This is a genomic window from Flavihumibacter solisilvae, from assembly GCF_000814475.1.
Taxonomy (GTDB): Bacteria; Bacteroidota; Bacteroidia; order Chitinophagales; family Chitinophagaceae; genus Flavihumibacter; species Flavihumibacter solisilvae.
This window is the reverse complement of record NZ_JSVC01000013.1, coordinates 1-57,671: the sequence shown is the minus strand read 5'-3', so window position 1 is coordinate 57,671 and position 57,671 is coordinate 1. Positions and strand designations below refer to the sequence as shown.

Below are 57,671 nucleotides of genomic sequence, written 5' to 3'. Positions count from 1 at the left end.
TTGATTTCAGGCTCTCCAGCACATTGTCAAGAAAGTTGACACCAGCATTATAGTATTGTGCAGTCAGCGGTTCCGGCCTTACATAAATGCTTTTTTTATCAGGCGGATGCTGTTTCCGGTCGTCCTGGATCTGCAATCCTTTCTTCCACAGGTATATTCCCTCCTTCACACCCGGGTAATGTAAGATCCGTGAAATTCTCCCGCCTTTCTTCACCACCTTTTCCATGGGCAGATTTTCAGGAATCAGGATTTTGCTGGCTAAAATAAAACAGGGAATGTTTCCAAGTGCATGTTCATTATCATTCGTATAAATAGACGGCTTGCGCAGAATACGCGCTACCATCGGCGAGTGAAATGAGCTTTGGGAAACAGCCACATCAATGTTCTTGTTTCTCAGGAAACTGACCAGCTGCCAGATTCTTATGGGATAGCCGAAAATTTTCCGGAAGATATTCTTGCCGTAATGCTCTCCCACAATCGTGTGCTCCAGTTTATGTTGCACCAGCAGGTCAACGGTATTTGCCAGCGGGCGGCAGGTGATGATCACCTCGTGTCCTTCCGACTCAAGTTCCCTGATAAGATCATGGAACATATTTATATGTGGCGAATTGGACAGGTCAAACCATATTCTCATGCAGTCAGTTATTCAAAATCTTGGAATAATAAGCTAATGTCTTTTTACTTACCGAATCAATATGGTAGCTTTCATATGCTTCAAGTTTAGCTTTTTGCGCCACATCGTGAAGCAGGTTACTATTGTCGTGTAATTCTTGCAGCACATTACAAAGTCTCTCCACATCATCGGCGGGGTAAAGGAACCCTGTTTCACGATCGGTAAACATTTCCGGAACGCCGCCAACTGCTGAAGCAACCACCACCTTCCCGGCAGCCATGGCTTCCGCGATCACCATTGGCAGGGATTCATGGCGGGATGCAAGCAGTAAGATATCCGCTTCCTCCCATTCCTGCAATAGCTCGCTTTGTGACAGCCAGCCTTTAAAATTAACCAGGTGAGCCACGCCTGACTCTTCCAGTTTGGCCATGACCTCACGCTTGTAGTTTTCGTCTTTAAATCCCCCTATTATATCCACGGTGAATTCCTTTCCTGTTTTGGCTATTTCTGCAATGGAGTCGATAACGAATGTCTGGTTCTTATTGGCATCGATATTCCCGATGACTAATATGCGATTATTGGTTTCGCGTTTTTGAGGAACATTGAAAAATCCCTCGGGGATAGCATTTGGAATTAGAGTGTAATTCTGTTTTCCGCCAGGATATTTGTTGAAAAGCTCAACCGAGAAATTTGATAAATGGATAATATAGTCCGGGCAGAAAATCCTTTCCAGCACACCGTTATAAAAGAAGGTGATCTTCTTGCGGAGGTTCCTGGTCGTTACCATCTCGGCAAGAGCGAGTCCATGTGCAGTAAGCACAGATTTGGCTCCCCCCAACCCAAGGATCGATGTCATCAGGAATGTACCACCTAACTGGTAATGAACGATGTCAGGTTTGAATTCCCTGACTTCTCGCCTAACAGCCCAGGGACAAATAAACAGGAAGTTAAGTGCATGCCAGGGGAAAAAACCTTCGGGTATGTAATGAATATCGATCCGTTCAGAATACTTCTTATAAACTGCCTTTTTTAGGCCTTTCTTAAAAGTAACCAACCGAACTGTGTGGGAAGTTTTTGACAAACCTTCCAACAGGTTGATCGAAGCTGAATAAATTCCCCCTTTAACTTCGTCCAGTTGCTCCGGGATGTTAGGGATCAGGATTAAAATTCTCATTGTGTTTCTATTAACTAAAGGTATCGTCGAATACTGTCGGCACAGCGTAACGAATAACGCCTCGCCGAACTATCATTCAGGTGTTGAAAATCATCGAACATATTGGGATCAGCTTTGAATTCTTTGTCCCTTGAATAGTCCCAGAACGGTACCCCCCTTTTCCTGCAGATCTCCCCCACCATTTCCAGTGAAGGATCATCATATTTCAGGATGTCGTAATACGGTGAACAAAACACAAATACGGCAATTCCCTTTTGCTTGCATAAGTCCACCATTTCCTCGAAAACCTTCACCTTGAGACTATCAATTTTATATTCCTTTGCATTGTTCCTGGTTTCCACTTCACGCTTCATGATATTGTGCAGCGGTGCATAACCGTTGGAATCAAGCGCCGGGTCATTTGCACGGATATTATTGATCGCGATAGTGGGGAACAATGAATTATAGGGATAGATCCGTGAAAAAAGCTTATATTTTTCAAACTTGCTTCTCATCTGCAGGATGCCCTGTATTTCCGGAAATTCACTATAAAAAGGCAACAAAGAACTCAGGTAATCATAGGATCCGGGTTTTTCTTCAAACTCCCGCTCCACTATATCGATAACGACAGCTTTCGGAGTATATCGCGTCAGGACTGCTTCCATCACCGCAGCGGAGTAAAGATTGAAGTTACCGTTCCTTCCTGTATTGTATACGGAATGTTTAAGCACCCGCGCAATATCATTTGCAACATAATGATGGTTAGCGCGTGATGAACCGAATATCAACACATCCTGCTCCATTTTACAGACGGCATAGATCGTCTTGCTGTCCGGTCCTGCTTTCTGCTTAAAATAATAGTGCCGCAAAGTCTCCCCAATTGCCAGGTCGATCAGGGCAACAATTACCAGTAACAGGAACAACCGTTTAAAGAATTGAATTATCTGAGTCTTCATATCCCGGGATTAAAACTGGAAATAAATAAACTGTGATCCATCAAAAACACCCATCATCAATATCAGTATGATTATCAGTGTATATGTGGCATAACGAACAATCGCGCGAGGGTGGTTCAACAACGAAATTTTGTCTTTGAAGAACTCCTGCTGGAACTCAACTCCCATTAACATGATGATCCCGAGGATGGAAAAGAAGAAATTAGGATTGGTAATGAACAGCGGGCCTTCAAAAGCCGCGATCTTCCTGATAATATAAAAGGCTTCATCGACATTACGTGCGCGGAAAAAAATCCACGAAAAGCAGATAAGCACGAACGTTACCAGGATGTTTGTTGTCTTGGTTAACCATTCCGGTAACCTGATGAAATCAGTTTGTAACCCGGCAAACATCTTCTTCCGCACGATCGCGAAGATGAGGTAGAAGCCATTCAGGGCACCCCAGATTACATAGGTCCAGTTTGCGCCGTGCCACAGACCACTTACCAGGAAAACAAAAAACAGGTTGAAATACCAGCGCGGAACCGACACCCTGTTTCCTCCCATTGAGCGGTACAGGTAATCGCTGAACCAGGTGGAAAGTGAAATGTGCCATCTTTTCCAGAATTCGGAAATACTTTGGGAGAAATAAGGTCTTCTGAAGTTCTCCATGAGTTTAAAACCCATCACCCGTGCAGAACCGATCGCTATATCAGAGTATCCCGAAAAGTCACAATAGATCTGGAAAGCAAAAAAGATGGTCGCGACGATAAATGTAATACCCTCGCAATTTTCCGGGTGGTTGTACACGGTATCGACATAAATCGAGAGTCTGTCGGCAATGATCAGCTTTTTAAAGAATCCCCACATCATCAGCTTCAGTCCGGAAGCCACCCTCTTTATGTCGAATTCATGCTTCTCATAAAACTGGTGCAACAGGTTTTGCGGACGTTCAATCGGTCCGGCCACCAGCTGGGGATAGAACATTACATACAATGCATAGATGCCGAAATTCCTTTCCGCTGTCTGGTGGCCGCGGTATACTTCGATCGTATAACTCATGGCCTGGAAAGTGTGAAAGGACAGGCCAATCGGCAACAGGATGGACAGGTATGGAATGGGATTCTCGAATCCAGCACCATATAGTACCGTAGTTATATTTTCATTGATGAAATTATAGTACTTGAAAACTGCCAGCACTCCTATATTGGCCACCAGGCTCAGGACCAGCAGCATCTTTCGTCGTCGGCCCGTTGCATTCTCAAGCCAGATACCAGCGAAATAATCAATGACAATGGTAAAGCCGAGTATAAGAATATATACCGGTACGAATGCCATATAAAAATAACAACTGGCAACCAGCAGCAGGAACCACCTGTATTTATGGGGTAAGGCAAAATACAGGCTAGTAACTACCACGAAAAAAATGAGGAAATCGAATGAATTGAACAGCATCTCGGTTATGTTGACAACTTTCTGATAAATGATCCCAATTTATAGGCAGGCATAAAATGCCGTTTCAATCCATCAATAATGATAAACCCGTTTTTAGCATTCAGGGTATGAACGCAGAAATTGTAGTCCTGGAGTTTTTCGGGCCGGATTTCCATGAAGAAACTTTCCGAATATTCGTGTTCATCCAGTTTTTCAACTTTATTGATGACTATCGTTTTGCCATAATATTCACTGCAGTTTTGTGCCGGCCGGTACAGGTTACCATCCACTTCGAAAAATGCCCCTGCCGGTCTTGTTCCACTAATGGAATACTTAACGGTATTACGGCTATGCGGCTTATATGGACCGAAAAGATTATCGGCATGATAGATCACGAGAGAAGTGAGGTCTTCCGGCTTAGGCAGCGTTCCAAAGAGCCAGTACTTTCCATGATACTTAAGCATGGTAGCATCAACCAGGGGAAAGTCGGCCAGGTTTTGCACAAATGAAATCTTCTTGGTCGCAGGATCAAATTCATAACAATCCACTTTGTGCGCACTGGCCGATTCGGGAATGACGAAAATCCTTCCTTCATGTTCGAATACCTGTGGATAGGAAAGATGGTCTTTGGTGTCCAGTGCGATGGAAATGTCATACGCATTGTCAGGCCTTCGCTCAATCACTGAGATTTTGCCATAACCGTCTCCATCCGTAAAATCTTCAACAAGGATCAGCAGGCTGCCATCCTTGTTCGCATGCACAATGAAGGGGTCAGCAAAAAACTGCTTCTTGTCTGAGAGATGCAGCCACTTTACCTCGTAATTAAATTTTTTACTTCGGATCATTTCGGCGATGTCGCCTTTTATGACGCCGACGTTCCATTGTTTCAGGAACAGCTTGTCGTGAAGCTTGTGGAAAAGGTTCATATTATCTGGGATTAGGGGGGTCGGCTGGAAATCCGGTCAACTCGGACTGACCGGGGGGAGGATCATTCTCATGATCTGGCGCAGAACATAGTATGTACAGCTGTAATAGTTGATTGACTCTTTTACATTTCCACCAAATGCCATCTTGAAATTATTTATGCCTTTTAATTCGGGGTTTTCCGTATTAAGGGCGATGCCGCCGAAATCGTACGTCTTGAACCCTTCGTCCTTAAAATATACCATATCCCTGAAATGTAATAATTTATTTGCTTTTCCTACCGTGTTTTTATCATATGTGTCATCGAGCCTTTTGGTGGCGGAATGGAATGTACGGACTACAGCATTCTGGTGATCCAGGATATAACTGTGGGCTGCCAGGATCTGGTCGCCGAGCATTGCAAAGCTGATCTTTAGGTAATCTTTCATTTCCCTGAGCATGGGCAGGGAAACCGGATGGATCTTCTTTGTTTCTGCAAAATCATTGAAAAACTCTACAAATGCCTCAAGGTCATCGGTAAAACAGCAATAGACACCTTGTTCTTCTGACTGACGGATCTGCTGACGGTATGACTTGATGAACTGACCGTGAAGGCTTTGTACGTCCTGGTCAAGGGAAATTTCAAGGGTATGCGAAACTTCCTTCACCCCGAGAAAACTTGTCCCGTTTTTTCGGGTATGGTAAAAAACAGTTGGTACAAAGATTTCACTGAAATGCTGTTTGGTGGCAAACCATTTCACTCTTACATTTAACAACCCATACTTCCTGTTATATGCAATCATATTCTCCGGATTATTAGTTTCTGTTACTTTTCGTGGTAAATATGAAGCAGCTGCTCTCTCACTTTTTCGTACTTGAACTGAGCTGCAATTTTCTCCTGTGCTTCCGCCGCAATCTTACGCCCCAGCCCGGGGTCTTCAATTAATTTCCTGATGGCATTTTCGAGTGCTACTGTGTCGCCCATTGGGACAAGTATGCCCGACTTCATGTGATCAATGATAAACGTGTTGCCGCCTACGGAAGTGGCAATCACCGGCAAACCGGCCGCCATTGCCTCGAGGATGGCAATAGACTGCCCTTCCCCGTAAGATGGTAATACAAGCATGGCAGCCTCCCGGATCAGGTTGTCTTTTTCATTACCTGAAACCCAACCTTTGCGGATCACATTCGCTTCAATGCCCCGTTTACGGATTTCATTGTCAAGAAAGCTTTCTTCGCCGCTGCCGCCTATTACCAGTTTCCAGGTCGGGTAGTCAAGGCTTACCCGTTTAAATGCTTCAAGAAGTTCAACAAGACCTTTCTGCGGGTTGATCCTTCCCAGGAAAAGCAAATAAGGCGCATGTGGCGTGTGGCCATTGAGACTCTGGCCAGAATAATTCACAGGATTTGGAAAAATAACAGGATCCAGGACGGGATCCAGAGAATGAACAAAAGTTTTCATCTCGTCAGAGAGGACGAGAATCCGGCTGCTGTTGCGAAAAAAAGACCTGATCATTTTTTTTCCTATACTCCCGCTTCGTTGGTAAAATGAAGGGAAGGAGGAACTATGCAGGTGAACAATTATAGACATTCCCCGCATACGGGCAACAGTCATGAAAATAAACTTTCGAAAGAAACTGGCATCCGAACTCACATGGATATGCACAAATTTTGCGTGCCTGATGTTCCGGATGAATATTGTAATCGCCTGGAGAAAGCGCGTGAATTTTGTCCATTTATCTCCGTCCTCAACGGTCGGAATAAATAAGATATTGCTATCATCAAAAAAACCATTCTCATGGTATGTTTTGATGACACTGGCAACACCACCCCGGCTTTCGTAGTGGGGTCCAATCCACATTCCTTTTTTGTCCATGTAACTGGTAGGGTTTAGAGTAGAGATCTATAGGTTGCTACTAATCGATCTACATTACCATTCCAGTGATCCTTCTGCTGTTCTGCCTCTAGGAATTCTGTCATGCTAAGATAGAAATCATTCTCAATGCAATGAATAATTGCAGCAGAAAGTTTTTCAGGATTTCCCGGTTCAACCAGCAGGCCATTCCGGCTTTCGACTACATACTCACGAAAAGCCCCAACCGCTGTTGCAACAACGGGTTTGTCGCATGAAAAAGCCGTCATCAACACGCCGCTTTGTGTGGCTTCCTTATAGGGGCAAACCACGAAATCACAGCCTTCAATAAGGTCTGCCAGTTCATTCACCATGATATGCCTGTTGATGAACTGGACATTTTCGGAATAATTCTGCAGTCCGCTTGTGTCGAGCTGGTAGCCGACAAAATTGGAACCTGCTATAATGAATTTCTGTTTGGGAAACTTTTGTAACACGAGCGGTATGGCATGCACCAGGTCATCAACGCCTTTATATTGGGAAATCCGCCCGAAAAAAAGAACATACCCCCCGTTCTTTTCCGCCTGCCGCGCAAAATTTCTGTAGCTGGTATAAGGCTGCATTTTGAGGCTCAGCGTATTCTTGCTGAAGCGCGGATATTCCTTTTCGAAAAGCTGGCGGGAATAATCGGAATAGAAACAAAACGCTGCAGCAAGCGAGTAATAAGACCGGCGGTTGATTATAATGCGCCAGTTGAATTCTGCTGTATGGGGTACCGGGTCATGAATAGAAATTACCACCTTCCTGAAATACTTCACGTAGAGGTAAGGCACGATACCCAGTGACCTGTGCGTGATGGTATCGAAATGGATGACCCCCGGCCGGATCCTGTCGATGTGTTTGACCAATTGGCGGGCTACCTTCAGGCTGGGGATTGAAAAAGACTTCGGATAGGAATGCACCACAAACTTAACACTTGCGCATCCATCAAAATAAGGCTTCAGGCTTTGGTATCCTGATTCGCTAAGTACTTCAGCAGGATCCACCAAAGGATGATCAAAATCGAGTCGTTGTGCTTCAATGATGGTACCTGACTTTGATTCGGGAGCCACTTCAATGACCACATGCAATTCAACATGCTTTTTTAATGCATTGATCGTTTCAATGGCACAATCTGCATAAGCGACGCTGGTATAATAAAAGACAACCATAATATCCTTCCTGTTCCTGTTTACTTATTGAAAGTTGAAAGCCTGTTCCGAAGCTCGTGCATACTCAGGCCATTCCTTGCCAGTGCAATAACCGCGAGAAGTGCAACGCCCCCCCAAAACAAAACAAATGCCAGCGGTGCATTGGTAACCTGGCATAGCCAATAGTAGATTAATACGATTCCGGCTAATGCGAGATAGTATAAAACAATATGCTGCACAGAGAGCATGCCTTTCCTGTATAAAGCGATATCCTGCAGCAGGTGGAAAAAGAAAAATGACGCCAGGATTGAATAGTTGACCACGGAAAGTGACCGTACTCCCGACAGGATGGTGAGGCACAATCCCAGGTAGACCACGAGACTGAGCACATTGAACAGCATGTCAAATTTTTCAAGCTTAATGGCAACCAGCAGGTTTGCCTGCAGCAACGCAGTGGGAAACACCAGCATTGTGAAAAACATTTCCCGGACATACGGTCCCGAAGCGGCAAATTTTTCTCCGAAAGCAAAAGGAACCAGCAGGTCGGAAAAGGAATACACAAACGTACAGCTCAAAAGGCCGAACAGGAAATAGCCGATAAAAGTAAAACGGAAAAAGTCAGTCAGCCCCTTCCTGTCATCTGTCCCCGCCATGCTCACGAATTTGGGAAATACGGTTGCAGAAAATATTACCGGAATAATCTGCGCGATGGAAAAGAGTTTATACCCGATCTCATAATTGGCAATATCGAGATCGGTAAGCATTTTCGAAATGATGATACTGCCGACCCGCCAGTAAATGACCGAAATGCTGCCTATGACAACAAATGCCCAGTTTTTGAATACGATCTGCCGGATGTCATCAAAGGAGATCCGGTATCTCAAAATGCCCCGAAGTGTCAGCAGACTTGATGAACTGATCCTGATGAACAGGTTCAGGGTAACCACCCGTAGTACTACTGAAAGCACTGAAAGTGCCACAATGGAAAAGGACTGGAAAACCAGGATGGTTCCAAGCAGCAATTTCAAAGATGATTCTATAAGCAGAACCATGAAGGACTTTTGCTGGTTCCGTTCTGCAATGTTCAGCGAACGCAGGGCGTAAATGAAGTTATCAAAGAGGATATTAATACCAACATAAACTGCCAGCTTACGTATCATGGGATCATCATACATGGTATAGGCTGCCACACAGTTAACCAGGTAGAATGCCACACCGAAATACAGCTGTAGTTTAAGGAACCTGTTAACGATGCCACGCTTATCTTCAGAATTGATGATCTCACGGGTAAACCATTGTCCCAGTCCCATCGTCGAAAAAGATGCGATCAACTGGTACATGGTATTGGCTACCAGGTAATCTGCAAAATCACCAACAGAGTAAGAGCGGGCGACTATGATAAAAAACAACCCCAGGAAAAAATTCTGCAAGATGTTTGAAAGCATTCCCCAGAGGCTGTTTTGCAACAAACCTTTCCCTGTTAATGCACCCAGTATTTTATTCATTCCCATGCTTCCACTCTTGATTTAAGGATTCAATACGGCTGATCAGCAGGCAGGTTATTGCACCTATCACCACACACATCCGGATATCGGTAAAAGAACAAACGGTAATGAAACCGATCAGCCAACTGATCAGGCTGGCTATCAGTACTATGCTGGTAAAGTCCTTTTGCCGGGTAAAAATATACCGGATGCCTTTCAGGACAGGTATTATGAAAAACGCCATGAAGGGGATAAATCCCAGTACCCCATATTCTACCAGGTATTTAAGGTACCCGCTTTCAGGCTGGTCATAATAAGTTATCTCACCTTCCGAGATCCAGTACTGGTCCACATAGTGTTTACCGACATAGTCCTGGTAGTTACCCACGCCGATACCAAGCATGGGTTGTTCACTGAAAATGACCAGGCCCTCATCCCAGAAAACGGATCGGGTGTCATACATATCTATCACGGTTGAATCACGGTTGAACAGCACAAAATCATCCTTGAAGATCCAGAGAATGGGTATTACCACAGCGATAAATGCCAGGAAGATCATCTTATACTCCATTTTGAGAAACAACAGGATGAATGCCAGTCCGGCGCATAAACCAAGGAATGCTGCCCGGGCGCCGGTAAAGAACAGCGCAACAACAGAAAGAACAAAAAGTGCAATGGGGACAATCGGGAACTTGTCAGTCTTTTTTATATCTGCAAGGAAGAAAAAGCTGATCGCAGCGAGATACTGCGCATATTTCTGCGGATCCTGGAAAAAGCTCGGATAACGAATACCGGCAAATGACAGGATATTCGGATTCAGTGCGGCCTCCGAATAAAACCCGAACACCCTTACGATCTCCACACCAAACAACATTTGCATCACCATGAAGAAAACGGAGAACAGCAGCCCGACCTTCATCCAGTTCATGACCGTTGATTCGAATTTCCTGTCAACCATACATTCGGTGATCAGCACTTTGCAGAAGATCACGTAAGACATAAAACGCAAAAGGTGCTGAAGGCCCTTGTCTACAAATTCTGAATGTAAGACACCGGCAACCAACAACACCAGTAGCAAATAAGTGATATAGGCGTATTCCGTATTTCTTCCCGGTTTATTGAATATCAGGAAAAATATGAAATACGTATAGGTAAGTACGTGAAAAAAAGAAAAGTAGAAACTCTTCGGCACCATATCAATAAACAACCATGGCAGAAAAAACAGCACATATTTAATGTACAGTTTGTTTTTTTCCTCAGTGCGTATTAGATGGAACGGGAAAAATGCTAATACCGCCATCAATATGATAACCACAATTGTAGACATAACAGGTCTATAGTCTTTGGATTATTTTATTATTGAATACTCGTTTTTTGGTGTATTGAATTTAAACTTTTGAACTGGCGATTTGCTCGAGAACATGGAGGAAAGCAACTTCTTTTCCATCTGACTCAGCAATCATAACAAAACCTAAGGAGGGAAGTGTGGCCTTAATGGTTTGATTTTTGATACCGACAATATCTCCTTCCCGGAGAAGGAAAGGCCCATGTGTAATTTGCGGAATGCAATTTTGTTTGACAGGAATCTCTTCGATATAAATATTGGAATAACGGTCAGTGAACACTTTGATCAGCTCGATTTCGTCGCGGCTGATTACTGCTGGTTCACTCAGGTAATACATGACATTTCTGATGCCGGGAATTGCCAGGACTTCTTTGACCTGGCCTTTCTGCAGTGAAAGAAAAATCAGGCTGTCAAAACATGTTTTATCCTGCGTCAGTTGTCCCATTACGGGATAGCAGATAAACTGTGCCCTGGGCTGTACATACTGGTAGCCGGATTTTTCCAGCTGCCTGAGAATTCTGGGCATCTCACTCACTTGCACGTTAAATGCAAACCAGCAGTAATTATCAGTTTTCTTTTCGCTCATTCCTTTCATAATTACATTCACTAAAATTAAATGCTTCGCTTCCTCAGTCACATAAGTGCAGAGTACTTTCCTTCTTTTGACTTTTACTTTTTTACTTCCAATCAGCTCTTACCGGGCGACTTTCAAATCGTACCCGAAACCATAGTGGCCACCATAGCCGTATGTGCGGCCAGCCACTCCCCTACTCCGAACTCCATTGAAAATTATGAGTGAATTCAGGGTATTACCGGATTGGGCGGCTGCTTCAAGCAACGTATTTCCATATTTCGGTGTAACACCATGCCTTACGATCAGCAGGCGCATATCGCACATCTGGCCGATCAGTTCCATGTTTGCATTGCTGGAAACCGGGGCAGAACATACCACTACGTAATCAAACTGTTCACGGGCAGTCCTGAGCAGGTTTTCAAGCTGGTGCTGGCTGGTAAGTTCTATCCCACCTTCCGTCATGGTGCCGGCAGGAATGAAACGCAGGCCGTATGCATCGGGCAGTTTGTGCACGATCTCATCCAGTCTCACGCCTTCTTCCTTCAGGTAGTTTGTAAATCCTTTTTCAACGTCCAGCCCGAACGCCTTGCTGTTCCCCAGAGTATCCACGTCCATGTCGATCAGCAACGTGCGTTTACCCGTTGCAGCAAGGCTGCAGGCCAGGTTTGCCGCGACGTATGATTTACCTTCCTTCCTGGTATATGATGAAATATAGAAAACCTTGTGATTAACATTTTTCTCCCCAAATGCGATCGCATTCCTCAACGACCGGATCTGTTCAATTACAGCGGATTTTTCCTTGTCATTGTAAACCAGGAATTTCTTCCTGCCGCTGTGAAATAATTCTGTTCCTACCGGAATGTCAGATAACTGTTCAATTTCCTTGCGGAAAAGAATCTTCTTGTTCATACCCTCCCGGAGGCTTACCAGCAGGATCACCGCAAAGGCGGAAAAGAGCAATGCACCCAAATAGATGTATCGCATTTTGGGACTGACTGGATAAATAGAAGATTCTGCCACATCGATGATCCGGGAATCGGCTTTGGCTGCCGCGTAGGACAATGCTGCTTCTTCCCTTCTTTCAAGCAGGTAAGAATAGATCTGATTCTTGATGGACTGCTGCCTGCTTATCTCGAGCAACTGCTTCTCTTTGCCCGGAATAGTCCGTAGCATGGAAGAATACCGGGTACCACTGCTCATCAGGTTCTGCCTCCCGATCTCCAGGTTGGTACGCTGGCTTTTGACAATTCCGAGGATGGAAGGTTTCAGTTTATTGATCTGTTCCTTCACATTCATTATTATGGGACTGTTCTCTCCTGTAGTGATCCTCAGTTTTGCGTATTGCTGCTGCGCATCGTTCAACTGTGTCAGCATCTGGGAAAGAGTCGGATCATCCACCATTAAAGCGGAAGTTCCGGCAGTCTGGTCCGTGCTGGCCTGGATATATCTTTCAACGGCATCCAATACCGCCAGCTTGGTATTCAGCTCCTGCACCATCCGCTCGTTCTGACCCACGTTCTCCAGGTATAACCGGCTTTGCTCACTGATATCGATCACACCGGCTGAAGTACGATAGTTCTGAATGGCAGATTCCACGGAGTCAAGCTGGCCGGCTGTGTACCGTAACCTCGCTTCCACCGAAGACAGCATATTACCAGCAAGCCTGTTCTTATCATCAACCTCTGCCTGCGTATAAAAATGCATGAGTTCATTCAGGATATCCTCTCCCCTTTTCGGATCAGTATCTTTTATACGCAGTTCAACAAGGCTCGCCAGTTTGTTACCGGTAATTACTTCGAGTCGCGACAGCAACTCCTGCTCTATCATTTTAGGACTAACCAGTACATAGTATATTTCACCGTTTGACGGCAGGTAACCATTGCTGTTATTCCGGAAGAAAATAGCTTCACCCCATTTTGTACGAACCCAGGAGTTCAATGCATAGGATGAATCACCAAACCGCACCGATCCTGCTTTTTCATCAAAAGCGAAATGAATCTTCTCAGCCGGTTTCATCTGGGCAGGATCCCGGAACAGCACTTTTACCGGGGCCTCCGAATAGAGGTCAACTGTACGGTACTTTTCCTTGCGTTTCACCTGGACATAAAGTCCAAGACTGTTCACCACCTGTTTGATGAATTTCCGGGACCGGAGTACTTCGATCTCGTTCTCCACGATTTTCTTACCCCGGAAAATATCCAGTGCTTCCAGCATCTGGGATTCATCAATACCTTTCTTCTCATCCTTGATCAGGATAGAGGCATTGATCTCGTAACTGCGCTGGATCCATTTGGAATAGATGAAAGCAAGCGAGAGGAAAATTACTGCTGAAAGGATGAACAACGGCAAGTACGGAAAATACTTAAACCATAAGTTTTTAAGAATGTTCTCCTCCTCATGTATCTTTTTATTACCACTTCCTGAAAACATAGTGTTAAGGATATTTTGTTGTTCTTAAATTATCGCCCATAACGGTCAAATATCACTGCTATAAATGCCAATGCACTCAGGATCGTCGGCAAAAGCTGTGTAGCCCTGCTGGTGCTTTGTACCTTGGCTTTATTTGATTCCACGTAAAGAATATCGTTTGTCTTCAGATAATAATAGGGAGACTTGAAAATCTCATCTGAATTTATGTTCATTCTCTTGGTGATGACCTTGTTATCTTCTTCCCTCACCAGTACTACATTGTCTCTTTTTGCAAACAATGTCATATCACCGGCAAGACCCAGTGCTTCCAGTACGTTCACCTTTTCATTCGTGATGTTCATTACCCCCGGTTTACCCACTTCCCCCAGGACGGTGACCCTAAAATTCAGGATGCGGATAGTAACGATGGGGTCAACCAATAATTGTTTTGCGAGCAATTCGTCACGGATATAGTTGGAAAGCGTGTTTTTTTCCAGCCCGGCAGCCCTGAGCCGGCCAAGCACGGGAAAATCGATCGAACCATCCGGCTGAATCAGGTACCCTGAAAGCTCGGCATACGCCGGGGTCATATTAATGGCATTAGTGGGAAGGGCATTAAAAACCGCACTGGCCTCGGGGTTAAGGCTCCTTACGGTGATACTGAGAATATCGCCCTTTTGCAGCACTGGCGTGAGGTTTTTTACGTTGAGCACATAATTGTTTTCATTCATCCCGTTAAAGTAACGGGCTTTTTCAGTACTTGCGCAAGCTGAAAACAGCATGACTATAACCAGTAATTTCCACAGACGGCAGTTAAAACAAAATCTCATAAGGGGGTCCCTTTGGATGCGTTAAAATATAAAATTTCTAATACAATTGGTAAAATATGCAGTAAAACTTCAACGTGAATTTCCGCACCTAAGGATAGTAGATCAGTTTACGGATTGGCCTCAAAAAGGATAGGATTGGACCTGAAACGGATGCGCAAATATATAGTCTCGCTTTGATAAGTGCACTGCCCGGGTCAAAAAAAATAAGTGGATTTGTGGCGACCGGTAGGCCCGTTATTGAGTTGATGTCCGGAAGCGGGGGAATAGCCGGGAGGAAAGTCCAGGCAAGCGGGTGTGAGAGCGGGATAGTTTTCATAAACGGCTATTTCATAAAGAGTTGTTGAAAAGAGTGGGATTTTCAAAAGATGGACCAGCGGTTTCCGGCCCGCCGGAATTTCATCGAAAAACGGCCTTTAAGGACAATAATATAGGGTACCTGCCTGTTGAAGAACCGGAAGCGATCCGTACCCGTAAAATGGCCTCTGTGGCCTGGTTGCGAACTATCACCCACGATCTGATGATAGTTTTCCCCAACGCGGTAAATGGCATTCTTGGCATGGTCCTTGTTTTTAGTGGGACTGCTATTTTAATCGCACAAATCCAATAGTTATGACAAAACCAGCACCACAAAAACTGGCAGGTAGAATTATTGCGTTTGCCGTACTCATGGGTTCCGGTATTATCGCAAAAGCACAAACCGGAGTAGTATTGCAAAGCTCTTTTGAGTCGTCCAACCTTTTAACCGGGGGATTCCAGGTAAAAGAAGGATGTTGCTCTTACTCCATGACGCAATCTACTGCACAGAAAAGAAGCGGTTCTAGCTCCATGAGAGTAGAACTAAGAAAATCAGACCCCGATGCCCAGTATGGTGGTAAAAGGGCTGAGTTAACTCACAACAATTCCAGTTCTCAAAGCGGTATTAATGCCAACCTACGTTGGTGGAAATTTTCTGCTTTCCTGCCTAAAGCATCCTATTCAGTTGACCAGGTTCCTGAGGCAATCGTACAGTGGCACGACAAGAATCCTAACACTTCTACAAGTCCCCCCCTGTCTCTCCAGGTAGTAAATGGCCGTTGGACAATCAACATCCGTTACAGCCTTACCAACTACACAACCAACCCCAACTATGTTGACAAGGTTTATGACATGGGTGCAGTTGCTTATGACACCTGGAACGACTGGGTATTCTATTATGATCCCCAGTACACCAGTAACGGTCGTGTGAAGGCATGGCACAATGGTAAACTTGTAATGGACTACACTGGTCCCTGTCATATCAATGGCAGTTGGTTCCCTTACTTCAAGGTAGGTATCTACAAGTGGATCTGGAGTGGTGGTAACTACCAGGGTAAACTGTCTACCAGCACGCTCAGGGCTTTCTACATCGATGATGTGAAGATCGCCGACAAAACAGCAACTGAAGCCAGCATGGTAGGAACTACAAGCTCAACCGGCCAGGCTCCTGTAGCGAACGCAGGTTCTGATGTAAATGTGACCCTTCCGACCAATTCAGCAAACCTGACCGGTTCTCTTTCGAAAGATCCTGATGGCAGTATTTCAACTTACCGCTGGAGCCAGGTTTCCGGTCCGTCTACATCAACAATCGGTACTGCTACAACTGTAGGCACTAAGGTATCCAACCTCGTTAAAGGTGTATATGTTTACCGCCTTACTGTAACCGACAACTCCGGTAATACAGACACAGATGATGTAACGGTGAATGTGTCAACCACAACATCAACTACCAACCAGGCTCCGACTGTTAGCGCAGGTACTGCTAAAACACTTACCCTGCCGACTAATGCGGTAAGTCTTGCCGGTACAGCATCTGATGCCGATGGTTCAATCGCGAGCTACAGGTGGGCACAGGCCTCCGGTCCAAGCACAGCGACTTTCTCCAGCACAACAGCTGCAACAGTTACCGTTTCCAAGTTGGTAGCAGGAACATATGCCTTCAGGCTGACAGCAACGGATAATAAAGGAGCAACTGCTGCTTCAAATGTAAGTGTTGTCGTGAAAGCTTCTGGCGGTAACCAGCTTCCTGTAGTAGATGCAGGAGTTGCGAAAACAGTTACTCTTCCGACCAACACGGTACAATTGGTTTCCACTTCATCTGATCCCGACGGTACTATTGCAAAATATGTATGGTCACAGGTATCAGGTCCGAACAAGGCAACCTTCAACAACACAGCATGGAAAGCTCCGATCCTTTCCAACCTGGTTGCAGGAACATACCAGTTCAAGCTGACTGTAACAGACGATAAAGGTGGAGTTTCTTCAGATGTGACAACTGTGACAGTGAAAGCGGCTACATCAACAGCATCTACACTTACAGTTAACCCGTCACCTGTTTATACAACAATGACGATGACGCTGAACAACTCACTGACAGGAAGTGCTACTGTAAGCATCTATTCCTCAACCGGAACAAGAGTGCACTACAGCAGCATCAGCAAAACAGGTACTACTTTCTCGAAGAGTTATAACCTGAGCACCCTGCCAGCTGGATACTATACTCTGAGTGTATATTTTGCGAACAAACCTGCGATCACTAAAAAGTTCCAGGTACTTTAATAACCCGTGAAGACTCAGATAAGCCAAGGCTGCCTCAATATTGAGGCAGCCTTTTTTTGGCTTATTTATTTAACATTTTGAGCCTGATGGCCAGTTGTCTCAAAACGTAATACCCGAGGGTATAATAATTCGCGGTTGTTTTCTGCTGGGCGCCGAAGTTTAATTTGAAGTCAAGGAGACTGTCAATCACTTTTTCAGAATGGGTTTCCATGTATCCGCCAAAATCATAGCTGAGAATCCCCATCTCCCTGAATTCCTTCATATCCCAAAAATGCAGATATTTATTGGCCTTCCCGATTTTATTTTTATCGAAATTCTCGTCGAATCGCCGTGACGCGGACTGCATTAACCTGACAATTTTCTGATCATGATCCACAATGAAGCTGTGGGCAGCCAGCACTTCACCGTCGAGCTCGGCATAGCAGATCCTGAACGAATCGCCGTAACCCTTCAGGCGAGAAGCCGATTCCGCCGGCAATCCCTTTGTTGCAGCAAAATCATTGTAGAATTTGACGAACTTGTCCATGTCGTTATCGAAATAGCATTTCACCCCGCTTTTTTCCGCTGCACGGATATGGGTCCTGAATGTACTGGAAAACGACCCGAATATTTCTTCTTCAGTCCTGCCCAGGTCAAGCTCAACAGTATGGTTTGCCGCTTTCACCAGCAAGGGACTTGAAATATCCTTCCGCAAATGGTTATATACATTCAATCCGGCCAGCCGCCAAAACCCGCCGGGATAAATAAACCAGTATTCATTCACAGGAAGAACTGACAAAAACTTTCTTTTTATCTGGATCATGGTTTATGGGTTTGCGAAATGCCAAGCTAATTAAAAAACAGGATTTAGATCTTTCCTCAATTCATGCGGACCAGCCGTCCCGTGTAAATATCGGTTCCGGTGATGATCCGAACTACGTACATACCGGGTTTGAGGTCGAGCACTTCGCCGATTGAAAACAGGTTATTTCCTTTTTGCAGCATGATGGTCCGGGTGGTATTCATCCGACCGTTCTGGTCAAAGATCTGGATCGTTGCAGATCCTGCTTCTTTTACAGAGAGTCCGGCCATAGCCTGGTCTTTTGCCGGGTTGGGGAATAGTTTTAATCCGTCAGTGAAGGAAAGCCTGTTGTTCACAGCAACCTCATGACTGTAGATTATTTTTCCATTGAAATTGAATGCCTTGATCCGGTAGAAATTCTTTTCGCTGGAAGGCTTTGTATCGGAATAATCATACTGGGCTTTACCTGCTAGCAGTGAACCAGGTACAGTGGCAATCGTAGAATACTTGTTGCCGTTCTGGCTTCTCTCTACTTCAAAATATTCGAAATCGTTATTGTTCTCGATCTGCCAGTACAGGTTATTCCTGCCGTTCACCGGCGTAATGCGCAGCGTCAACGGATCTGCGGGAAGCGGGTCAAAAGCGGCAATGCCTGAGATCGAAAAACTAACCATCTGCATTCCGTCTGAATTCACAATTACCGGATTGTTATCGTGATAATCATTGCGATACGTGAGCCCGGTCGGATTGTTGATCGTTCCTGCATTCATTGTATAGTTGATGCGCAATACATTATATGGACTACCAGTTGCCCCGGTATTCTGGATCGCCACAGAATTAATGGTATAGTTACCTCCTTCGAGATTGAACCGCGACCTGATATCGCCGGTAACCGCGGTTACAGAATATGTGTCGCCCGGTTTGTCAAACGACATGGTTACCTGGCCGGAAGATCCCCCGGAAAAATAAAGCGGAGATACTTTACGGGGTTGAGGAGTGGTGTAGTTGTCATTAGTAACCGGTGCACCATACACCTGGTTATTAATGAGACTGAATAACCTGTTACCGATCTGTTTATAGCCTGCATAATAATAGTGGCATTCATCGCCATATTGTGGGATGCCATTAGTTCCTACCAATGTTCTTTTTGCAGGGTCTGCAGCCACAATTTCACGATGTGCTTCCTGGATAGCCAGAACGCGGTCTTTTGCGGCCGGAGAATTTTCATTATTGCTGCAACCAGGCCTGATTTGGACTATATAATATTTTTCAGCAGGTCCGTAATCCAGCGTCCAGGCATTATAAATCTGAGTGAAGTTGTTTATATAACTTGTTTTATTCGTTGCCGGGTCTCCGTTGATAGTGTTTGATTCACCCTGGTACCATATAAAGGCGCGGATCTTGCCAACCAGTCCTGCTTCGGTGAGGCGGGTAAGTTCACGTCCATAGTTTGTGGACGTTGAAAAATGGTTCGCAGCGGGCAGGTAATATTCAATCGGCTCACCTCGTTCTGCACCATTCATAATACATACAGGAACTCCTTGTGTTCTTATTATCTCGCGTGCAAGTCGCATTCCCACCTGACCTGTATTACCATTCTGGAAAGCATTTGTATTTCCATTTCCTATAAACCATTGTTTGGTATAGTTATCAATGCTCCCACCATATACCCGCACAAAATTTATGTTACCGCCAACATCTGTATTTACATCAGGATTGCTGTTGTCACCGGGAAAGCCGCCCCCCGACTCCATTTTCCTGGATTCGGCATTTGACTGACCCGAGATAAAGTAAACGTCACCAGCTACCAATTCGCCAACCTGCTTCGTAGTCCAATTAAAATCATTTTCCAGGTTCACCTGGTAATTCGCAAGTTCTGCCGTTATCTCAAATGTCACATCAAAAGACTGGTTTGGCGTAAGTACTTCTGTTTTAACCAGACTTCCTTCACGGTATAATCTTAATCGCGGCAATGCAAGACTATTGTTCAGGGTACCTTTCACCCGAACAGTGCCTTTATTTGTCTGAATTGAACGAGGGTAAAATTGTTTCTGCATTGGCCAGATATCCCAGGTGCCAAATGCATCTGTTACCTGCGCTGAAGTAAACAAGTAAGTAAATACGGAAACCAGAGCAAGGGTAGCCCTTTTGGTACGGAATGTAGAAGTACGCATCTTAATATCCCAATTCTTTTTGAGGTTAAATCAAGCCAACCAAGAAAGGAAATTCAATAAGGGATATTTGGAAAGGTTTAATGCGGTTCTCCGAGGAATCAACACAAAAATAATTTTTTTACTGAGAATATTAAATCCAGAAAAAAACTTATTTATCCACGGGGAAAAATACCCCCCTAACAACTACATATATACTATTAGTTAATATGGTATTTTTTGCAGCTACCAGGGTAAAATATCGGCCACACATTAACGCAAGGCAATACACGCAAACAGGATACCAGCTGGGAATCAGCTGGATTTTCGGTCACCCGCTGGGTTAAGAGGGAAAAAATTACCTCAGGGTGGCGAAGCCGCATAAAAAAACCCCGTTGCAACAGCAACGGGGTCCTTAATATTAATGATGTGGATATTAATATCCCATATCGCCCATTCCGCCACCTGGCATTGCAGGCGCTTCTTCTTTCTTAGGCTTGTCGGCAACCACACACTCAGTGGTCAGCAGCATACCGGCAATTGAAGCTGCATGCTCAAGGGCAACACGACCTACTTTAGTAGGATCGATTACACCAGACTTCAGCAGGTTCTCGAACTGCTCAGTGCGGGCGTTGAAACCGAAATCACCCTTACCCTCGCGGATCTTGTTGATGATAACGCTTCCTTCCAGGCCGGCATTCTCAACGATGATACGGAGAGGAGCTTCGAGCGCACGACGAACGATCTGTGCACCCAGTTTCTCGTCTTCGTTACCGCTGCGGAAATTATCCAGCGCGCTGATGGCACGGATGAATGCAGTACCACCGCCAGGAACGATTCCTTCTTCTACGGCAGCACGTGTTGCATGCAGTGCATCGTCAACGCGGTCTTTCTTTTCTTTCATTTCAACTTCAGTTGCAGCACCAACATTCAGTACAGCAACACCACCGCTCAGCTTGGCAAGACGCTCCTGCAGTTTCTCCCGGTCATAGTCAGATGTAGTTGATTCGATCTGCGCTTTGATCTGGTTGATACGTGCATTGATGTCTTCTTTCTTTCCTTTACCACCAACGATAACAGTATTGTCTTTGTCGATAGTGATGGAAGAAGCCTGTCCGAGGTAGCTCAGGTCAGCATTCTCCAGTTTGAAACCCTGCTCTTCGCTGATCACCACACCTTTGGTGAGGATCGCGATATCCTGCAGCATTTCCTTACGACGGTCACCGAAGCCCGGAGCTTTAACAGCTGCAACCTTCAGGGTACCACGCAGTTTGTTTACCACCAGCGTAGCCAGTGCTTCACCTTCCAGGTCCTCAGAGATGATCACGAGCGGACGACCACCCTGTGCAACTTTCTCAAGAATGTGGAGGATATCTTTCATTGCACTGATCTTCTTGTCGTAGATCAGGATGTATGGATTCTGCAGTTCAACTTCCATCTTTTCGCTGTTGGTAACGAAATATGGAGAGATATAACCGCGGTCGAACTGCATACCTTCTACAACTTCAACAGTTGTATCAGTTCCTTTTGCTTCTTCAACAGTGATCACGCCATCCTTACCAACTTTTGCCATCGCCTCAGCGATCAGCTTTCCGATTTCGTTATCGTTGTTGGCAGAGATAGATGCAACTGCTTCGATTTTCTTGTTGTCGTTACCAACTGCCTGGCTCTGTGCCTTCAGGGCGTCAACAACTTTTTCAACAGCTTTGTCGATACCACGCTTCAGGTCCATCGGGTTTGCACCTGCTGCTACGTTCTTCAGACCTTCTGTAATGATGGCCTGCGCAAGTACAGTTGCGGTAGTTGTACCGTCACCTGCAACATCTGCTGTTTTGCTGGCTACTTCTTTCACCATCTGGGCGCCCATGTTCTCGATCGGATCTTCCAATTCGATCTCTTTAGCAACGGTAACACCGTCCTTAGTTACTGCAGGTGCGCCGAATTTCTTTTCAATTACCACGTTACGGCCTTTAGGACCGAGGGTTACTTTAACTGCGTTTGCAAGGGTATCTACCCCACGCTTCATTCTGTTCCTGGCCTCGATATCGAAAAAAATCTGTTTTGCCATAGTATTTTACTTTAATAAGATTTACTAAATAATTAAAAACATTACATCAACGCTCCGGCAATTAAACGATTGCCAGGATGTCGCTCTCGCGCATGATCAGGTAATCAGCACCTTCGAGCTGCAGTTCTGTGCCTGCATATTTTCCATAGAGTACTGTATCACCCACCTTTACAGTCATGGGTTCATCTTTCTTCCCGTTGCCTGCAGCTACGATTGTTCCGCGCTGGGGCTTCTCTTTAGCGGTATCAGGAATGATGATACCACCAGCAGTCTTCTCTTCAGCAGGGGCTGGCTTAACAACCACCCTGTCGTGCAAAGGAGTAATGTTCAACTTCTTAGCCATATTAATTGGTTTTTAAATAAGTGAGTAATTTCTGGGAGCAACGCTCCAAAAGGCTCGCAAAGCTAATCGAAATACATGCCAATTCAATCAAACCCGTATTGAAAAGGTCATTTTAGCAGTCTGCCTCTCTCCCGCTCCTGTCAAGCCATGTTGTTATGTCGCTCGTTTCCGGCCGGATGCCAATTTTTCAGCAGCACGCTGCCGTTTTGCTGCCATGATTTGGCGTTTCGCAGTGTCCATTCGTTTGGAGGCTGCCCCTAAATCCTGTAGCTTTGCCGCCTCAACAAAGTTCTTGGAGGTATGATCAGCAGACGAAATATCCGGGTAAAAGTAATGCAGACCTTATACGCATTGGATTCGATCGACCAGGCAGCGAAACCCGGGGAACCCGTAAAATTATTACAGAAACAGTTTGACCACACCCGCCAGCTACTGGTATACATGATCCATTTTCTCACCGAGCTGATGAGATATGCCGAAACCGATGCCAGGAACAGGGCTTCCAAACACCTTCCCACAGCAGCGGACCTTGAAGTAAATACCAAGATTGCAGGTAACACGCTATTATGGAAAGTCCTGGAAGACCAATCTTACACCATTGCCCTGAACAACGACAACGCCGACCGTTTCCTCGATAAGGAACTGGTCCGCAAGCTCTATCTCGAACTGGTTGAAACACCCGAATACCAGTCTTACATCTCCCGCCAGAGCCGCGAACCGAAGGATGAAAAAGCCATCGTGGATTATATTTACAGTAACCTCATGATCACCAATGAGAAGTTTACCAGTCACCTCGAAGAGCAATTCAACAACTGGGACGATGACTGCGAAATGGTGAACCTGCTGGTACAGAACTATCTCAACAAACCCGGCTCTTACCAGTTCAGCAAGATCCTCAGCGACGAAAAATGGCAGTTCGCCAAAAACCTCCTTCAGACAGTAATGGAAAAGAACGAGGTCACCCTCGACATGATCAAGCCCAAACTCAAGAACTGGGACCCTGAAAGGATAGCTACGCTCGATATGATCCTGATGCAGATGGGCGTTTGTGAATTTCTTTACTTCGAAACCATTCCGCCCAAGGTTACCATCAATGAATATATTGACCTGGCAAAGGAATACAGCACCAACCAGAGCGGACAGTTTGTCAATGGCATCCTGGATAACATTCACAAAGACCTGGTGCGTGACGACAAGCTGCACAAAGTAAGTTTCCGGAAATAGTTTCTTCAATCCTTATTTTTGAAAAAAACTGACATGCGTACCTACCTACTTTCATTTGCACTGATCGCAATATCAGCGGCTGCCTGCCAGAACAGCGGAGACAAAAGTGCTTCGGCGAATGCAGGGCAAAGTCCTGTTGATCCGCATATCCAGTCGGCCCAAAACGTTGACAGCAGCACATTCACAAAGATCGAGTGGCTCGACAACGACCGTGATTTCGGTAAAGTGAATGAAGGCCAGAAGGTAGAAGTTACCTTCCGGTTTAAAAACACGGGTGACAATCCCCTGATCATTTACTCCGTATCACCGGGTTGCGGCTGCACAGCTGCCGAGCCGCCCAAAGAGCCCATCCTGCCGGGCAAAGAAGGTTTGATCAAAGGAAGCTTCGACAGTAACGGACGTCCGGGCACCAACAACAAATCGATTTTTGTAAAGGCCAATACACTGGGAGGAATGGATCACACCCTTCGTTTCAAGGTAGAGGTTCAGGGAACAAAACAATAAATTTACTTTTCAAACCATAAACAATGACCAATTTAGTTTTCTTACAGGCTGCCGGTGGTAATGCCGGTATGTTCCAGTTAGTATTGCTCGGTGGTATGATCCTGGTGTTCTGGCTCTTTATGATCCGTCCCCAGGCCAAAAAAGCCAAGCTTGCCAAACAGTTCCAGGAGAATATGCAAAAAGGCGATAAAATCGTGACCATAGCTGGTATTCATGGCAGAGTTAACAAGGTTAATGAAGACGGTACTATTGAAGTTGAAACCAGCCCGGGTAGCTATATGAAGATTGAAAAATCTGCTATCTCCCTGGAATGGACACAGAATGTCAACAAGGGTGCTGTAGCAACAGCAGACAAAAAATAATGCTACGTGTAGGCATAACAGGGGGTATCGGTAGCGGCAAAACAATTGTTGCGAAAGTATTTGCCGGTATCGGTATCCCTGTCTACAATGCTGATAGTGCCGCTAAGCGGCTGATGGAAGAAGACCCTGCCCTGCGTGAATCCATCATGGCACATTTTGGCACCTCCGCCTACCTGGAAGGAAAACTCAACCGCCCTTTCATTTCTTCCATCGTTTTCCACGACAAGAAAAAACTTGATCTTCTCAATTCACTGGTTCACCCCGCTACTATCCGCGACGGCGAAAAATGGATGCATAACCAGGGAACGCCATATGCCCTCAAAGAAGCCGCATTGATCTTTGAGACCGGTTCCCAGTCAAACCTGGATCTTGTGATCGGTGTATATGCGCCACAGCACCTGCGTATTCACCGCGTAATGCAACGCGACAAAGTTTCGCGGGAGGAAGTGATTAAACGGATGGAGAACCAGATCAGTGAAGAGATCAAAATGAAATTATGCGATTATGTCATCGTTAATGATGACCTTAAACTGGTTGTTCCCCAGGTGTTACAGGTGCATGATGACTTGCTGAAGGCAGCACAAAATCAATATAGCCCTCTACCGGATTCTGCTTCGGAATGATCTTGCCGGGGTTGCCTAATACAATTGAATTATCCGGAACGTCAAAGTTGACATAAGCATTCGGAGCAACAAGCACATTCGATCCTACTTTTATTTTTCCCACCAGAACCGCATTGGTACCGAGCCAGACATTGTCTCCCAGTTCAGGGCATCCCATATTACTGCCGCGATTTGCCTGGCCAAGGGTTACGCCATGTGTGATGTTGCAATTCCGGCCGATCTTAACTTTCCCGTTGATCACGATCGGGCCAAAATGGGAAATATAAAATCCTTCCCCGATTTGTGTGCTCGGAAAGATCTGGAATCCGTATTTGAATGAATAATGGCGAAGAAGAATTCTCCATAAAAGCCCGCTGGGGGAATAGGTATTAGTTGCACCTGCTTTCCGCAGCAGGAAGGTGTAGCGAAAACCCGGGTTCATCAATCCTTTAAACAGTCCTTTCACTCCGGTCAATCCTCCATAACGGTAAAGATCTGCCTTGATTTTGCTGTCCATATTGGGAAATGATATTAGTCTGGCCTGTATAAGTAAAGTTATGCGAAGCACAGGTCTTCGCATAACTTTAAGTGTTTAATGAAGTTTACCGAGCACCCCTTTGATCCTTGCCATGCCTTCCTCTATTTTAGGAAGACTGTTGGTGAAAGCAATACGAATGCATTTGTCTTCACCGAAAGCTTTGCCCGTAACCGTTGTCACGTGCGCATTCTCGAGGATATAAAAGCAGAGTTCGTCTGCATTGTTGACTTTAGTGGTACCATCGGATTTTCCGAAATAGGATGATACATCAGGGAATACATAAAATGCACCGTCCGGCTCATTGCATGTAACACCCGGAATATTATTCAGCAGTGACATGATCACTTTCTTCCTTTCGCCGAACTCCTTCACCATTTCAAGGCTGGGTTTCAGATCGGCGGTCAGCGCGGTAATTGCTGCACGTTGGGTAACGGCATTGGCCCCGCTTGTTATTTGTCCCTGGATCTTCTCGCAGGCTTTCACTATTGCCGGATCTCCCGCAATATAACCCAGGCGATATCCCGTCATTGCAAAGCCTTTGCTCAGCCCGTTGATGATGATCACGCGATCTTTAATGTCGTCGAACTGCGCAATGCTTTCATGTTTCCCGTTGTAATTGATATACTCATAGATCTCATCACTCATGATGTATACCTGCGGATGCTTACGGAACACTTCTGCAAGCCCTTCCAGTTCAGCCTTCGAATACACGGCACCGGTAGGATTACAGGGTGAAGAGAACATGAACAATTTCGTTTTCGGGGTAATGGCTGCGTCAACCTGTTCAGGACTAACCTTATACCCTTCCCTGGCACCTGTGCGGATCATAACAGGAACCCCTTCTGACATCTTTACTATTTCGGAGTAAGAAACCCAGTAAGGAGTAGGGATCACCACTTCATCGCCCGTATCTACCAATGCCATGATCAGGTTGGCGATACTTTGTTTGGCTCCTGTGGAAACGAGAATATTTTCCGGCTTATAATCGAGGTTGTTATCACGTTTCAATTTGGTGCATATGGCTTCTCTCAGGTCAGGATATCCGGCTACCGGCGGATAATGACTCCAGTTTTCTTCAACTGCCTTCTTTGCAGCGTCCTTGATATGAGCAGGAGTATCAAAATCTGGTTCACCAAGGCTGAGATCAATCACATCAAATCCTTTGGCACGCAGTTCACGGCCCATTTTGGCCATCCGGAGCGTTTCCGGTTCGCTGAAACGTTGCAGTCGCGATGATAGTGACATTTCGTTAATAAAGTTGTTGGTTCTTAAATCGATTGCTTGACAACCTGTAAAAATAACGAAATCACAGACGTGAAGCGCATGAAGAATTATTTCGCCTGCACAACAGTAAGAACGGTCGGTTGTTTGTTCCCTGTTCCGAACTGCTCCCCTATTGCAACCAGTGAGTAAAGTGTATTTTCGGTGAAAGTGATTTCCTTCGATTCGAGAACACTGTCAACCGCAAGCAGTTCCATTCGCCAGGTGCCTGGCTTGAACTGGGTGCCGAACGATGAATTAAATGAACCTGACTGGCCGATAAAAACATCCCCTACTGACACGGTAACAGTGTCAGGATTCCGGATCAGCCTTAGTCCCAGCGCCTGCTCTCCCGCAACCGCATTGATGAACCTCGCCTTTGCCAGCGTATCAACAGGAGCGACTTCGTCTTTGAGGATGAGCCATGATCCGTTGGTACCCACTACCGTATCATATTGAATTACGGTATAATATTCATCTGCCTCCCAATGAAAGAATTTGTTACCGATCGGCGCACCTGAACCCACCTGGAAGGATGTTGAATGAAGCCCGGGTCTCGCCGGCAGGTAAGTATTTATGCTGTTTCCGCTGGACTCTCCATAAGGGATGGGCACGTCATTCACCTGCAGGTTATCCAGTAACAGCGTTACCGGCTCGCTTTCAAGCCCAGCATTGATGATCGTGATCCGCGCTTTGGGGCCACTGTCGGTTTCATCTTCCTGCTTCAGGCAGGAAGCGAACAAAATGGCTATTAATAACCCGGCAAATATTTTCATGATAGAATTCAAAACGCAAAAATTCAAAATTAAATAAAGTCGCGCGCCAATCAATTTTCACCGCCGTAATCCATCTTAAACTCCGACAGGTCGGGCATTACTTCTTTCTTCCGCTTCGACTCCATGTCGTAGATGAGCTGTCCAAGGTTTTTCATGAACGGCCAGCCAAAGTTTTCATATTCGTAGTTATCGTCGTTCAGGATTTCGTCGCCGTTACAATAGATAGATGCGCTCAGCATGAATTCAATTCCCTTTTCAAAATCCACTACGTACGCCACATCCGTGAGAAACCCGTAAGCATCGCCTATCTTGTTGAAGATGCGGATGGTGCCGGGAGTGAGGCGTACATTTTTGTCACTGCCGTACATCAGGAATTTTACGTAACTGTCCCAATAAGCATCCGCAGGGTATGGCGGGTAAACAGACTCGCGCGGTAACTCAGACATATACTTTCTCACGAAGCGGTAGTCTTCGTCCGTCAGCCTGAATCTCTGGCTGGCAGGCACCGAGGCCGGGAATAAAACAGATTGCAGCACGCGCGTCAGCTCTTCCAGGCTGAACCTGTTCTTCGCCGAAAAATCGAGTGGTTTCTCAACCAGTTTTCCTCCCGAATAATAGCCCTTCCCGACAGTCTCATGCCTTGAGGGATAAGCCAGCTTACTCGTCATGGCCGGCTTTTCAAAAATGAGGTTGCCGGAACTGTCCGTAAACTTCACCGGGTTTGTGTTCCGGTTCTGCTCCTGGGTCAGCGGGATATCGAGGCGATGCAGGATATCAGCATACTGGTAACCTTTTTCCTTCAGCGTATTGTTGATGTATTCCTGCCCAAGGAATTCATAAAGGCGGTTATAAGCGTCGTTGTCACTGACCAGGAAGATTTTCCGGATGTACTGGGCGACAGACGGACTGCCGTTGGCGGATGAAGGATCGTTCAGCACTTCAGACTGGCCGCTGAAAGCAGTTCCGGTCGTCATGGCGCTGTTCTTATCGAGTCCGCTGACTTTCATATCGTTCAGCTTTTCCAGGGTCAGCAGGGCCACCGGCATCTTTACAGTTGAAGCCGGGTAAAAATAGTTACCGGCATTAACGTTGAAGTAGTACGGGGTAAAAACCGGCGTATTGTCGCTTTTGCGGTCAATCCGCGTATAAATGATCTGCACCTTTCGCGCTTCCCGGTTGTTAAGTATGTCAGAAAAGTATTCCGGGTGACCGGCAAGCAGGTTTTCCATGAAGCTGTCGGTCCGGGTCGCAGTACGGGCGGGCATATCGTTTGCTTTTGAAGTGCTTTGCGGGGAAGCCGTTCCCGGACTGTCTGCAGCTTTATCTATTCGGGTTGCGGAATTTCGGGTGGAAGAACAGGCGCAGGAACAAATGATAAAAAAGGAACATACCGTTAAAAAACGCATAAAGGCAATTTTCAAGCTCAATGATAACAAATATTCTGCCATTGCCCCGGTGACACATCCGAGTTGATTATGATCCATTGGCAAACACATAGTTTTTTTATTTTATACCAAATGACCGAAATCAAGCCTGTGGAACACCCCTTTGAACTGGTGAAATGCAGCAGCCACAAGCATTTTAGGCAATTCCGACAATTCGCGTGACATACTGCCATTATTAAGTCTGAAATCCTATATTTGCCACTCTTTAAAAAATAACAAAAAACGAAACAAGTATTGCGATGAGAAGTCTGGTAAGCATTTTTGCTGCTATCCTAATTCTGATTTCCTTGTACCAGCTTTCCTTCACATGGTTTGTGAACAGCCACGAAAGATCCATTGAAGAAAAGGCAACGAAGTTTGTCAGCACCTACCCAAGCCCCGAACAAAAGTATTCCGGTAACAAAGACTTACAGGCTTTGTACCAGGACACACTGAACGAGATCAAGAAAAGCCGTGTAAGGAGATTACAGGACAGCACGCGTGATCAGAAGATCACCTGGTGGGGTCATTCCTACCAGAAAGCCAAAGAAAGCGAACTGTTGCTCGGTCTTGACCTGCAGGGTGGTATCAACGTGACTATGGATGTTGCCCTGGATGGATTGATCAAAGGTCTGAGTAATAATCCCAATGATCCGGCGCTGAAAAAGGCACTGGCTGAGGCAACCAGGAAAAAAGTGAATTCCGATGCAGATTTCATTACCCTTTTTGCACAGTCATTCAAAGAAGTGAACCCAGGTGTAAAAATGGCTCCCCTCTTTGCTAACAGCTCGCGCAATAAGCTGAAGATCGATGCCGGCGATGATGCTGTTGTTAAGCACATCCGCGACCAGGCAACTGCTGCCATGAAGCAGACATACGATGTCCTCACCAAACGTATCGATAAGTTCGGTGTGGCACAGCCGAATATCAGTCTCGATGAAACCAAAGGTATCATCACTGTTGAACTGGCTGGTGCAAGCGATCCGGAAAGGGTTCGTAAGTACCTGCAGTCAACCGCGAACCTGCAGTTCTTCGAAGTATATAACATTTCCGAACTCGGCAGGAGCATCGAAGCAGCTGACAAGGCTGCTGCTGTTGCAGAGAAAGGAAACGCTTCAACTGCTGACACTACAAAGGCTGCAGTTGCATCAGCAGACACAACAAAAGCCAAAGACACCGGTTCAATGGCTGACATGATCAAGAGTGGCGATACTACAGCTGTTGCCAAGACTCCTGAAGCTGCAAGGTCACAGAACCCGCTGATCAGTCTCGTACAGTTCATCCAGCCCCAGGATGCAAACAAGGACGGTCGTCCGGAGTTCGCTCCGAACCTCGGTTATGTTGCACTGAAAGACACGTCTAAACTGAGTGAATTGCTGAAGACTCCTGCTGTTGCAGGAAACATGCCTGGCGATGTGAAATTCCTCTATGGCATGGCGGAAACAGATGCCAATGGCAAAGTGATGGAATATGTTCCATTCTACGCTATCAGGACTGTTGCCGGTTCAGAAAAAGCCAAGCTTGAAGGTGAATATATCACTGATGCATACCAGGATTTCAACCCTGTTACAAACCAGGTTACGGTTAACATGACCATGAGCAAGCAGGGTGAGAAGATCTGGGCTAAAATGACAGGCGATAACGTAGGTCGCGCCATCGCGATCGTACTCGATGATATCGTTTATTCAGCACCGAACGTTAACGAACCAATCACTGGCGGTAACTCCCAGATCTCCGGTTCATTCTCAGTTCAGGAAGGACAGGACCTTTCAAACATCCTGAAGAGCGGTAAGCTCGATGCACCTGCCAAGATCGTACAGGAGCAGGTTGTAGGACCAACACTGGGTAAGGAAGCCATCAAGGGAGGTACACTGGCATTCGCCATCTCCTTTGCACTGATCTTCATCCTGATGCTGGTGTATTACAATACTGCAGGATGGGTTGCGAACATCGCACTGATACTGAACCTGCTGTTCACAGTCGGTGTACTCAGCGCCCTGAATGCAACATTGACCGCGCCGGGTATCGCGGGTCTCGTACTGACCATCGGTATGGCGGTTGATACCAACGTGGTTATCTTTGAAAGGATCAAGGACGAACTGAATAAGGGTAAGACCTATCACCAGGCGGTGCAGGACGGTTACCACCGTTCGCTTGCGCCGGTTCTTGATGGTCACATCACCACCCTGCTGACGGCCATCATCCTGTTCTACTTTGGACTTGGACCGGTACTTGGTTTCGCAACTACACAGATCCTCGGTATCCTGCTGAGCCTGTTCTGCGGTATCCTCGTTTCCAGGTTGATCACTGACTTCTGGACTAAGAAGAACCGTCACTTCAACTATTTCACAAACCTGAGCCGCAGCATATTCAAGCATGCCAAATATGATTTTATCAGTTACAGGAAAGTAGCTTATATCATTACAGCTGTTGTGGTGATCGGCGGTATTGGCGCCATGGTGAACGGATTTAACGAAGGCGTTGAATTCAGTGGCGGCCGCAGCTACATCGTGAACTTCCGTAAAACGGTATCAACAGAAGATGTGGGTCATGCGCTTGACAAGGTATTTGGAAAGTATCCCATCATTAAAACATATGGCGGAGCCAACCAGCTCGACATCACTACTGACTACCTGATCGAAAGACCCGGTGTGGAAACTGATATCGAAGTGCAGGCCAAGCTGTTCGACGGACTGAAAGCTTTCCTGCCTGAAGGAACAACTGCCCAGGATTTCGATGCCAAATACCTGCAGGGATCCAAGAGGGTTGACGCTACCATTTCTGATGACCTTAAGACCGGAGCAAAGTGGGCTACCTTCTGGTCACTGCTTGCCATCTCACTGTACATCTTCGTTCGTTTCCGCGACTGGAGATATAGCGTAGGTACAGTAGTGGCGTTGCTGCACGACGTAATTGTGATCCTGATTGTGTTCTCTTTCTTCAAGAATATAGTTCCGTTCCCGCTCGAGATCGACCAGCACTTCATTGCGGCGATCCTGACCGTAATCGGTTTCTCAATGAACGATACGGTGATCGTGTTCGACAGGATCAGGGAGAATGGCCACCTGATGAAAGGGGCTACCAAATCGGAAGTGATCAATAAGTCGATCAATGACACCCTGAGCCGGACGATCATGACGTCGGTAACGGTATTCCTTACCATCCTGACCCTCTTCCTCGTTGGCGGTGAAGTGACTAAAGGATTCGCATTTGCAATGCTGATCGGTGTGGTAACAGGATGTTACTCATCAATTTTCGTAGCTGCGCCGATCCTCGTGGATATTGCCAAAGACAAGCCACTTGGTGAAATGGAGCCCGAAAAACATGCAGAAGACAAAAAAGTAGGCCGCCCTGCAACAACAGCATAAACGGTTCGGACGATAAAAAGAAAAGCAACCTTTCGGGGTTGCTTTTTTTTTGCTGTCACCAGCGGAAAAATCAGTTGATCTGCTTACACGGCGAAGCTGGTGCCGCATCCGCAGGTTTTGCTTGCATTGGGATTTGTGAATGTGAAACCGCGGGAATTCAGTCCATCCTGCCAGTCAATTTCCATTCCCATCAGGTACATGCCATGCGATTTATTCATTACGCAGGGAATGCCGTTGATCTCAAAATGATCATCGCCTTCCTGGGTCTCATCAAAGCCAAGTACATAGCTGAGGCCGGAACATCCGCCGCCCTTCACTCCTACCCTTAAAACCTTTGACTCAAACCCCGGTTCATTCATCAGTCTCGTCAGTTCCGTTATTGCCCCGGGTGTGAAAGTTACCGGAGCCTGTATAGTAGTTTCCATGAAGTCAAATTTTTACAAAAATAACATTTCCAAAGCAAAAGGGTTTACGGATGCAATCCACCGTTAAATTTGCTGCCTATAATCTCCACAGTAATGGAAACGAATCTCATGATTTACCTTGCCGTAGGCCTGCTCATCGTTATCGCGGGTCTGTATTTTTATTTTTACCAGAAAGACAAGCGTGCCATAGCCGAAGATTCCGGCCCTAAGGAAAAAGCTTCAGACACTACTGCCACTGCCAGCTCAAAACAGATGAAACTGGCGGCTTACGAGCGACTGGTGATCCTTGCAGAACGGATCGCATTGCCGAACGTGATCAGCAGGAATAACGAACCCGGACTTGACAAACGTTCCATGCAACAGCTGCTCACGGCAGCCATTAAGCAGGAGTTCGACTATAACCTGTCCCAGCAGATCTATGTAAGCAATGAAGCGTGGGAGGCCATTCGTAACCTGAAAGAACAGAACATCCATATCATAAACCAACTGGCGTCTATCCTTCCCAATGAAACGAGCGGACTTGAATTCAACAAGAAGATCATCGAGTTCATCATGAGTCAGCCACAGGGCTCCATGCATACCATGGTACAGGAAGCCTTGAGTTTCGAAGCTAAGAAACTGATCAGCTGATGTAGAAAAAACAAAAACGATTGCCATGCCAGATAAAAAGATCCTGACAGATAGTGAAATTGAAATAAAGGAAATCTATCGGCAGGAAGACCTGCCCGGTTCACTCGACACAAAAGAGCAGCCGGGCCAGTTTCCGTTTACCCGCGGCGTGCAGCCTGATATGTACAGGGGCAAACCCTGGACTATGCGCCAGTACGCAGGTTTCAGTACCGCCGAAGAAAGCAACAAAAGATATCATTACCTGCTGTCGCAGGGCGTAATGGGACTCAGTGTCGCCTTCGACCTGCCCACCCAGATCGGGTATGACAGCGACCATCCCCTCGCCGAAGGGGAAGTGGGAAAAGTTGGTGTATCCATCAATAGCATTGAAGACATGCATGCCCTGTTCCAGGGTATTAAACTTGAGGATGTCAGCACCTCCATGACCATCAATGCAACCGGGTTTATCCTGCTCTCCCTGTATGTGGCGATGGCGAAACAACAGGGGGCCGACCTGAAAAAGATCTCCGGCACGATCCAGAATGACATCCTGAAAGAATATGCAGCCCGCGGAACTTTCATCTACCCGCCAAAACCTTCGATGAGGATCGTTACCGACATCTTCGAATGGTGCAGTGATAATGTACCGAAGTGGAATACCATCTCAATTTCGGGCTACCATATCCGTGAGGCCGGCTCTACAGCTGTGCAGGAAGTGGCATTCACGCTCAGTAATGGCCGCGCCTATGTACAGGCAGCATTGGAACGTGGTCTCGATATCAATGTGTTTGGGAAAAGGCTTTCATTTTTCTTCAATGCGCACAATAACCTCTTTGAAGAGGTGGCAAAATTCCGTGCTGCACGGAGGATGTGGGCTACAATAATGAAATCGCTGGGTGCGACGGATCCACGGGCTATGATGCTGCGATTCCATACGCAGACCGGCGGCAGCACTCTTACTGCCCAGCAACCCCTGAACAATATCAGCCGGGTGACTATCCAGACCATTGCTGCCGTATTGGGCGGAACACAATCATTGCATACGAACGGCTACGATGAGGCGCTGAGCCTGCCAACAGAAGAAGCTGCACGCATTGCCCTGCGCACACAACAGATCACCGCATTTGAAAGTGGGATTGCCGATACCGTTGATCCGCTTGCCGGTTCCTATTTTGTGGAGGCACTCACTGCCGAGCTCGAACAGCATGCCTGGGACCTGATCGCAAAGATCGAGGCCATGGGAGGCAGCGTAAGCGCGCTCGAAGAAGGATTTATCCAGGAAGAGATCGCCCGCAGCGCGTACGATTACCAACGGAAGATCGAAACAGGTGACAAGATCATTGTTGGAGTAAACAGGTTCAGGGTTGACCAGCCGGATAATATCCCGGTTTTCCGTGTCGACGATTCCATCCGAAAGGTGCAGACCCAGAAGCTTGAAGCCCTCCGCAACAACCGTGACCCGGCAATGGTGGACCAGGTACTCCAGTCGCTCAATGATAAAGCATCAAGTGGCGAAAATATAATGCCTGCCGTGATCGAAGCAGTAGAATACAAATGCACGCTGGGGGAAATAGCAGATGAACTGAGAAGCGTTTTTGGCGAACACAGATAAAGTCATCAGGGCCTAACGGATTACTTTTGCTACCACCAGTATAATACCATTATCGGCGGTTATCGGCTCGCCGACATATTCCAATTGTACAGCGCGCAACGTATCGCCTTTCAGCGTCACAGTATTGCCGGAACGGACCTCGTCCGGCGATTTTACATCGCGGATCATATGGTTCTTCACTACATTTCCGAGGTGTTGGAGCCCCTCTTTACTCCCGGTAAATCCTGCAATGGCATCCTGGCCCATATCAGCAATGGCTTCGTTGGTGGGCGCAAGAATGGTATACTTTGTCTTGCCACCAAGCAACTTTCCGATTTTCGGAACCCTGCTCAGCAGGCTCGAAAATGCAGAAAGGCGGGGATCGTTGTCGAGCCGGCCCAGCAAATTTGTGGGCGTAGTATAGGAATTTAATGAAGGGGTACAGGCGATATGAAAAACAGCTGGCAGTACCAGCAGCAACGCTGATCGCAAAAGGACATTCCTTTTCATATCACTTGTTTTACTGGAGATTTTTTCTAATTTACCCAATCAACCGATAGATATGAAATTTCGTTTTCCCCAACTGCTCTTATTCCTGTTGGCGATCAACCCAATAGCCTGGTCACAAAGCACCTCCTCACCCTCATCAATAGACGCAAAAGCGAAAGCAATTCTTCCAAAGGTTATTGAATGGCGGCGTTATCTCCATGAGCATCCCGAGTTGGGAAACAGGGAGTTCAAAACGATGGAATATATCGCCACCCATTTGCGTTCACTGGGCATTGAAGTGCAGGAAAAAGTTGCGCTGACAGGCGTGGTAGGGATCCTGAAAGGCGGGAAGCCTGGTCCTGTTATGGCGCTGCGTGCCGATATGGATGCCCTTCCGGTTGAGGAGAGGGTTGACGTTCCTTTCAAATCGACAGTGAAAGCAGATTACCTCGGACAAACAGTACCTGTGATGCATGCTTGTGGACACGATAGTCATGTTGCCATTTTAATGGGCACGGCGGAAGTACTGGCAGGGATGAAGAAGGATATACAGGGAACAGTGAAATTCATATTCCAGCCTGCGGAAGAAGGTCCACCAGGTGAAGAAGAAGGCGGTGCACCACTGATGGTGAAGGAAGGGGTAATGGACAACCCTAAGGTTGATGCCATCTTCGGTTTGCATATTTCATCCTCTATTGAATCAGGCGTAATAAAATATAAACCCGGTGCATTCATGGCTTCATCAGACTGGTTTACCATTAAAGTAAAAGGTAAGCAGGCCCATGGCTCTGCGCCCTGGGGAAGTATTGATCCGATCGTAGTAGGCACGCAGATCATCAACGGGCTACAGACGATCGTAAGCCGCCAGCAGAACATCGTGAAAGCACCCGTAGTGATTACTGTAGGCAAGTTCCACAGTGGGGTTCGGAATAATATCATTCCTGAAGAAGCGCTGATCGAAGGCACGATCCGCACGCTGGATGCCACGATGCAGAAGGACGTGCACCGGCGCATCAAGCTGACTGCAGAAAGTATTGCCGCAGCTTCCGGCGCAACGGTAGATGTTTCCATCGATACCAAAACACTGGTGACCTACAATGACTCCGCACTGGCAGCTATGATGGCGCCTTCACTCGCAAAAGCAGCAGGACCGAATAACCTGATGAGCCAGTCCTGGACGACAGGATCTGAAGATTTCTCCTATTTTGGCGAAAAGGCGCCTGCATTGTTTTTTAATCTCGGCGGAATGCCTAAGGGTAACGACCCTTTAAAGGCGCCGGGGCATCATACTCCCGACTTTTATATCGATGACAGCCGTCTTGATGTCGGCGTGAAGGCCTTCTGCAATATCGTATTTGACTATCCTGTACAATACCAGAAAACAAAATCTGCAACAAAGGAAAAACGGGCTTTCTAAAACAATGCAGATGTAATGTCACTTGTTTATAAACAGGTAAGCAAACCGGAAGAGCTGGATGCTATTCTTGCCCTTCAGCAGAAGTATCATAAGGATACGCTGAATCCTGATGAAAAAGCTGCGGACGGTTTCCTCACGATCAGGCATAGCCGTGAATGGCTGCAGCAGATGCATGACCTGGTTCCGTCCGTAATTGCTGTTGAAGGCAATGCGCTTGCTGGTTATGCATTGGTGATGTCGGCGGAATGCCGGAGACTGATCCCCGCACTTGAACCCATGTTCGCCCAGTTTGATCTAATTCGTTATGGTGGCCGGCCATTGAGCGATTATAACTATTACGTGATCGGCCAGATTTGTGTTGCTGCCGAATATCGCGGTAAGGGAGTCTTCGATGGATTGTATACCAAACACCGCGAGTTGTTTTCTTCCCGCTTCGATTTTGCCGTCACCGAGATCTCGACCAGCAATGGCCGTTCCCTGCGCGCCCATGAGCGGGCGGGCTTCGAAGTGGTGCACAGGCATAAGGATTCCACTGACGATTGGGTGGTTGTGCTGTTGAAATTCAAAAATTAAAAAGGGGTGCGACGGTCGCGCTTGCGGTTGAGTTCGCGCTTGCGGTCGCGAAAGTTCAACCAGAGACTCATCACGAGGCTGAAGGCGAAGACGATCACTGTACCGGTTTCGACGAGCTTAGCTTTGAGTTCAAGGCCGGTCAGTTTCGCAATCAGGAAATGAATGTAGGACTGTTGCTCATCGTGGTAGCCCAGTTTCTCCCTGACATCCCAATGCCAGTCGGTGCAGAAGCAATAGCCCCAACCATACCAGATCCCAAGCACAAACCAGGAAAAGGCCGTTAGAAAAAGGGTGATTAGATTCCACTTCCTTGTTTTACGAAACATCCACCCCGTTATATTAAACAGGGTGAATGCCGTATGGAATATGAAAAAGAATATGTTGAGGAACTGCATTAAACGGTGTTTTCACCCAATCTCACCCGACGGGTGGTACCCGACGGGTGAGACCCGACGGGTAAAAACCGGCGGGAGAAAACCCGACAGGTGATTCCGTCAAGATTTTTTCTGCTCTTTCGCCCAGGTGTCTTTGAGAGTTACTGTTCGGTTGAATACGAGGCGGTCTTCGCTGGTATCCTTGTCGAGCGTGAAGTAGCCCTTACGCAGAAACTGGTAACGGTCATTGAAGGTCGACTTCAGCAGGCTCGGTTCAGCATATACGTTAGTCACCACCTGCAGGGAATCAGGATTGATGTAATCCTTGAAATCGCCTTCCTCGCTGGATGGGTCCTCCACCCTGAAGAGCCGGTCGTACAAACGGATCTCAGCATTCACGGCATGGGCAATGCTCACCCAATGCAGCGTTCCCTTCACATTGATCCCTGAAGTATCGGAACCACTGCGGCTCTCGGGAATATAGCTGCAATGAACCTCAGTCACTTTCCCGCTTTCATCTTTGATCACTTCATCACAACGGATAATGTAAGCGCTTTTCAGGCGAACCATTTGTCCGGGTGCCAGCCTGAAATACTTCTTCGGCGGGTTCTCCATGAAATCATCCGCCTCGATATACAGTTCCCTGCTGAAGGGCATTTCGCGGTAGGTTACCTTTTCTTCTTCGGGATTGTCTTCACTCGGCAGCATTTCCACCTGTCCTTCCGGATAATTGGTGACCACCACTTTCAGCGGGTCAAATACCACCATGCGGCGGTGTGCGATCTTGTTGAGGTGCTCGCGGACGCAGAATTCCAGCAGGGATACGTCAATCAGATTTTCGCGCTTGGCGATACCAATGCGCTCGCAGAAGTCGCGGATGCTTTCCGGCGTATAACCGCGGCGGCGTAATCCCGTGATTGTTGGCATCCGCGGGTCATCCCAACCCGTAACGTGTTTTTCATTTACCAGCTGCAGCAGTTTACGCTTGCTGGTTACGGTATAATTGAGGTTGCGGCGTGCAAATTCATATTGGTGGGAAGGATAAATCTCCAGCCTGCCGATCAGCCAGTCGTACAACTCACGGTGAGGCACAAACTCCATCGTACAGAGGGAATGAGTCACGGTTTCAATGGAGTCGCTCTGCCCATGTGCAAAATCATACATCGGGTAAATACACCAGGCTTCGCCGGTCCGGTGGTGATGCGCGTGTTTGATCCGGTACAGGATCGGGTCGCGCATCAGCATGTTGGGATGCGCCATATCGATCTTCGCCCTTAAGGTGCGTGCCCCATCAGGGAATTCACCATTCTTCATCCGCTCCAGCAGGTCGAGGTTCTCTTCGCTGCTGCGATTACGGAAGGGACTATTAACCCCAGGTTCAGTTGGAGTGCCTTTCATAGACGCGATCGCCTCAGAGGTCGAATCGTCTACATAGGCAAGTCCTCTTTTAACCAGCTGTACAGCGAAATCATATAACTGGGGAAAATAATCTGATGCGTAATGTTCATTCTCCCATTCAAAGCCCAGCCAGCGGATATCATCCTTGATGCTTTCGACATATTCTGTTTCTTCCGTAACGGGATTGGTATCATCAAACCGCAGATTGGTATGACCCGGGTATTTCAGCGTGAGCCCGAAATTCAGGCAAATGCTCGAGGCATGACCAATATGCAGGTAACCATTGGGTTCAGGCGGGAATCGGGTAATGATCTTACTGTATTTGCCGGCAGCAAGATCCTCTTCTATAATCTCTTCAATAAAATTGTGGCCTTTTTCTTCTTCCTTCTTGATTTCGCTCATATGTAGTAGATTCCTTTGAAAGGGCGAATTTACTACCTTTTCAAAAACTTTCCTTTCAGCAACTTTTCCAATACCGCTTCCTTTTCATTCCGGCTGATGGGAATGCGGTGCTCCCCTACCAGCAGTTCGTTGGCTTCGATGCTGGCAACCTTATCCGCTGCCACCAGGTATGACTTATGGGTACGGATAAACGATTGTTCAGGCAGGTATTCCTCAACCGACCGGAAGGTCAGGTAGGTAATGAACTTCTTATCCCGCGTATGTACGACCACGTAATTCTGTAATGCTTCCACGAACAGGATCTCGTCGAACTGGATCCTGACCAACTTGTTGTCTGATTTGATGTAGAAGCTGTCCTCCTGCGCCTCTTTGCCGGACAACCGGTTCTGCTGGCGCAATTCATAGTATTCCTTCGCTTTCATTACCCCCTGCAGGAACCGCTCGAACGATACCGGCTTCACCAGGTAATCCAGCGCATTGAGGTCGAACCCGTCGATCGCAAACTGCGGATAGGCAGTTACAAAGATCACCGGCAGCGGCTGTTTAAGCGAGCGGAAAAATTCCAGCCCGGTGATCTTAGGCATCTGGATATCCAGGAAGAGCAGCGGCTGTGATACTTCGCGGATGGTTGTCATGGCTTTAAGCGGACTGTCAAACTCCCCGGCGAGCTGGAGCAAATCCACCTCCCTGATGTATTCCATCAGTCCCTTACGTGCCAGCGGCTCGTCGTCTATGATGATGCAGTTGATCATATGGTAAGTTCCATTTCTACTTTATAATATTCAGGTTCTTCCATTATCTGCAAACTATGCCGGCCAGGATACAGCAGCTGAAGCCTGCGTTTCACATTCGCCAGCCCGATGCCCCCCTTTTCCCCTGTGTTGCCCCCGGGTTCACGTGTATTCTCCACAACAAACCTCATGTTGCCATTGACACGCGACAGGTCTATACTGATCTCATTCTTTTTCTCCGGCGGAAAATGTGATAAGTGTTTGAAAGCGTTCTCCACCAGCGGCGTCAGCAACAGCGGCTCTATGGGAAATCCATTTACATCAGGAGTGTAGTTAAATGCAACCGTGCTATTCTCGCTTATCCGTAACCGTTGCAGCGAGATATAGTCTTCAAGGTAACGGATCTCCTGTTCGATCGGGATCTTCTCCCCTCCCGTTCCATACAACTGGAAACGCAACATCTCGGAGAAAGTGTGCAGCGCCTTCCTCGCTAAAGCATTCTCCTTATCAATAAGGAAATACACCGAATTAAGTGAATTGAAAAGGAAATGCGGGTTGATCTGCGACTTCAGGAAATGAAGCTCGGCCTCAGCTTTCTCTTTTGCCATTTCACTCATCCGCTTCTGCATGCCGGCATAATCGAACAGCAATTTCACGGCTGCTCCTGCCGTGACCAGGAAAAAATGCGGGATGATATTGTCGTAAATTCTTGCCCTTAAGTTACCACCTGTCAGGCTGAACAAATGCGGGTTATGCATGAGTTGGCCGAGGATATTCATCTTGAAAATGCTGCTCAGCAGGATCATCGAAAAATAACAGAGTGCAAACCAGCCGTACTTTTTCTTGTACAGCAAACGTGGAATCAGCACGTAATTGGTGATATACACCATCAATGCAAGGTCCGCAACCTTTACGAGTGTTACACGGAATGCAAGGCCACGGGAAGAGAAGCCATCATACCGCAGGAAGTACCACGCCCCGAGGATCAGCAGCCAGAAAAAAACATGGTGCAGCTTATACCGGAAAATGAATGAACTGTTGCGCATACCTAAAATAAATGTACAAAAAGCGGGCGGACAATTAGCTTCCACCAATGGCAGCATTATCTTGACAAACTACAGGATTGTCATTCATCAGGGGATTCCTTCCATTGGTGTAAAGGGCTCCAGGTGTATGGCCGGTAGTTCTCAATTTTGATGAAAATACCAGGTCATGAAAACGGCAGTTTTCACTTTGACAACCTATGTTCTTTTCCCGCTTTTTGCCTGCTCACAGTCGAGTCCTTCTGTAAATAAACCGGATGCAGCTGACACAAGGGTTGGCGGACGGTGTGAAGGCTGCGAAGCGATTTACGAATGTCCTGTTCCTTTCAGCGTGCTCAATGAAGTTGATACGCTTCCTGATTTCAGCTTAAACGGACCGAAATTGGTTTTAAGCGGAACCATTTACCAGCGCGACGGCAAGACTCCCGCCCCTGGGGTGATCCTGTATGCGTATCACACCGACCAATCGGGTCGCTACCCGACTATGGGAGGGGAACAGGGATGGGGCAAGCGCCACGGTTACCTGCGGGGATGGGTTCGGACCAATCAAAAAGGGGAATACCGGTTCTATACCCTGCGGCCGGGAGCATACCCCGAAGGTGGGGCACCCGCCCATATCCATGCCACTTTGAAGGAACCGGGCAAGACCGCTTACTGGATCGATGAATACCTGTTTGCCGGCGATCCTAACCTTCCATCAGCGTCGCAACGAGGTAAACCCAAAGGCGGTGATGGTGTGCTGCAGGTTAATGAGCAGAATGGAGTACTTGCTGCAACGCGCGATATTATATTAGGACTGAATATCGACGATTATTAATTCCGCGAACCAAACAACAGGCTGCCAATGCGCAGCATATTGCTTCCCTCTTCGAGTGCAATGCGGTAGTCACCACTCATGCCCATTGATAAAGTATGGAGATTAACGGTCGCGCTCTGCTGTTGTGAGGCGTAATGATCATAAAGCTGCCTGAGGTGACGGAACTCGGGGCGGACAACCTTCGGGTCTTCACTGAATGATCCCATTCCCATGAAACCGGTAATGCGTATGTTCGCATACTCACCCGCGTTATTGCGGACGGTAGAAATAAGTTCTTCCAGTTCCTTTTCGTCAAGACCGAACTTGGTTTCTTCCCTGGCGATATGCACCTGCAGCAAACAGTCAATAGTGCGGTGATGTTTGGCCGCCTGCTTATTGATCTCCTGCAGCAGTTTCAGTCCATCCACACCATGAACCAGGTGAACGAATGATGCAATGTATTTGACTTTATTCGACTGGAGGTGACCTATATAATGCCAGTGAATATCGGCAGGCAGTTCCGGTTTTTTATCCGCCAGTTCCTGCACATAATTCTCACCGAAATCACGCTGGCCCAGTTCGTAGAGCGAGTTGATTTCTGAGGAAGGCTTTGTTTTGCTTACTGCAACCAGCGTTGCGCCTGCCTCACGGCATAGGTCGCGTAACTCCTGGTAATTCGAGATGTGGATCGCCATGCTGCAAAGCTACACGAGTCAACCACTATGCAAAACTTATTTAAGGATCGCGCGGCTGATAACAATCCGCTGAACTTCGCTGGTTCCTTCGTAGATCTGCGTGATCTTGGCATCGCGCATCAGTCGCTCGACATGATATTCCTTTACATACCCGTAACCGCCATGTACCTGAACGGCTTCAGTAGAAACCCACATGGCTGCTTCGGATGCGAATACTTTTGCCATAGATCCGCTGAGAGTGTAGTCAATTTTATTGTCCTTTTCCCACGCGGCCTTCAGGCATAGAAGTCTTGCAGCTTCCACTTTGGTTGCCATATCTGCCAGCTTGAACTGGATGGCCTGGTGATGCATGATCTCCTTTCCAAATGCTTTGCGTTGTTTGGAATAATTCAATGCCAGCTCAAACGCACCACTTGCGATGCCGAGTGCCTGGGAAGCAATGCCAATCCGTCCGCCTGCCAGTGTCTTCATCGCGAACCGGAACCCGGAACCGTCATCACCGATCCTGTTCTCCTTGGGCACTTTTACATCGCTGAATGAAATGCTATGCGTATCACTGCCGCGGATACCGAGCTTATTTTCTTTGGCACCAACGGTTACGCCGGGCCAGTTCTTTTCTATTATAAATGCATTGATGCCATGGGATCCCTGCTCCACATCGGTTTGTGCGATCACCAGGTAAACAGAAGCCGAAGATCCGTTCGTGATCCAATTCTTGGTTCCGTTAAGGAGGTAGTGGTCGCCCTTGTCTTCAGCGATCGTCCGCTGTGAAGTAGCATCACTGCCGGCCTCAGGCTCACTTAGCAGGAAGGCACCGATATAAAGTTCCCCATCCTTTTTCCCCTGTGCCAACGGTGTGAGGTAGCGTTGTTTCTGCTCTTCGGAACCGTAGGTTTCCAGTCCCCAGCAAACAAGACTGTTGTTCACACTCATCACTACGCTCACACTTGCATCAATCTTACTGATCTCTTCCATGGCCAGCACATAGCTGATCGTATCCATCCCGGCGCCACCGTATGCGGGGTCGACCATCATTCCCATGAACCCGAGGTCTGCCAGCTGCATTACCTGTTCCAATGGAAATTTCTGTTTATCGTCTCTTTCGATAACGCCGGGCAGGCATTGATTCTGGGCGAAATCACGGGCTGCCCGCTGGATCATAAGGTGCTCTTCACTAAGTTGAAAATGCATGTTATCAGGGTTAAAGTGGGGCAAAAATAACCGAATTACCATTCAACTAACGCCTGTTAGTAAAAATTATTTGCGCTAACTTCCGGTGTTTTCACCCAACTTCACCCGACGGGTGAGACCCGACGGGTGGGACCCGACGGGTAAATATTACGCATGAACTTCGATTCTTCTTACTGGGACGAGCTTTACCGCAGTAACGCTACGGCGTGGGATGTTGGCTACCCATCGACGCCGCTGAAGGATTATATAGATCAACTGAACGATAAGGACCTGTCTATCCTGGTCCCGGGCTGCGGGAATGGGTATGAAGTGGAGTATTTGCTGCACAATGGGTTCAGGAATGTGACTGTGATAGATATTTCGCCCCTTCTCACGACTTCACTGGCGATGAGGCTTAACAAGTGGCATGGAAAGGAACTGACAATTTTGAACGGTGATTTCTTTGCCATGGAGGGACAATTCGACCTGGTGCTGGAACAGACTTTTTTCTGCGCCCTTCAGCCTTCACTCCGTAAAGCATACGCGTCACAAATGCATGCCCTCCTGAAGAAAAACGGCAGGCTTGTCGGCCTACTGTTCAACAGGGCGTTCGAGGGCGGTCCGCCTTTCGGTGGCAGTAAGGCAGAATACGAAAGCTTATTCCAGCCGCTGTTCGAAATAAACGTGATGGCCGACTGTTACAATTCTATCAATCCGCGGGCAGGTACAGAATTGTTCATAAACCTTAAACCGCTGGTTCCTGCTGGCTGAGGCAATGGAAGGAACCCAGTCCCCAGATGATCTCTGTTGAGTCAATTCCCACAACCTTACGCCCCGGAAAACAATCCTGGATTATATTCAGCGCCTTTTCATCCTTATCGGAACGGAATGTCGGCACAATTACGGACGTATTGGCAATATAGAAGTTCGCGTAGGAAGCCGGCAGTCGCTGGTCTTCGAAGATCACCGGGTCAGGCATCGGCAGTTCAACGATGTTCATTTGTTTACCATTCTGCAGGCGCATGGCCGACAGCTGCTGCAGGTTGCCCTTCAGCAATTCGTAGTTTTCATCCGCGCTGTCTTCCTCGATCACGGTAAGCACTGTGTCTTCATTAACAAAGCGAACGGTATCGTCGATATGTCCATCGGTGTCGTCACCCACGATACCTTCGTCGACCCAGAGTATCTGTTCAACACCGTAATACTGCCGGAGGAAATTTTCAATTTCGCCCTGCTTCAGGTGAGGGTTCCTGTTAGGATTCAACAGGCAGGCTGTTGAAGTGAGCAATGTACCCTTCCCATTGAATTCAACCGAGCCACCTTCCATGATAATGCCCGGGTAGTACACGGGAATATTGTAATGTTTCGCGACCAGTGTCGGGATCACATCATCGAGGTCGTAAGGCGGATATTTTCCACCCCACGCGTTGTAGTTCCAATCCACCACAACTTTGCGATGGTCTTCAGCAGCGGGGTTCACCAAAAAAGCCGGACCATGGTCACGGCACCAGGCATCATTGGTGGGATGCAGGAAAAACTGCACCTGCGACATATCCACGCCAGCTTCCTGCAGGCAATTCTTAGCAAACTGCAGCATCTTTTCGTCATTCACGTTGATGCACACCTGCTCGCTCTCTGCCAGCACTTTGATGAACTGCGCATAATACGGGTAGATGGTATGGATTTTACCGGGCCATGAAGCTTCCTTATGCGGCCAGCTAAGCCAGGTTGCAGTATGCGGGGCAAATTCGGCCGGGAAGTAATAACCGGATTCGAAGGGAGTCTTAGTCTTCATCAATATATCGCTTGGTAATGGGCTGGTAGGAGTCGATCCGCCTGTCGCGCAGGAACGGCCAGTGCGTACGGTAACGGTCTGTCTTGCCGAGGTCGAGGGTCATCACATGTACGTCCTCATCATCGTGCGAAAGCTGCTTCAGCACAGTTCCGAAAGGGTTGGCGACAAATGAGCCACCCCAGAATTTCATAGCACCTTCCTGCTCCAGTCCGACCCTGTTCACACTCACAACGTGCACGCCGTTGGCAACTGCGTGACTGCGCTGAATGGTTTGCCAGGCATTGTATTGTTCGGTGTTAGTGTCTTCATCCTGCGATGTAGCCCAGCCAATAGCGGTAGGATAAAACAGGATCTCGGCACCCATTAGGGAAGTGATGCGAGCTGCTTCAGGGTACCACTGGTCCCAGCAGATCAGCACACCAAAAGTGGCGAAGCGGGTTTTGAATACTTTATATCCCAGGTCACCGGGAGTGAAATAAAATTTCTCGTAGTAAGCCGGGTCATCGGGAATATGCATCTTCCGGTACTTACCGAGGTAAGAACCATCTGCATCCAGTACGGCTGTCGTATTGTGATAGATTCCCTGTGTGCGTTTTTCGAACAGTGAGGCAATGATCACCACACCGAGTTCGGCGGCAACGGCTGAAAGCGCGTCGGTAGATGCACCGGGAATCGGTTCGGCCAGTTTGAAATTTTCATAGTCTTCCACGTCGCAGAAGTACAACGAGGTGAAGAGTTCCTGCAGGCAGATGATCTGCGCGCCTTTCGCCGCGGCCTCACGGACGCCGGTTATGGCTTTCTGCAAATTCTCCTCCTTACTGGCGGTACAACTCATCTGTACCATGCCCACTTTTACACTTGACATGCTGTTTCCGTTTGAAGGGGCAAATGTACGGGTTTCTTAGGCCCTTCCCATATGACGGAGGAAAGAAACATGCGACGCTACTGCATAACGTGTTTTCGCATACTCAATGTAGGGAATGCCATATTCGAGGCAAGCCTGGCGGATGATCTTGCTGATGGCAGGATAATGCACATGCGAGATCTTGGGGAAGAGATGGTGCTCGATCTGGAAATTCAATCCGCCCAGCAGCCAGCTCACCACTCTATTATCAGTAGCAAAGTTTGCAGTCGTCTTCAGCTGGTGAACCGCCCATTCGTCTTCCAGTTTGCCGGTCTCAGCGTCAGGTACAGGGAAAGCAGTATGCTCAACGGTGTGTGCCAGCTGGAACACCATGCTGATCACAAAACCGGCAATGCAGGTATAAATCAGGAATCCGATCAGCCACAGCTTGAAGCCGACGATATAAATCGGGAGTCCTACGAAGAGGAAAAGGTGAAGTGCCTTGAATCCCCAGAAAACAAAATGATCAGCCCTGGTCATTTTCTTAAGGGGCATGTTGCCGATACGGCTTTTGAAATATTTCTCATAATCAAGAACGAAGATCCAGAGGATGTACAGCATGGAATACAGCAGCCAGAAATAGAGGTGCTGGTACTTGTGCATCTTGTATTTTTTCTGCGTGGTGCTCATGCGCATCCAGGGCTGGATGTCGATGTCATCATCCACACCGTCCACATTTGTATAAGCGTGGTGGATCACATTGTGTTTTACGTTCCACATGAAATTATTTCCGCCCAGGATATTCAATGAGAACGCAGCAAGCTGGTTCACCCATTTGTATTTACTGAAGCTGCCATGTGCGCCATCGTGCATAATGTTGAACCCTATCGCCGCTACCGTTCCTCCAAGCAACACACACTCGAGCACTGCAAGCCATAATACTGGTGTAAAGAACACGAGGTGCACATACACAAAAGTGAAAGCCACAAACAGGATGATGGCTTTTGTATACAGGTTGTTGTTTCCCGTAGACGGCTTGCCGATCTCTTCAAAGTAGCTGCTGATCCTTTTCTTCAGTTCGGTATGAAACGACTGAGCCGAGGTAGTAAATTTTGGAGTCACCATGTGAATTACTCTGGGTTCGATGAATTAATACAGGACGCAAAATTACACCCATCCATTCATAATCCGTGCCTGAGGAAAATATATAACATAATTAATTTTCCACTATACCCCAAGGCGATATCCGAATGATCGGATACGATCAGGTTTCGTTCTGGATCAGCGCGTCGAGACTTTTAATTCCCAGCGACTTTTGGGTGGTAAATCCTTCCGCAAAGCGAACACCGATCCGCTTACCCATCATGCGCGCCCTTGCCACCACACTTTCGCGGAAGTCGGGTGTGGAGATATAGGTCTGTGGACCGTCGTCCTCCATGTCGGGATTGTAGAATTGGGTAGTGTAGGCCTCTATTGCCAGCATGCGCTGGTCGAATACATCGGAGATGTCTACCACCAGGTCGGGTTCCTGCAGGCGGTCCTGGATATAATGGAGTACGTACTTCGGCCGCCACCTTTCCTGCTGGTTCCCCTCGTCGTCGGTCGTCTGGATCTTAAGCAGTCCGGCCAGGAAACTTGCCTCGGCAATCAGCTTTCCCGCCCTGCCGTGATCCGGGTGCCTGTCTTCCAGGGCATTTGCCAATATCACTTCGGGTTGGTAGCGGCGGATAGCCTTGATTAACTGCATCTTATGCGTTTCGTCGTCTATAAAAAAACCGTCGCGCATGCAGAGGTTCGCCCGCACCTGCACTCCCATCAGCTGGGCTGCGCGTGCCGCCTCGGCGTAGCGGGTTTCAATGGTGCCGCGGGTTCCAAGTTCTCCCTGGGTCAGATCCAGAATGCCTACCTTTTTTCCCTTCTTTACCTCGTTGATTATCGTTCCGGAGCAACCCAATTCCACGTCGTCCGGATGAACGCCTATTGCCAGTATATCGAGTTTCATAAGTTGCAAATGTAGTGCGTTTATTATCCTACCTTTGCGCAAATTTTGATATATGATTACATTTGAAGAGTTAGGACTTGACGAGAGATTGGTTAAAGCAACGACAGCACTTGGTTTTGTTAATCCGACCACTATCCAGGAAAAAGCCATCCCGGTTTTACTGGCTGGCACGACCGACCTGGTGGGACTGGCGCAGACCGGGACCGGAAAAACGGCTGCATTTGGACTTCCCCTTTTACAACTGGTTGACCCTTCCCAAAAATACCCGCAGGCACTGATTGTTTGTCCCACCCGGGAACTTTGCCTGCAGATCGTGAACGAAATCGAATCTTTCAAGAAGTACATGACGGGTCTCAATATCGTGGCAGTTTACGGCGGCACCTCTATCGGCGCCCAGATCCGCGACATTAAACGCGGGATCCAGATCGTAGCTGCGACCCCCGGCAGGCTGATCGACCTGATCGAAAGAAAGGCGATCAACCTCGAACAGATCAAGTACGTTGTACTTGACGAAGCGGATGAGATGCTTAACATGGGTTTCCAGGACGATATCGAGTTCATCCTGAAGAACACTCCCAACCGCGAAAGCACATGGCTGTTCAGCGCTACCATGCCACCGGAGATCAAGCGGGTGAGCAAGAAGTACATGGAAGACCCGAAGGAGATCCAGGTGGGCAAGGTTAATACCGCCAACAAGAATATCGATCACCAGTACTTTATCACGAATGCGCAGCACCGTTATGAAGCACTGAAGCGACTAATCGATTTCAATCCCGGGATGTACGGGATCATTTTCACGCGTACAAAGGCTGACGCCCAGGACATCGCAGAGAAGCTGACCCGCGAAGGCTACGATATCGACGCGCTGCACGGCGACCTTACCCAGGTACAGCGTGACAGGGTAATGGGACAGTTCCGCGACAAAAGCCTGCAATTGCTGATTGCTACCGATGTGGCGGCAAGGGGAATCGACGTGAAGGAAATTTCGCACGTAATCAACTACGAGCTTCCTGATGACATAGAAGTTTATACGCACCGCAGTGGTCGTACCGGCCGCGCCGGTAAAACCGGGGTGTGTATGTCGATTGTCCACAGCCGTGAGACGTTCAGGCTGCGCCAGATCGAAAAGATCGTACAGGCACCTTTCCACCGTCTCGAGATCCCTACCGGAAAAGATGTCTGCAGAAAGCAATTCTTCTACTTCATGGACAAACTCCTGCAAACGGATATCAGTCATGGTGACTATGAAACCTATGTTCCCATGCTGCAGGAAAAGTTCGCTGATGTAAGCAAGGAAGAGATCCTGAAGCGTGTTGCCGCAACTGAGTTCGACCGGTTCCTGAAATATTATGAAAACTCTGAAGACCTGAACCTCCGCGAAGACCGCAGGCAACGCCCGGTTGGACGTGAGCGCGAGTCCGCTTCACGTGACCAGGGACGCGGTCGCAAGGAGTTCCAGCCCGGAGGAAATGGCAACCACACCAAATTATTTGTTAATCTCGGTACAAAAGATGGCTTCTACAAAGCCAGCTTCCTCCAATATATCCTCGACATGAGTGACCTCCGCAAAGATGTTCTCGGTCGCATCGATATGAAAGAGATGAACAGCTGGATCGAAATCGATAAAGGTTCAGCTGCGAAAATGATCAAAGCGATCGATGGCAAAACCTACAAAGGAAGGAAGATCAGGATGAATGATGCCAGCAGGTAAGCACTTCGTGGCTGTTTGGCCGTTTCCTCCTTCTAAAGTAGTTTCGCACGTTATTATTTTGTCAACCAACATCTTAAAATAAAATCTATGGCATACGATGTTCTCGTAATCGGAAGTGGTCCTGGTGGTTATGTGGCTGCTATCCGCGCATCCCAACTGGGATTCAAAACAGCCATTATTGAAAAGGAAAGTCTCGGTGGTATCTGTCTGAACTGGGGATGTATTCCCACCAAAGCGCTGTTGAAGAGTGCGCAGGTGATGGAGTATATCAAACACGCGAAAGACTATGGTATCGAGGCTACAGGTACGCATAATTTTGAAGCCGTGATCAAGCGCAGCCGTGGTGTTGCGGATAAAATGAGCAAGGGTGTCCAGTTCCTGATGAGGAAGAACAAGATCGATGTGTTCATGGGTTTTGGAAAGATCAAGGCAAAGGGACAGGTAGAAGTTACCAAAGCAGACGGCAGCAAGGAAGTAGTTGAAGCAAAGCATATCATCATCGCTACGGGTGGCCGCAGCCGTGAGCTGCCTAACCTGAAGCAGGATGGCAAGAAAGTGATCGGTTACCGCGAAGCCATGGTGCTTCCGCAGCAACCGAAGAGCATGATCGTTGTCGGCAGCGGCGCGATCGGTGTTGAGTTCGCTTACTTCTACAACAGTATGGGAACCAAGGTTACCGTGGTGGAGTTCATGCCCCGCGTAGTTCCTGTTGAAGACGACGATATTTCAAAAGAACTCGAGAAGCAATACAAGAAGCAGGGCATCGAAGTGATGACCAATGCAAACGTGGAAAGCCTGGATACCAGCGGCAATGGTGTAAAGGCAAAAGTGAAGACCGCTACCGGCGAAGTAACCCTCGAAGCTGACGTAGTGCTGAGCGCTGTTGGTGTTTCCGCAAACATCGAAGGCATCGGGCTGGAAGAAGCTGGTGTGAAGACCGACAAGGGCCGTATCGTGGTGGACAAGTTCTACCAGACAAGTACTCCGGGCTTTTATGCGATCGGTGATTGCGTACCTGGACAGGCACTCGCACACGTTGCATCAAAAGAAGGCATCATCTGTGTGGAGAACATCGCATATGGTGAGAAGAAATACAACCACCAGCCAGAAGGTCTCGACTACAACAACATCCCGGGATGTACATACTGTGTTCCTGAAATCGCCAGCGTTGGTTTTACCGAGAAAGCGGCTAAGGAAGCAGGTTATGAAATTAAGGTTGGTAAATTCCCGCTGAGTGCATCAGGTAAGGCATCTGCTGCCGGTGCTACTGAAGGCTTCGTAAAAGTGATCTTTGACGCGAAATACGGTGAGTGGCTGGGAACCCACATGATCGGTTACAACGTGACTGAGCTGATCGCTGAAACAGTAACTGCCCGTAAGCTGGAAACAACTTACCATGAAGTGCTGAACAGCGTTCACCCCCACCCGACCATCAGTGAGAGCATTAAGGATGCGATCGAAGTGGCTTACGGCGAAGCAATTCACCTGTAAGAAAGTCAGAAACTTAAGAATAGGACCCGCGGATGTAATGATCTGCGGGTTTTTTATTGCTGGTTTTTTGCTTTTACGCGGACAATATCGTCTACAGCGGCTTTGGCCTTCTTTTTGGCTTTCTCTTCTTCCTGTTTCCGTTGTTCCAGGATGCGGATCTCGTCCTTGTCGAAAGTACCCACGTCTGTAATTTGCATGCCCGTAGTAGTGAGTACCGGGAAAACGACATCTTCAACACCTAAATGTACCCGAAGGCATAAAAGCCATTGGAGGGTGGTTCCGGATGGTTTGGGAAAAAGGAATTCAAATACAGGGTTAGGATAGTCTTTTCCAATCCTGATCCAGTCGCTGTACTGCCTTGACCAGAATGCAGTATCATTGGGATCGTCCCAGGTAAAGAGGATCACTTCATAGTAATAGGTGTTGGCGTCATATTTTCCGCGCGGTGGATGGGCTTGAACCTGCAGGCCGACGGAAACACTCTCTTCCAGTTCTTTGACGGTTGTGGAGCAGGTACCAAGCGAGTTGAAGGTGTACCTGGGATTGATTTCCATGGACTTTAATTGCATCAACAGCAATCCCCTCCTGTTCTCCGGTTCCTTCCTGAACCGTTTCAGCATTTTCTGGTAGAGATCCGATTTCTTGGCTGGCCAGATGCCCCGAAAAGCGCTGTTCAACTCGCCCGCCAGGTCGTTCAGGTATTTAGTGCGGGAAAATTGCCGCTTCAACGCTGGCTCACCCTTTTTAAGGCCCGGCCTTGGTGCTCTTCGGGTATGGTTTCCGTATTTTGTACTGTCTACAAATACCAGCTTATCCATCTTCCCACTGGGATTAAATAAGGACCTGATTCTTGGCATAATTTTCGTTTAAGGTTACCGTTAGCAATCGTATGTACAAAATACAAAAAGCCGGGAATGTCAAAGGCCAAAAAAAGTCCGACTCCCATATGATATGCTTTACCTGACCTTCACGAGACTTTGACAAGACCTTCACGAGACATTTACGAGACTATCTTCCGCCTTCCTCGGCACTACGGCGACACTACCTTGTTATTACGACGACGCTATTTCCTCAAATCCCATTCGGTCGTTGTCCGATATATCTCCCGGGTAGTTATTCAAAAAAAAAAAATCCGGAATGCTCGGGTACATATGCGGGGTATGAAGAACATAAAAATGGGCCTGTTTGTCGCGGTGCGGACGGAGTTTTGATTTATTTAGCAGAGACACTTTCGCGCGACGCTTTTATCTTATTAATAACCGCGAATAATACAAGGATGACGAAAATAACAGCCATCATAATAGCAGCCACTAAAAAAATTGCCCTTATCGTCAATAACTGGCTCTGAATGCCTGTTGATTTCGCTATCACTATATTAGAAATACCAATTGCATCAGACGAATAAATTCCTTTAGACATAAGAAAGCCCTTGTATAATTCCTGCCTTTGCGACAGGATCTCATTTCCGGGAGCAAGTTTGCCCAGGAAACTTTCCTTGTATAGTTGGTTAAAATGTAATTGCATTTCATAGAAGCCGGCAGTAGAGTTAAGCGTTGCTATAAAACGGGCGTAGGTACAGATAATAATTCCGGTCATACCGGTGCTTTGGGGAAGAGATACTGTGCAAAAAATGAGTATAGGGACAAATAACAATCCCGAAGCAAAACCCTGGAGGAATATTGGGATATAAAGCTCACGCAGTGACAAATCAGGGGTGAGATGCAGGTACACCCATACATGATAAATGAACATTACTGCAAACCCGGCCAATAATAATATTGGCAGGTTTTTTTTATTTGCCAGCATCGCTTTTACCACGATGAATGTTGCCAATATTACACCGGCGATATTAAACAGCCCCGAATTCGTTACATCCTTCGAACTCCATCCAAGCACTGAGGCTGAATAGCCATAAATAAAGTTTATGCTGTCCTTAATCCCAAAGAAAATTAACAAAAGAAGCAGGCCAAAAATAAATTTGCCAGACCTGAAAGCGCCCAGATCAATCAATGGCCTTTTCAGCGTTGCCTGCCTATAGAGGAACAGGATCAGGACCAGGACCGAAAAAATTGCAGCGTACCTGATTGAAGGATCGGCAAGCCAGTAGCGTCTTGGCCCATAGATCATCACGAAAGTTACTGCCGCCGCACCGAACATAAATAAAATGGTTCCGATCCAATCCAGCTGGTACAAAGGATAGGGTTTGATAGCAGGCCTTGATCTGAAAATAAGAACACAGAGCAAAATACCGATTACCTGCAATCCTATCATACCATAATAAATCGCTATCCAATCTGTTGCCGACACCACCCGTGATGCGCCTATTCCAACAATCAGTCCGCTTGTAAGTACTACTGAAAAAAACAGGGAAATCCCAACAATCATTTTTTTGGGTTCAGGCAGAGTAGTAAAAAGAACAATCAGCATACAACCGGCAATCATACAGGTAACTATGCCGGTTAAAAAGCGTAGAATCGAGAACAGGACGAAATCGTGCACGAATAAGCAACCGATATTCAACAGGATTCCAGCAAAAAAAACAATCAATAAATAGCTTCGCGTATTAAAGTATTTCACCAACCTGAACTGTATTGGGAGGATTGAAATTATTCCAGCGTAGGCGATCTGTAAAGCAAAGGAAACATCTTCCGGCTGAGCACCGTTAAAAGAAATTACATGTGCCTGGATCAGTGCGAATACCGGGAATTGGGCAATAGCTGTGAACAGGATCAGTACCAATGAAACCCGTACTAAACCTATATGCCGGCTTGCAAGGTCATTAAAATAAACTGTCTGCGGCATAGTGGTTAGTGTTGTTGCATGTTTACTGATATTCTTACATTCATCCCTGCCTTGAGTTCTTCAACGTCTGGTTCCGTGAATTTTATTTTCACAGGAACCCGCTGAATGATCTTTACAAAATTCCCTGTTGAATTATCGGCGGGCAACAGTGAAATTTTCGAACCGGTAGAAGCAGAGATAGCGTCAATCTTTCCACGGAAGGTTTTACCTCGAATTGCATCCGCCTCAATCGTTACAGGCTGTCCTACATACATTCCATGAACCTGAGTTTCTTTAAAATTTGCTATTACCCATTTATCACCCGTATTAACTACTGATACCAGTGGTTGCCCTGCCTGCACCTGCTGGCCCTCCAGGATGGTTTTCCTTCCCGTATAGCCGTTGTAGGGAGATATGATGACAGTATAGCTGAGGTTGAGTCTCGCCAGGTCAAGTGCTGCTTCTGCCCTTTTGCGTGCCGCAAAAAGTGAATTGTACCTTGATTGCAATTCGCGAATCCTGCTGTCCCCGGTTTTAAGGCTGTTCAAGGCTGCACTATAATCGCTTTGGGAAACATCATGCCTTGTTTGCACTACCTCGTATTCAGATAATGTCACAGCTTCATCATTCAGCAGGTTCCTGTATCGTTTTACATCCTGATCCTGTTGCCAGAGCCTGGCCTTTGCAGCACTGATCTGGTCCTTATTCACGAGGGTTGCTGTCCGGGCCGACCTGATACTGGCATCCAGGATTTCCTGCTGGGCACGGGTATCTTCGAGCATGGCTTCGGCTTCCTTAACTTTTTGCAGATATTCCCTGTTGTCGAGTATGACCAATGTATCACCCTCTTTTATTTCCTGGTGTTCGCTGAATAATACTTCCCTGATGAATCCCCCGGCCCTTGCAGAAACAGGATTGATATAAGCATCCACCTGTGCATCATTTGTATTTTCATAACTACCTGCGTATACAAGATATTGCACAAATAAAAAGAGCGCGATAACAACGATCAATATGGCAACTCCCTTGATAAGCATATTGATAAAGCCCGATTTTTTATTGTTACCTGTTTTCATTTTATTTAAAGTTTCCCGGTTAAGAAAAGTAAACGATAGTAGATGGCGATGGCAGCGATATTGGCCTGGATATAATTCAACCTGGATTCCTGGTATAGATTATCCGCATCCAGGAGATCGGTCAACAGGCTGAGCTGGTTGGCGTATTTGGTATTCTGAATTTTATAGTTGGCCTCCGCCTGCTCAATTGACTTCCTGACGACAATCATCCGGTGCATCGCTTCATTGTATTTCAGTAACAATGCCCTGGCTTCCTGCTGAACATTATCCTCTATCCACTCTTTCTGCTGTTTTAGTTCTGTAACCCGCAGGCTGGCAGACCTGATCTTGTATTTATTCTGATACAGGGAAGAGATCTCATAAGTGAGCCTCACCCCTACCTGCCCCACTGCGAAGGTTTGCGCTACAGGAGGAAGAACCAATGTATTTGGATAGTTGAAAGCATAGCCTGCAAACAAGGTCGCGGCGGGAAGACTGAAGGACCTGGCCAGCTTTGTCCGGTTTTCCTGGATCTCAATATTTTTTCCCGCCTTTACCACTGCATGGGAACCGGAAAAATCTTCCACTAACCGCTCCAATTCATGGCTGGCAGGCAAAACCAACAAATTGGTATCAACCGGAATGATTTCAATAAGTTCATCCAGGTCCAGGAGCGTATTTAATTTCTGGTTGGTTATAGAGTTATCATTGACATTTGTGGTTTCACTTAACAGTGCATTGGATAACAACAGGTCAGCTCTCAACAAATCGCTTTTTGTTACTTTTCCATTTACATAAAGCGCGTTAATATTTTCGGAACGGGTCTTTGCTCTTTCTATCTGTTCTGATATAAGTTTTCCCTGGAAGTAGATCCTTACCAGATCCAGGTATTGAAGAGCTACCTGCAACCCGATATTGCCTTCCTGCTCTTTTGAATTGATATAAGCCAGTTCAGCTTTGTGTTCATGATCCCTGATCACATATCCCTGCCTGCCACCTGCATATATATTGAATGATGCTTCCAGTCCTGCATGCCAGGCATTTGCATCAGGTGGCTTCGGAATACTTCTTGGCTTGCCCCATACACCGTCGTAAAGCGTTACGTTGCTAAATCGTTGGTAAGTTGTATTGCAAACAATACGGGGTAATGTTCCCATTCTTGCGTCATCCAGGTCTGATAGTGTAGCGCTTTCTTCTGTCTTAAATACCCCCACTAATTTATTCTCCTCTTTTCCACGTTGAATGGCTTCATTCAAAGACAGCCTGATGGTCGTCTGCGCATTAAGGTTACCAGCAATAACTCCTGAAAAAAAAGTATAAATGAATGGCTTGATAATGTATCTGTGGATGAACATCTTAATAATTTGTCAGGTCAGGTAAACAGTAGTTGCTCTTCCAGGATTCCGAGCACCAAGCTTATGCCAGTATTCCAGATTGTTAGTTTGCAACAACTTAGTTTTTGCCCAACGAAAAGATTCATGATATTTCAAAATTTCTTGTAATTATTCAGAGACAGCGCATTGAATACTAATGTTTTATGGTTTAGATAAAGAACTGTTGTAAATTTAATAGCACATCAAAAA

At 47.0% G+C, this 57,671-nt stretch carries 53 protein-coding genes (1 of these 53 running past the window's edge); 15 read left to right on the top strand and 38 right to left on the bottom strand.

Annotated elements, in window-relative coordinates:
* The 14 genes from OI18_RS11815 to OI18_RS24540 all read right to left on the bottom strand — a co-directional run.
* Window positions 1–634 carry the 5' portion of a DUF354 domain-containing protein gene (locus OI18_RS11815; protein WP_039140076.1) on the bottom strand. 395 nt of this gene lie to the left of the window's left edge, so 634 of the gene's 1,029 nt are visible here — the first part of the coding sequence; its start codon is at window positions 632–634; its stop codon lies beyond the left edge, outside the window.
* 4 nt (window positions 635–638) lie between these two features.
* Window positions 639–1,787, bottom strand: coding sequence for a glycosyltransferase family 4 protein (locus OI18_RS11810; RefSeq protein ID WP_039140074.1), 1,149 nt, complete (start codon window positions 1,785–1,787; stop codon window positions 639–641).
* Between the two features lie 14 nt (window positions 1,788–1,801).
* Window positions 1,802–2,722 (bottom strand): hypothetical protein, encoded by a 921-nt coding sequence (locus tag OI18_RS11805; RefSeq protein WP_039140073.1) that lies wholly within the window; start codon window positions 2,720–2,722, stop codon window positions 1,802–1,804.
* Window positions 2,723–2,731: 9 nt separating this feature from the next.
* Window positions 2,732–4,156, bottom strand: a complete 1,425-nt coding sequence (locus tag OI18_RS11800) for an MBOAT family O-acyltransferase (RefSeq protein WP_039140072.1) — start codon at window positions 4,154–4,156, stop codon at window positions 2,732–2,734.
* A gap of 5 nt (window positions 4,157–4,161) precedes the next feature.
* Window positions 4,162–5,061 carry a glucosamine inositolphosphorylceramide transferase family protein gene (locus OI18_RS11795; protein WP_039140071.1) on the bottom strand — a complete coding sequence of 300 codons (900 nt, stop codon included), beginning with the start codon at window positions 5,059–5,061 and terminating at the stop codon, window positions 4,162–4,164.
* Between the two features lie 36 nt (window positions 5,062–5,097).
* Window positions 5,098–5,841 carry a hypothetical protein gene (locus tag OI18_RS11790; protein WP_039140070.1) on the bottom strand — a complete coding sequence of 248 codons (744 nt, stop codon included), beginning with the start codon at window positions 5,839–5,841 and terminating at the stop codon, window positions 5,098–5,100.
* Between the two features lie 23 nt (window positions 5,842–5,864).
* On the bottom strand, window positions 5,865–6,914 hold the full coding sequence (locus OI18_RS11785) for a glycosyltransferase family 4 protein (RefSeq protein ID WP_039140069.1): 1,050 nt from the start codon (window positions 6,912–6,914) through the stop codon (window positions 5,865–5,867).
* A 14-nt stretch (window positions 6,915–6,928) separates the two neighbouring features.
* Window positions 6,929–8,101, bottom strand: a complete 1,173-nt coding sequence (locus OI18_RS11780; protein WP_039140068.1) for a glycosyltransferase family 4 protein — start codon at window positions 8,099–8,101, stop codon at window positions 6,929–6,931.
* A 20-nt stretch (window positions 8,102–8,121) separates the two neighbouring features.
* Window positions 8,122–9,591, bottom strand: coding sequence for an oligosaccharide flippase family protein (locus tag OI18_RS11775; protein ID WP_039140067.1), 1,470 nt, complete (start codon window positions 9,589–9,591; stop codon window positions 8,122–8,124).
* The gene (locus OI18_RS11770; protein ID WP_160290225.1) at window positions 9,578–10,792 is read right to left on the bottom strand and encodes an O-antigen ligase family protein; all 1,215 of its coding nucleotides are present in this window, start codon (window positions 10,790–10,792) and stop codon (window positions 9,578–9,580) included. The genes OI18_RS11775 and OI18_RS11770 overlap by 14 nt, the downstream gene beginning before the upstream one ends.
* A gap of 160 nt (window positions 10,793–10,952) precedes the next feature.
* Entirely contained in the window at window positions 10,953–11,435 is a 483-nt protein-coding gene (locus OI18_RS11765) for a transcription termination/antitermination protein NusG (protein WP_152616807.1), read from the bottom strand.
* Window positions 11,436–11,603: 168 nt separating this feature from the next.
* Window positions 11,604–13,832, bottom strand: a complete 2,229-nt coding sequence (locus OI18_RS11760; protein WP_160290224.1) for a GumC family protein — start codon at window positions 13,830–13,832, stop codon at window positions 11,604–11,606.
* Between the two features lie 110 nt (window positions 13,833–13,942).
* Complete coding sequence (locus tag OI18_RS11755; RefSeq protein WP_240312762.1) at window positions 13,943–14,674, bottom strand: polysaccharide biosynthesis/export family protein; 732 nt, start codon at window positions 14,672–14,674, stop codon at window positions 13,943–13,945.
* 136 nt (window positions 14,675–14,810) lie between these two features.
* Entirely contained in the window at window positions 14,811–15,038 is a 228-nt protein-coding gene (locus OI18_RS24540) for a hypothetical protein (RefSeq protein WP_152616806.1), read from the bottom strand.
* A gap of 24 nt (window positions 15,039–15,062) precedes the next feature.
* On the opposite strand from OI18_RS24540, the gene OI18_RS11750 reads away from it, so the two are divergent.
* Both OI18_RS11750 and OI18_RS11745 read left to right on the top strand, forming a co-directional pair.
* Window positions 15,063–15,329 carry a hypothetical protein gene (locus tag OI18_RS11750; protein ID WP_152616805.1) on the top strand — a complete coding sequence of 89 codons (267 nt, stop codon included), beginning with the start codon at window positions 15,063–15,065 and terminating at the stop codon, window positions 15,327–15,329.
* 2 nt (window positions 15,330–15,331) lie between these two features.
* Window positions 15,332–17,296 (top strand): PKD domain-containing protein, encoded by a 1,965-nt coding sequence (locus OI18_RS11745; RefSeq protein WP_039140061.1) that lies wholly within the window; start codon window positions 15,332–15,334, stop codon window positions 17,294–17,296.
* A 61-nt stretch (window positions 17,297–17,357) separates the two neighbouring features.
* On the opposite strand, the gene OI18_RS11740 is transcribed toward OI18_RS11745, so the two are convergent.
* From OI18_RS11740 to OI18_RS11725, 4 genes are all read right to left on the bottom strand, one after another.
* Window positions 17,358–18,098 carry a GNAT family protein gene (locus tag OI18_RS11740; RefSeq protein WP_039140060.1) on the bottom strand — a complete coding sequence of 247 codons (741 nt, stop codon included), beginning with the start codon at window positions 18,096–18,098 and terminating at the stop codon, window positions 17,358–17,360.
* A gap of 56 nt (window positions 18,099–18,154) precedes the next feature.
* Window positions 18,155–20,251, bottom strand: coding sequence for a sialate O-acetylesterase (locus OI18_RS11735; RefSeq protein ID WP_039140059.1), 2,097 nt, complete (start codon window positions 20,249–20,251; stop codon window positions 18,155–18,157).
* 412 nt (window positions 20,252–20,663) lie between these two features.
* Window positions 20,664–22,295 (bottom strand): chaperonin GroEL, encoded by a 1,632-nt coding sequence (gene groL, locus OI18_RS11730; protein ID WP_039140058.1) that lies wholly within the window; start codon window positions 22,293–22,295, stop codon window positions 20,664–20,666.
* Window positions 22,296–22,356: 61 nt separating this feature from the next.
* A complete protein-coding gene (locus OI18_RS11725; protein WP_039140057.1) occupies window positions 22,357–22,638 on the bottom strand; it encodes a co-chaperone GroES in 282 nt (93 codons plus the stop codon).
* Between the two features lie 300 nt (window positions 22,639–22,938).
* Between OI18_RS11725 and nusB the strand changes: the two genes are divergently transcribed.
* The 4 genes from nusB to coaE are packed head-to-tail and all read left to right on the top strand — an operon-like array spanning window position 22,939 to window position 25,351.
* Window positions 22,939–23,862, top strand: a complete 924-nt coding sequence (gene nusB / locus OI18_RS11720; protein ID WP_039140056.1) for a transcription antitermination factor NusB — start codon at window positions 22,939–22,941, stop codon at window positions 23,860–23,862.
* 33 nt (window positions 23,863–23,895) lie between these two features.
* On the top strand, window positions 23,896–24,366 hold the full coding sequence (locus OI18_RS11715; RefSeq protein ID WP_039140055.1) for a DUF1573 domain-containing protein: 471 nt from the start codon (window positions 23,896–23,898) through the stop codon (window positions 24,364–24,366).
* 23 nt (window positions 24,367–24,389) lie between these two features.
* Window positions 24,390–24,728, top strand: a complete 339-nt coding sequence (gene yajC, locus OI18_RS11710; protein ID WP_039140053.1) for a preprotein translocase subunit YajC — start codon at window positions 24,390–24,392, stop codon at window positions 24,726–24,728.
* The gene (gene coaE / locus OI18_RS24230; protein WP_072038995.1) at window positions 24,728–25,351 is read left to right on the top strand and encodes a dephospho-CoA kinase; all 624 of its coding nucleotides are present in this window, start codon (window positions 24,728–24,730) and stop codon (window positions 25,349–25,351) included. The genes yajC and coaE overlap by 1 nt, the downstream gene beginning before the upstream one ends.
* Here coaE and OI18_RS11700 read toward each other — a convergent pair.
* The 4 genes from OI18_RS11700 to OI18_RS11685 all read right to left on the bottom strand — a co-directional run bounded on the left by OI18_RS11700 (window position 25,254) and on the right by OI18_RS11685 (window position 29,310).
* Entirely contained in the window at window positions 25,254–25,847 is a 594-nt protein-coding gene (locus OI18_RS11700; RefSeq protein ID WP_052273132.1) for a serine O-acetyltransferase, read from the bottom strand. The genes coaE and OI18_RS11700 overlap by 98 nt on opposite strands.
* A 75-nt stretch (window positions 25,848–25,922) precedes the next feature.
* Entirely contained in the window at window positions 25,923–27,113 is a 1,191-nt protein-coding gene (locus OI18_RS11695; protein WP_039140051.1) for a pyridoxal phosphate-dependent aminotransferase, read from the bottom strand.
* 86 nt (window positions 27,114–27,199) lie between these two features.
* The gene (locus OI18_RS11690; protein ID WP_039140050.1) at window positions 27,200–27,904 is read right to left on the bottom strand and encodes a DUF4397 domain-containing protein; all 705 of its coding nucleotides are present in this window, start codon (window positions 27,902–27,904) and stop codon (window positions 27,200–27,202) included.
* Window positions 27,905–27,954: 50 nt separating this feature from the next.
* Entirely contained in the window at window positions 27,955–29,310 is a 1,356-nt protein-coding gene (locus OI18_RS11685) for a serine hydrolase (RefSeq protein ID WP_205410035.1), read from the bottom strand.
* Between the two features lie 278 nt (window positions 29,311–29,588).
* Here OI18_RS11685 and secDF point away from each other — a divergent pair, with 278 nt between their 5' ends.
* A complete protein-coding gene (gene secDF / locus OI18_RS11675; RefSeq protein ID WP_082037938.1) occupies window positions 29,589–32,696 on the top strand; it encodes a protein translocase subunit SecDF in 3,108 nt (1,035 codons plus the stop codon).
* Window positions 32,697–32,779: 83 nt separating this feature from the next.
* On the opposite strand, the gene OI18_RS11670 is transcribed toward secDF, so the two are convergent.
* On the bottom strand, window positions 32,780–33,121 hold the full coding sequence (locus OI18_RS11670; RefSeq protein ID WP_039140047.1) for a HesB/IscA family protein: 342 nt from the start codon (window positions 33,119–33,121) through the stop codon (window positions 32,780–32,782).
* A 93-nt stretch (window positions 33,122–33,214) separates the two neighbouring features.
* Here OI18_RS11670 and OI18_RS11665 point away from each other — a divergent pair, with 93 nt between their 5' ends.
* Both OI18_RS11665 and OI18_RS11660 read left to right on the top strand, forming a co-directional pair.
* Window positions 33,215–33,751 carry a DUF7935 family protein gene (locus OI18_RS11665; RefSeq protein WP_039140046.1) on the top strand — a complete coding sequence of 179 codons (537 nt, stop codon included), beginning with the start codon at window positions 33,215–33,217 and terminating at the stop codon, window positions 33,749–33,751.
* Between the two features lie 25 nt (window positions 33,752–33,776).
* A complete protein-coding gene (locus OI18_RS11660) occupies window positions 33,777–35,342 on the top strand; it encodes an acyl-CoA mutase large subunit family protein (RefSeq protein ID WP_039140044.1) in 1,566 nt (521 codons plus the stop codon).
* Window positions 35,343–35,354: 12 nt separating this feature from the next.
* On the opposite strand, the gene OI18_RS11655 is transcribed toward OI18_RS11660, so the two are convergent.
* Window positions 35,355–35,831, bottom strand: coding sequence for a fasciclin domain-containing protein (locus OI18_RS11655; protein ID WP_152616804.1), 477 nt, complete (start codon window positions 35,829–35,831; stop codon window positions 35,355–35,357).
* A 52-nt stretch (window positions 35,832–35,883) separates the two neighbouring features.
* Between OI18_RS11655 and OI18_RS11650 the strand changes: the two genes are divergently transcribed.
* Together OI18_RS11650 and OI18_RS11645 are read left to right on the top strand one after the other, a co-directional pair.
* Window positions 35,884–37,227: an amidohydrolase gene (locus OI18_RS11650; protein WP_052273130.1), complete on the top strand. Its 1,344-nt coding sequence runs from the start codon at window positions 35,884–35,886 to the stop codon at window positions 37,225–37,227.
* Window positions 37,228–37,242: 15 nt separating this feature from the next.
* The gene (locus tag OI18_RS11645; protein ID WP_039140042.1) at window positions 37,243–37,800 is read left to right on the top strand and encodes a GNAT family N-acetyltransferase; all 558 of its coding nucleotides are present in this window, start codon (window positions 37,243–37,245) and stop codon (window positions 37,798–37,800) included.
* Here the strand turns inward: OI18_RS11645 and OI18_RS11640 are convergent.
* From OI18_RS11640 to OI18_RS11625, 4 genes are all read right to left on the bottom strand, one after another.
* Window positions 37,797–38,195 (bottom strand): DUF2784 domain-containing protein, encoded by a 399-nt coding sequence (locus OI18_RS11640; protein WP_039140041.1) that lies wholly within the window; start codon window positions 38,193–38,195, stop codon window positions 37,797–37,799. The two genes, OI18_RS11645 and OI18_RS11640, sit on opposite strands and share 4 nt — an antisense overlap.
* Window positions 38,196–38,294: 99 nt before the next feature.
* Window positions 38,295–39,974 carry a glutamine--tRNA ligase/YqeY domain fusion protein gene (locus OI18_RS11635; RefSeq protein WP_039140040.1) on the bottom strand — a complete coding sequence of 560 codons (1,680 nt, stop codon included), beginning with the start codon at window positions 39,972–39,974 and terminating at the stop codon, window positions 38,295–38,297.
* A 32-nt stretch (window positions 39,975–40,006) separates the two neighbouring features.
* Window positions 40,007–40,726, bottom strand: a complete 720-nt coding sequence (locus tag OI18_RS11630) for a LytR/AlgR family response regulator transcription factor (RefSeq protein WP_039140039.1) — start codon at window positions 40,724–40,726, stop codon at window positions 40,007–40,009.
* Window positions 40,723–41,751, bottom strand: a complete 1,029-nt coding sequence (locus tag OI18_RS11625; protein ID WP_039140038.1) for a sensor histidine kinase — start codon at window positions 41,749–41,751, stop codon at window positions 40,723–40,725. Before OI18_RS11625 ends, OI18_RS11630 begins: the two co-directional genes overlap by 4 nt.
* Window positions 41,752–41,917: 166 nt before the next feature.
* On the opposite strand from OI18_RS11625, the gene OI18_RS11620 reads away from it, so the two are divergent.
* Window positions 41,918–42,565, top strand: a complete 648-nt coding sequence (locus OI18_RS11620) for a dioxygenase family protein (protein ID WP_052273129.1) — start codon at window positions 41,918–41,920, stop codon at window positions 42,563–42,565.
* Here the strand turns inward: OI18_RS11620 and OI18_RS11615 are convergent.
* Window positions 42,562–43,239, bottom strand: a complete 678-nt coding sequence (locus OI18_RS11615; protein ID WP_039140036.1) for a YggS family pyridoxal phosphate-dependent enzyme — start codon at window positions 43,237–43,239, stop codon at window positions 42,562–42,564. The genes OI18_RS11620 and OI18_RS11615 overlap by 4 nt on opposite strands.
* 36 nt (window positions 43,240–43,275) lie before the next feature.
* Complete coding sequence (locus OI18_RS11610; protein WP_039140221.1) at window positions 43,276–44,430, bottom strand: acyl-CoA dehydrogenase family protein; 1,155 nt, start codon at window positions 44,428–44,430, stop codon at window positions 43,276–43,278.
* A 153-nt stretch (window positions 44,431–44,583) separates the two neighbouring features.
* Between OI18_RS11610 and OI18_RS11605 the strand changes: the two genes are divergently transcribed.
* The gene (locus OI18_RS11605; protein ID WP_039140035.1) at window positions 44,584–45,180 is read left to right on the top strand and encodes a methyltransferase domain-containing protein; all 597 of its coding nucleotides are present in this window, start codon (window positions 44,584–44,586) and stop codon (window positions 45,178–45,180) included.
* Here OI18_RS11605 and OI18_RS11600 read toward each other — a convergent pair.
* The 4 genes from OI18_RS11600 to bshB1 all read right to left on the bottom strand — a co-directional run bounded on the left by OI18_RS11600 (window position 45,155) and on the right by bshB1 (window position 49,050).
* Window positions 45,155–46,204, bottom strand: a complete 1,050-nt coding sequence (locus OI18_RS11600; RefSeq protein WP_039140034.1) for an agmatine deiminase family protein — start codon at window positions 46,202–46,204, stop codon at window positions 45,155–45,157. The genes OI18_RS11605 and OI18_RS11600 overlap by 26 nt on opposite strands.
* A complete protein-coding gene (locus tag OI18_RS11595) occupies window positions 46,194–47,069 on the bottom strand; it encodes a carbon-nitrogen hydrolase (RefSeq protein WP_039140033.1) in 876 nt (291 codons plus the stop codon). Before OI18_RS11595 ends, OI18_RS11600 begins: the two co-directional genes overlap by 11 nt.
* Window positions 47,070–47,105: 36 nt before the next feature.
* The gene (locus tag OI18_RS11590; protein WP_039140032.1) at window positions 47,106–48,173 is read right to left on the bottom strand and encodes a fatty acid desaturase family protein; all 1,068 of its coding nucleotides are present in this window, start codon (window positions 48,171–48,173) and stop codon (window positions 47,106–47,108) included.
* Between the two features lie 139 nt (window positions 48,174–48,312).
* A complete protein-coding gene (gene bshB1, locus OI18_RS11585) occupies window positions 48,313–49,050 on the bottom strand; it encodes a bacillithiol biosynthesis deacetylase BshB1 (RefSeq protein ID WP_039140031.1) in 738 nt (245 codons plus the stop codon).
* A gap of 52 nt (window positions 49,051–49,102) precedes the next feature.
* On the opposite strand from bshB1, the gene OI18_RS11580 reads away from it, so the two are divergent.
* Entirely contained in the window at window positions 49,103–50,761 is a 1,659-nt protein-coding gene (locus OI18_RS11580) for a DEAD/DEAH box helicase (protein WP_039140030.1), read from the top strand.
* Window positions 50,762–50,848: 87 nt separating this feature from the next.
* Window positions 50,849–52,252, top strand: coding sequence for a dihydrolipoyl dehydrogenase (lpdA, locus tag OI18_RS11575; protein WP_039140029.1), 1,404 nt, complete (start codon window positions 50,849–50,851; stop codon window positions 52,250–52,252).
* A gap of 53 nt (window positions 52,253–52,305) precedes the next feature.
* Here the strand turns inward: lpdA and OI18_RS11570 are convergent, their stop codons facing one another.
* The 4 genes from OI18_RS11570 to OI18_RS11555 form a co-directional block, all read right to left on the bottom strand.
* Complete coding sequence (locus tag OI18_RS11570) at window positions 52,306–53,109, bottom strand: hypothetical protein (RefSeq protein WP_152616803.1); 804 nt, start codon at window positions 53,107–53,109, stop codon at window positions 52,306–52,308.
* Between the two features lie 355 nt (window positions 53,110–53,464).
* A complete protein-coding gene (locus OI18_RS11565) occupies window positions 53,465–55,054 on the bottom strand; it encodes an MFS transporter (protein WP_039140027.1) in 1,590 nt (529 codons plus the stop codon).
* 5 nt (window positions 55,055–55,059) lie between these two features.
* Window positions 55,060–56,109, bottom strand: coding sequence for an HlyD family secretion protein (locus OI18_RS11560; protein ID WP_039140026.1), 1,050 nt, complete (start codon window positions 56,107–56,109; stop codon window positions 55,060–55,062).
* 5 nt (window positions 56,110–56,114) lie between these two features.
* Window positions 56,115–57,443: a TolC family protein gene (locus OI18_RS11555; protein WP_052273128.1), complete on the bottom strand. Its 1,329-nt coding sequence runs from the start codon at window positions 57,441–57,443 to the stop codon at window positions 56,115–56,117.
* Window positions 57,444–57,671: the final 228 nt, after the last annotated feature.

Bases quoted from the DNA above. Each gene is read 5' to 3' on its own strand.
- OI18_RS11810 (WP_039140074.1), bottom strand. From the start codon at position 1,787: ATGAGAATTTTAATCCTGATCCCTAACATCCCGGAGCAACTGGACGAA.
- OI18_RS11805 (WP_039140073.1), bottom strand. From the start codon at position 2,722: ATGAAGACTCAGATAATTCAATTCTTTAAACGGTTGTTCCTGTTACTG.
- OI18_RS11800 (WP_039140072.1), bottom strand. From the start codon at position 4,156: ATGCTGTTCAATTCATTCGATTTCCTCATTTTTTTCGTGGTAGTTACT.
- OI18_RS11795 (WP_039140071.1), bottom strand. From the start codon at position 5,061: ATGAACCTTTTCCACAAGCTTCACGACAAGCTGTTCCTGAAACAATGG.
- OI18_RS11790 (WP_039140070.1), bottom strand. From the start codon at position 5,841: ATGATTGCATATAACAGGAAGTATGGGTTGTTAAATGTAAGAGTGAAA.
- OI18_RS11785 (WP_039140069.1), bottom strand. From the start codon at position 6,914: ATGGACAAAAAAGGAATGTGGATTGGACCCCACTACGAAAGCCGGGGT.
- OI18_RS11780 (WP_039140068.1), bottom strand. From the start codon at position 8,101: ATGGTTGTCTTTTATTATACCAGCGTCGCTTATGCAGATTGTGCCATT.
- OI18_RS11775 (WP_039140067.1), bottom strand. From the start codon at position 9,591: ATGGGAATGAATAAAATACTGGGTGCATTAACAGGGAAAGGTTTGTTG.
- OI18_RS11765 (WP_152616807.1), bottom strand. From the start codon at position 11,435: ATGCCCAGAATTCTCAGGCAGCTGGAAAAATCCGGCTACCAGTATGTA.
- OI18_RS11755 (WP_240312762.1), bottom strand. From the start codon at position 14,674: ATGCTGTTTTCAGCTTGCGCAAGTACTGAAAAAGCCCGTTACTTTAAC.
- OI18_RS24540 (WP_152616806.1), bottom strand. From the start codon at position 15,038: ATGAAAACTATCCCGCTCTCACACCCGCTTGCCTGGACTTTCCTCCCG.
- OI18_RS11745 (WP_039140061.1), top strand. From the start codon at position 15,332: ATGACAAAACCAGCACCACAAAAACTGGCAGGTAGAATTATTGCGTTT.
- OI18_RS11740 (WP_039140060.1), bottom strand. From the start codon at position 18,098: ATGATCCAGATAAAAAGAAAGTTTTTGTCAGTTCTTCCTGTGAATGAA.
- OI18_RS11735 (WP_039140059.1), bottom strand. From the start codon at position 20,251: ATGCGTACTTCTACATTCCGTACCAAAAGGGCTACCCTTGCTCTGGTT.
- groL (WP_039140058.1), bottom strand. From the start codon at position 22,295: ATGGCAAAACAGATTTTTTTCGATATCGAGGCCAGGAACAGAATGAAG.
- OI18_RS11725 (WP_039140057.1), bottom strand. From the start codon at position 22,638: ATGGCTAAGAAGTTGAACATTACTCCTTTGCACGACAGGGTGGTTGTT.
- nusB (WP_039140056.1), top strand. From the start codon at position 22,939: ATGATCAGCAGACGAAATATCCGGGTAAAAGTAATGCAGACCTTATAC.
- OI18_RS11715 (WP_039140055.1), top strand. From the start codon at position 23,896: ATGCGTACCTACCTACTTTCATTTGCACTGATCGCAATATCAGCGGCT.
- yajC (WP_039140053.1), top strand. From the start codon at position 24,390: ATGACCAATTTAGTTTTCTTACAGGCTGCCGGTGGTAATGCCGGTATG.
- coaE (WP_072038995.1), top strand. From the start codon at position 24,728: ATGCTACGTGTAGGCATAACAGGGGGTATCGGTAGCGGCAAAACAATT.
- OI18_RS11700 (WP_052273132.1), bottom strand. From the start codon at position 25,847: ATGGACAGCAAAATCAAGGCAGATCTTTACCGTTATGGAGGATTGACC.
- OI18_RS11695 (WP_039140051.1), bottom strand. From the start codon at position 27,113: ATGTCACTATCATCGCGACTGCAACGTTTCAGCGAACCGGAAACGCTC.
- OI18_RS11690 (WP_039140050.1), bottom strand. From the start codon at position 27,904: ATGAAAATATTTGCCGGGTTATTAATAGCCATTTTGTTCGCTTCCTGC.
- OI18_RS11685 (WP_205410035.1), bottom strand. From the start codon at position 29,310: ATGCGTTTTTTAACGGTATGTTCCTTTTTTATCATTTGTTCCTGCGCC.
- secDF (WP_082037938.1), top strand. From the start codon at position 29,589: ATGAGAAGTCTGGTAAGCATTTTTGCTGCTATCCTAATTCTGATTTCC.
- OI18_RS11670 (WP_039140047.1), bottom strand. From the start codon at position 33,121: ATGGAAACTACTATACAGGCTCCGGTAACTTTCACACCCGGGGCAATA.
- OI18_RS11665 (WP_039140046.1), top strand. From the start codon at position 33,215: ATGGAAACGAATCTCATGATTTACCTTGCCGTAGGCCTGCTCATCGTT.
- OI18_RS11660 (WP_039140044.1), top strand. From the start codon at position 33,777: ATGCCAGATAAAAAGATCCTGACAGATAGTGAAATTGAAATAAAGGAA.
- OI18_RS11655 (WP_152616804.1), bottom strand. From the start codon at position 35,831: ATGAAAAGGAATGTCCTTTTGCGATCAGCGTTGCTGCTGGTACTGCCA.
- OI18_RS11650 (WP_052273130.1), top strand. From the start codon at position 35,884: ATGAAATTTCGTTTTCCCCAACTGCTCTTATTCCTGTTGGCGATCAAC.
- OI18_RS11645 (WP_039140042.1), top strand. From the start codon at position 37,243: ATGTCACTTGTTTATAAACAGGTAAGCAAACCGGAAGAGCTGGATGCT.
- OI18_RS11640 (WP_039140041.1), bottom strand. From the start codon at position 38,195: ATGCAGTTCCTCAACATATTCTTTTTCATATTCCATACGGCATTCACC.
- OI18_RS11635 (WP_039140040.1), bottom strand. From the start codon at position 39,974: ATGAGCGAAATCAAGAAGGAAGAAGAAAAAGGCCACAATTTTATTGAA.
- OI18_RS11630 (WP_039140039.1), bottom strand. From the start codon at position 40,726: ATGATCAACTGCATCATCATAGACGACGAGCCGCTGGCACGTAAGGGA.
- OI18_RS11625 (WP_039140038.1), bottom strand. From the start codon at position 41,751: ATGCGCAACAGTTCATTCATTTTCCGGTATAAGCTGCACCATGTTTTT.
- OI18_RS11620 (WP_052273129.1), top strand. From the start codon at position 41,918: ATGAAAACGGCAGTTTTCACTTTGACAACCTATGTTCTTTTCCCGCTT.
- OI18_RS11615 (WP_039140036.1), bottom strand. From the start codon at position 43,239: ATGGCGATCCACATCTCGAATTACCAGGAGTTACGCGACCTATGCCGT.
- OI18_RS11610 (WP_039140221.1), bottom strand. From the start codon at position 44,430: ATGCATTTTCAACTTAGTGAAGAGCACCTTATGATCCAGCGGGCAGCC.
- OI18_RS11605 (WP_039140035.1), top strand. From the start codon at position 44,584: ATGAACTTCGATTCTTCTTACTGGGACGAGCTTTACCGCAGTAACGCT.
- OI18_RS11600 (WP_039140034.1), bottom strand. From the start codon at position 46,204: ATGAAGACTAAGACTCCCTTCGAATCCGGTTATTACTTCCCGGCCGAA.
- OI18_RS11595 (WP_039140033.1), bottom strand. From the start codon at position 47,069: ATGTCAAGTGTAAAAGTGGGCATGGTACAGATGAGTTGTACCGCCAGT.
- OI18_RS11590 (WP_039140032.1), bottom strand. From the start codon at position 48,173: ATGGTGACTCCAAAATTTACTACCTCGGCTCAGTCGTTTCATACCGAA.
- bshB1 (WP_039140031.1), bottom strand. From the start codon at position 49,050: ATGAAACTCGATATACTGGCAATAGGCGTTCATCCGGACGACGTGGAA.
- OI18_RS11580 (WP_039140030.1), top strand. From the start codon at position 49,103: ATGATTACATTTGAAGAGTTAGGACTTGACGAGAGATTGGTTAAAGCA.
- lpdA (WP_039140029.1), top strand. From the start codon at position 50,849: ATGGCATACGATGTTCTCGTAATCGGAAGTGGTCCTGGTGGTTATGTG.
- OI18_RS11570 (WP_152616803.1), bottom strand. From the start codon at position 53,109: ATGCCAAGAATCAGGTCCTTATTTAATCCCAGTGGGAAGATGGATAAG.
- OI18_RS11565 (WP_039140027.1), bottom strand. From the start codon at position 55,054: ATGCCGCAGACAGTTTATTTTAATGACCTTGCAAGCCGGCATATAGGT.
- OI18_RS11560 (WP_039140026.1), bottom strand. From the start codon at position 56,109: ATGAAAACAGGTAACAATAAAAAATCGGGCTTTATCAATATGCTTATC.
- OI18_RS11555 (WP_052273128.1), bottom strand. From the start codon at position 57,443: ATGTTCATCCACAGATACATTATCAAGCCATTCATTTATACTTTTTTT.